Consider the following 57,671-nt stretch of genomic DNA (forward strand, 5'->3'; position numbering starts at 1 on the left):
ACTAATAAAAAAGACTTGGTCATTTGACCAAGTCTTTTTTCTATTTCAATAAAGGGGATGGGAGAAATCTCACTTCAAACAAAGGGGTGTTGTTTGTGTGATTACTTCTTGAATACATAATAGCAAGATTGATAACCATTTTCAACTATTTGTACATTTTTTCACAAAGTTGTCAAATTCCCTATTCTTAAAACGCTTGCTTGGACATAGATATTAAAATAGATACTTACATTCACTTGTAAGGAGGACGTAACTATGAGGAAAATCGGGCTGATAATCGGGGTGGTTATGATCATCCTCACCTTTGGATTAAACATATTAGGATTGATGAAATTAATTCCCCTTTACATTACAACCCCTCTTTTATTTCTTTCATTACTCGTGACACTTGTTATTTATAATCACCGAAATCGATTTAGGGGTTTTCATTAATAAGAGGGCATCCAAATGGATACCCTCCTCTTTTTATTGTCTAGCTCCAGGCGCCATCGGCTCGAGGTCATAAGTCAATCGCTTCGGAAGGTAAAATGCACCTTCTGTCAGCGCTTGTCTTATGCTTGTCGCCGATAAACGGGCGCCTTGTGCATTTCTTATCGCTTCTCTAATAATTTTTCCATTTCAGTTAGCGTTGCTTCGAATACTTTACATGCTTCTTTAATCGGATCTGCTGAATTCATGTCCACGCCTGCACTTTTAAGTACCTCGATTGGATAATTGGAGCTTCCCGCTTTTAGGAAATTGTTAATATATCGTTCAACAGCAGGGCTGCCCTCTTCTAAAATTTGCTTACTTAAAGCAGTTGCAGCGCTATATCCTGTTGCATACTGGTATACGTAATAATTATAGTAGAAATGCGGAATTCGAGACCACTCTAAGCCGATTTCCTCATCTACCACAATATTTGTACCAAAGTATTTCTTATTTAACTCATAATACATTTCAGTAAACAGATCTGGTGTTAATGCTACCCCTTCTTGGGCTTTCATATGAATCATATGTTCAAATTCTGCAAACATCGTCTGACGGAATACAGTTCCTCTAAAGCCTTCAAGCTGATGATTTAAAAGATATAATCTCTTTTGGTCATCATCGATCGTTTTTAATAAGTAATCTCCTAACAGTGCCTCATTACAAGTAGACGCAACCTCTGCTACAAAGATCGAATAATTTCCATATGTGTATGGTTGATTGTTTCTTGTGTAGTAACTGTGTACAGAGTGACCAAATTCATGAGCTAGCGTAAACAGATTATTCACATTATCCTGCCAGTTCATGAGGATATATGGATTTGTACCATATGCACCTGATGAATACGCTCCGCTTCGCTTTCCTTTGTTTTCTTGAACATCAACCCATCGATTATCGAAGCCTTCTTTTAGAACATTAATATAATCCTCACCTAATGGAGCGAGCCCCTTAAGGATATAATCCTTTGCTTCCTTATAAGAAACTTCCATTTTCACATCTTTAACTAATGGAGTGTAGAGGTCATACATATGCAACTCATCTACACCTAATGCTTTTTTACGTAAGTCCACGTAACGATGTAAAAGAGGCAGATTTTCATTAATTGTATTTACTAGATTATCATATACCGTTTCTGGAATATTATTGCTACTTAGAGCTGCCTCGCGAGCTGATCTATAATTACGAATACGTGCATTAAAATTATCCTTCTTTACAGTACCACTTAATGTGCTACCAAAGGTATTTTTAAACTTTCCGTACGTGTCATAAACCGCTTTAAAAGCTTCTTCTCTTACACGTGGGTCAGAGCTTTCAAGGAATCGAATATATCGACCATGTGTAATCTCTACCTCTTCACCGTTCTCATCTTTAATAGTCGGGAACGTTAGGTCAGCATTATTTAGCATTCCAAATGTGTTGCTTGAAGAGTCCATTACTTCATAAGCTTGTGCAAGCAAGGCTTCTTCTTTTGCGGATAAAACATGTGGTCGTTCACGATTAATATCGTTTAATGCATGCTCGTATACCTTCAGCTCTTCTTTTTCAGCTAAAAAAGATTTAATTTTATCTTCATCGACTGATAGAATTTCAGGAACGATAAATGCGAGCGCACTTCCTACCTGTGTATACAAATTAGTTGCACGATCATATAAACCCTGATAAAACGAATTAGATGTATCTTGGTCATTACGCATATGTGCATATGTATAAAGTTTTCCTATTCGTAAGGAAATTGCATCTTGATAAGTTAACGCTTCATATAGCTGATCCGCAGATTCCCCGAGTTTTCCTTGGTATGCTTCAATTCCAGGGATCATCTCTTTTATTTCTTGAAATTCTTTTTCCCAATCTACATCTGATGCAAAAATATCTTCTAATCTCCAAGTATCCTGCTCAGCAATCTCATTACGATTCGGGAGCTTCTTTACAGTTGATTGTTCAGCCATTTTATAAACCTCCTATTTCCTACTCTTTAAAATGTATTCGATATCCTATTGACTATCTCCTTTTTTATAAGAAAAAGTTTAAGTTTTTTGAATTCAGTCCTCCACCAATATTAGGTTTTACCATTCCAACTTCTTCATTCTTCCCAACACTTTCCAACCTTTTGGAAAGGGCTACATCCATATTATAAGCTTCCTCCAAATTAACCGGTATTTGAAATTCACTCGTTTTTTGATATTTTGTCTGTGTAAGTTTTTTTAGTGTCCCAGCTTTCACAAGCAAATGCAGGTATTCCTCAACAGCAAGCGAATATTGAGTATGAAAAATCAACGGCAGTTGTCTGATTGTAATATGTTTTGATGCAATTCGCTTAGATATCACCTCCATGACCTTTGAAAAAAAGAAAGTATCCCCTACTCGTAGTGGAAGCAATAAATCTAACAACATCCACATTTGCCATATCATTGATGGTGTATGGAACCAATAGGCAGAGCGGACAGACAAACCAGCTTCAGCTGGCAAATGGGCTGGCGGTATACGGTTTTGGTAGAGGGAATATAAAAATGATGCAATTTGATTAGATGAATAAACGGAGTAGCTTGCTCTCCATTTATTTTTTTTTCTTACCCACAAACATTGTAAGTTAAACATAGGTTGGTTAGGTACGAGCAGCTTTGGAAAGGAATGCACATTTTCTTTATGGAATTGAATGGCACAGAAGGTTTCACTAGTTGTAAAAGGTTGAAGGTTGGCTAGTTTTACAAATGTAGAGGTATCTGGGCAGTAATAGAGAATGCTAGGCTGGAATGGTTGATTAAAAGAGGTTGCAAAAAGCCATTGAAATGGTGAAAGTCGAACTGAGTAGGTGGACTGTCGTTTAAACCATTTTGCACCTAAAATCCAAATAGGTACGATGCCTTTTTTCTTATAAGAGTCTGATCTTTTTTTAAATAGGGGGTAATCAATTTGGGAGCATTGGTACTCGATTGCGTACCGTTTGTCTTCTGTGGTCACTAATAGGTCAGGGCGTTGTGAAATTTCAGCTAAAAATGGCTCTAACTGGACTTTATAGCCTTGTGCTTGAAACCAACGATAGAGCTGCCGTTTACCTTCGAGATGGTACTCAGACTCTGGCTCAGTTTTAATACTGCATTCTGCTCCTTTTAAATGTGCAAAATGATGTGTTTTCTTCATACCTGCTTTTAGCTGAACCTTACTTTGACATGCAGGACAAAGAAAGCTTTCATTGCTACGAAGTTCAAGTAAATCAGAGCGCTTCCATTTTTCCGCTAAAGAAATATATTCTCCATTTTCACGTAATGCAACAAACACTCATGTCATCTCCTTACTCTTAATTTACTGCTCCTTAAAAATAGCATAGATACCCGTGCATGTACAATTATAAAATTTCGAATTTTTTCAACATGAAAAAGCCGATTCCAAAAAAATGAAATCGACTTTTATTTATAGTGAGAAGTATTTAACCATCTCAGTTAATGCATTCTCATTAATTATCTTTTTACCATACTCTTCAATTCTATGAATAGACATCGATGACTCATTCCCATACTCTAAGACTATGCTGAGCATATTTTCCAGTTCATCCTCAGTGTAGAGTTCCTCGTTAAAATCAATAAATAAGTAGTACTTATTTTCAAAAGAGTACAAGGAATTGTTCAATCCATCTAGTTGGATCCGGTGTGCAAGAGAAATAACATCTTCAAAATCATTAAATCGAATTAGAAATTGGAAGTTTTCTTCCTCAAATTCCTCAATAAAATCATTTTCTTCATACTTAGAATGAAATTGCTGATCAAGTAAAGATTCAATCTTTTCATCTACTGGAATCTTATCGTCACCAACTGGAAGTTCATATTTATTCCCATCTTTAGATAGCTGTGCGCGTGTTACAAGTACCTCTAGCCCTTTTTCTAACGCCTGGACTTGGATCCATAGTGGACCATCAATCGTGAATTCTTCTTCTTGATGAATTTCATCCATCATTTCCCAGAAGAGCTCTTCGCTTCGTTCCCGGTTATACCATATTTCTTCACGTTCAAATCCGCGTTGCTCTATGTCATTATATGAAATATAGAATTTTACTGTATGTTCATTGATTCTTTCGATTTCCATTACAGAACCTCTCCCTTCTTGCTCAGATTTTGAAGGGACGTTATACCCCCGAGCCAGATGCTCTTTTATTCACTTTTCCCATAATGGTAGCAGAATAACCTATCTTAAAGAAAAAAGTCTATATCTTGTACTTTATTTTATGTTAAAAGATATGAGAATGGAAATAAAAAAGAGTAATTTGTTAAAAACAGTGATTTTGCCCGTTTTTCACCCAAATTTATCATGAATGCGGTTAAGTTTTTTTCGGGAAGTTACTGTTTTACGTACCATTATAATACGAAATACAAAAGAAAACGAGAAATATGTCCTAATAAATAAAAAAACTTCTACAGATGAACAGTAGAAGTTTCTTGTTGTTAGTTTACTAAGCGTTGTGCTTCTTTTAATTGGAAGGTACGAACTTTTCTTGGTAAAAATCTACGAATTTCGTCCTCATTGTATCCAACCTGAAGTCTCTTCTCATCGATGATAATTGGTCGGCGAAGAAGTCCAGGGTTTTCTTGAATTAATTTGTATAAATCTTGAAGAGGCATGGTCTCCAGATTTACATTTAATTTTTGGAATACTTTAGAACGAGTTGAGATAATCTCATCTGTTCCATCTTCCGTCATACGTAAAATTTCTTTAATCTCTTCGATTGAAAGAGAATCAGAAATAATGTTTCTTTCTTGATATGGAATTTGATTTTCCTCTAACCATGACTTCGCTTTACGGCATGAAGTACAGCTTGGAGAAGTATAAAGAGTAACCATTAACTTATCACTCCCTTAAAAAGTAGATTATTACTTAACAATCAGCATGAGTGGTCATGGAAGTTTATGCTAAATTAAAATTAATTTAATTAAGTAATTTCTTTAATTATTATACCTTAAATTTTCTGAGAAAGATAGACAATTTTGAAGAAAACTTTAGATTGATTAATATGCTGATTCTCGTGCGGTTGTATAAGAAAAGCAATAGGAAAGACAACTCCTATTGCTTTTAAATTTACACATCTCGCAGGATATCACGATTATCATTCTTATTGTTAAATGATAATACTTCATTGACATCTTGGTAGGAATCCCCGTAAAATTCTTTATCTTTGTACTTGTGAATCTCATCGTAAGTTTCCCGCATCGCTTTGTAAATGAGTTCTTCCGACTCGTTCGTAGGAGACCAGTATAGAATTTCCATTTGATTAAGCTCATTTGTTGCTAACGATTTACGTTCATAACCAATAGAAGTTGCGTGTTCAAAACCTTCTCTCCTATAGAACTTTAACCTTTTTTCAGTATCCGAGTCTTCATAATTGACGGGTTCGACCTCAAGAATAATGGGTTTTCCTTTTTTCTTTAATTTTTCAAGAAGTTTATGGCCAAGCCCTTGTCCACGGGATTCTTTTGAAACGAAGAGATAGTCGATAAAAATAAAATGGTCAAGTTCAACATACATGAGGACATGATATGGTCCTTCATCTTTATGATAAATATCCCCTTTTTCTTTCAAGAGTGTTTCCATATGCTCTTTTGATTTCATTTCTTCAATGGGAAAATACTGATTTAGTTTCTCATACCAGTTCATACATCTGCTCCTTGTACTTTGATAGGACATCCTTAGTGTATGCAATGTTTTAGTTTTGTTTCTAAATTTAGATATTCCCTCTTTCTTTAAAACTAAACTTGGAATAGAATAGAAGTAAAGAAGCGTTTTCATTAAGGGGGATATTCATGGCAAGCTACATAATGGATTTAGGTCTAATTGCTATTTTAGTCATTGGTATTACTGCTTTGATGGGTGTTATCGCAAATGGCGTTGGGGAAAAAGTTTTTGGAGGTAAATCCAGTTCGGATATTGTAACCCGTGATTTAAATGTAAAAGCTGGTTGGAAAAACGTTGGTGGACGGAAAAAATAAATAAGATAAGCTGGCACAGTGAGTTGTGCCAGCTTTTTTATGGTGTATAATCTACACCTTTTGTATAGCTATTCCCAGCGTTCCATAGTAGAAATTCATGAATGCCTTGGTCTTGCAATCCTTTTATTTGGGCTTCAATTTCATCTTTTCCATAAACCGTATAATTGCCTTTTCCAAGCCAGCTTGCTGTAAAGTCTTGGAGCCAAGGTCTTGAAAGAGGTCTATTTTCAATTTGGTTTAGCTTATGATTTTCAACCTTTGCATATTCAGATACCAATCGATACGGCTCTAAGTCTGGACGCGGAATTCCAAAATAAGACGTCCAATGACTCGGGTAAATCATAGATGAAATGACATCAACATGCTCTGATATCTTCGAAAAATTTTGACCAATACCTGGTGCTTCAGGTAATGTTGCGGTATATCCGAAAATATCAACAGAAACCTTCACGTTATAAGGCTCTAATTTTTCTTTTGCATATGCCACAAAATCCGTCACAGCTGCGACTCTTTTTTGGACGTTGTCAAGATCCACTTTTTCATACTCACCCATACTATAGGTTAATGAACTGTCCCGTCTTTCAAACCCTTCTGGAAAGCGAACATAATCAAATTGAATCTCTTGAAATCCAAGCTTTGCTGCTTCAATTGCAATTCCTATATTATGGTCCCAAACTTCTTTTAAAAATGGATTAACAAAAGCTTCTCCACGTCCGTTCTTCCATACTTTGTCCCCGTCTTTAAACGATAATTCTGGGCGTTGTTGCGCTAATACAGAGTCCTTAAATACAACAACCCGCGCAATTGGATAAATCTGCTTTTCTTCAAGTTTTTTAAGCATTGCTGTTGGGTCTTTAATATAATCCTTACTAATTTTCTGATGATTTGAGCCTTTTGGTGGTACGTAGGTTAGATATCCAAAGTCGTCCTTTACATCAATAACCATGGCATTAAGATCCGTACCATCGATTAACTGGACAAGTTGTGAAAAACGGTCACCACCCGCTGAATGGGCAGTTACGTATATTCCTCTTATGGCATCAGGATATTCAAATTGAAAGCCAGAATTAAATTCAAAACGCGAAACCATCTCAGGTAATTCCTTTTTAGACATAACCAATTTACTCGTTGGATGTGAAATCATAGCAAAATTTTCTTTTTCTGCAGAGCTTGTTTGAGTAACAAAGAAAGTGCCGTATACAACTATAATCATTACTCCAATTAAAGATATAATCTTTTTCATAATAGCGTCCTCCTTCCTTCCAATCTTCTATAGTCATTTTAAATGAATTTTCCAGAAAATAATACAAATTTAGACAAAATTCTTAATAAACAAGGTATTTATTCAATTGTATGAGCAATTTTGTCTATATATTTTAGTGTTCTTATAAACCTTACTGATATTAGTGGTAAATCTACTCAAACAAAAAAATGGCCCATTAATTAGGCCATTTAACTGTATTGCGATTTATATTCTTGATATTCTTTTTCCGAACAAGCGACGAGATGTCCGGGTCGTATCTCACGTAGTTTGACTTCTTCATTATCTGAGTATCCATGTTCTTTCGGGTCATATATGATTCTTTTTCGGTTGCGTTCATAATTCGGGTCTGGCAATGGAATTGCAGATAATAAAGATTTTGTGTAGGGATGAATTGGATTTGCATATAGATCGTTGGCATCGGCAAGTTCCACAATTTTCCCGAAATACATAACACCAATTCTGTCACTAATATATTTTACCATCGACAAATCATGCGCAATAAATAAGTAAGTCAAGCCTTTATCTTCTTGAAGCTTTTTCATTAAGTTTACAACTTGAGCTTGAATGGAAACATCTAATGCAGAAATAGGTTCATCAGCAATAATAAAATCTGGTTTTACTGCAAGGGCACGCGCAATACCAATCCGTTGACGTTGTCCTCCGGAGAATTCATGTGGATATCGATTCGCATGTTCACGGTTTAGCCCTACTGTTTCAAGTAATGAATAAACCTGTTCCATACGTTCAGCATTATTTTTTGCGAGTCCATGAATATCGATTCCTTCTGCGATTATATCCGCTACGGTCATTCTAGGATTTAGTGAAGCATACGGATCCTGAAAAATCATTTGCATTTTCCGGTTAAACTTTTTCAATTCCTTACGCGATTTTCTTCCATGAACATTCTCTCCATTGAAAAGAACCTCTCCACCCGTGGCATTGTATAATCGTATAATCGTCCTTCCAGTGGTAGATTTACCACATCCAGACTCTCCTACGAGGCCAAGTGTCTCACCTTTGTAAATATCAAAGGTAATCCCATCGACAGCTTTGACCATATTTGGTTTACCAACATTAAAATATTGCTTTAGATTTTTAATTTCTACCAATTTTTGTTTTTCAGCCATTTCATTCATCATCCTTTCCTAAGCTTAGCGGATGAGAAATCTTTCATACGACGCTTTACTGCTTCAGGTGGTTCCACTTTAGGAGCATCAGGGTGTAGAAGCCAAGTAGCTGCATAATGTGTCTCAGAAACTTTAAACATGGGTGGTTCCTTTTCAAAGTCAATTTTCATTGCATATCGGTTTCTTGGCGCAAATGCATCCCCTTTTGGAGGGTTTGTAAGATCAGGTGGTGAACCTGGAATTGCCATAAGCTCTGTTTTTTCATCACTATCTAAACTTGGCATTGATGATAATAATCCCCAAGTATAAGGATGCTTAGGATTATAGAAAATTTCATCTACTGTACCAGTCTCTACAATTTTCCCAGCATACATTACTGCTACACGATCTGCTACATTGGCAACGACACCTAAATCATGAGTGATAAAAATAATGGATGTTTCCATTTTTTTTTGGAGGTCTTTCATTAATTCTAGGATTTGCGCTTGTATCGTAACATCTAATGCTGTTGTCGGTTCGTCTGCAATCAATAATTTCGGGTTAGAGGCTAAGGCAATGGCAATCATCGCTCGTTGTCTCATCCCCCCACTAAATTCATGTGGATATTGATTAACTCTCTTCTCTGGGCTAGGAATTCCAACAAGGCGAAGAAGCTCAATTGCACGGTCCTTTGCATTTCCCTTAGACATATTTTGATGCTTAATTAAAACCTCCATAATCTGCATTCCAACCTTCATCGTTGGATTAAGGGAGGTCATTGGGTCCTGAAAGATCATTCCGATATCCTTCCCACGGATCTTCTCCATTTCCTTATTGGTTTTTGGAACAAGGTCTTCACCATCGAAAAGAATTTGACCATTACCTATTTTTCCAGGTGGCATTGGAATAAGCTTCATGATTGTTTGTGAGGTTACACTTTTCCCTGACCCCGATTCGCCAACAATCGCAAGTGTTTCACCTTTATACAAATCAAAATTCACACCGCGAACTGCTTTGACTTCACCAGCATAGGTTTGAAAAGAGACTTCAAGGTCTTTAACTTCCAATAACTTTTCCATTTACTCACTCCCTTACTTTCGCAGCCTTGGGTCTAATGCGTCACGCATTCCATCTCCAATTACGTTAAAAGCAAAAATTGTGATACAAATTAAGGTAGCAGGGAAAAACAAGCGCCATGGATAATATTCAAATGCAGGTAGTCCCTCAGAGGCCATCGTTCCCCAGCTGGCAAGTGGAACTTGAACACCTAAACCAAGATAACTTAGAAAAGATTCAGTGAAAATTGCATTTGGGATTGTTAACGTCATTGTTACCAAAATGGGGCCCATTGAATTAGGTATCAAATGTTTGAACATAATTCTTTTAACATCAGCTCCAAGGGTTTGTGCGGCAAGTACATATTCCTGATATTTTAATTGTAGAACTTGTCCCCTTACAATTCTTGCCATGTTGATCCATCCAGTAATCGTCATTGCTAGAATCATTGTCCCTAACCCTTGTTCGAGAATAACCATTAGTAAAATGACCAAAAGCAAATATGGGACGCCGTATAAAATGTCCGCGACTCTCATCATGAATTCGTCAACTCTACCGCCCATATAACCTGATATGCCACCCCATAATACACCAATCACAAGGTCAATAATTGCAGCTGCTAGTCCTATAAATAAAGAGATTCTCGCACCTTCCCACGTCCTTGTGAAAACATCTCTACCCAATTCATCTGTTCCAAACCAATGCACACTAGATGGTGCTTCATTTGCATGGGCAAGGTCTGTTGTTCGATAATCAAATTCAGTCATCATTGGCCCAAAAATCGCCATGAATAATAGTAGGACTAAAAGAACGATACCTACTATTGCCAATTTATTTTTTTTGAACCTAGAGGTGACATCCTTCCAAAACGATAAACTAGGTTTGGAAATTTTTTCAGCCTCATTCTCGTTAATTGTTGCTGGTGCAAACATTTCCTTTGGAATATTCTGCATAAGTTACTCTCCTTTCTTCGCACCAGATAGCTTAATGCGAGGATCAATAAATCCGTACAAAATATCAACAAGGAGAACAGAAATTAAGAGTAAGATACTATAAAAGACAGTAACTCCCATAATCACGGTGTAATCGCGATTGGTGATACTCGTTACAAATTCGTCCCCTAATCCAGGTATTCCAAAGATTTTTTCGATAACAAAACTACCAGTTAAGATACCGGCCGTTAATGGCCCCATATATGAAACAACAGGCAGCATTGCATTACGTATCGTATGCTTCATGGTGATTGTACCTTTCGTTAATCCTTTTGCTCGAGCCGTTTTTATGTAATCGTTACTTAGTACCTCAAGCATACTTGAACGTGTTAAACGGGCTATAAAGGCCATAGGTGAGGATGATAAGGCAATTGCAGGTAATATGGTATGCATAAATGATTCCCATCTCGCAACTGGAAATAGGTCAAGCTTAATTGCGAATATATATTGTAAAACCGTAGCTAAAATAAAGCTTGGAACAGATATACCAAACACCGCAATAATCATCGCTGAATAGTCTTGCCATTTGTTATGATAAAGAGCTGCAATAACACCTAAAACAACACCAAAAGCAATCGCAATTAGAATAGCCTCAATCCCTAAAAAGAGAGAAATCGGGAATCCATTATTGATGATCTCATTAACGGTCATTGCTTTATATTTAAAGGATGGCCCAAAATCCCATCTTGCCACATCATATAAATAATCGAAATACTGCTTATACAATGGCTGATCTAAGCCGTAATGGGCATTTAGAGCTGCTTCAATCTCTGGAGGGACATCCTTCTCTTTTGTAAAGGGACCTCCCGGAGCTGCTTGCATTAAGAAAAATGTGGCGGTAACAATCAAGATAAGCGAAACGATCATATAGATTAATCTCTTAATTATATATTTTGCCACTTCGTACACCTCCCATTGCAATCACACATGGTTTTCAAAAAGTAAGGTATATAGGCCAACTATATACCTTACTTTTTTGTTCTTATTGGTGATTTCCTAGTTTGCGATTACTCAAAATAAGCCCACTTGTATTGAACATCTCCCAATGGAGAAATTACGACTCCTTTTAGGTTGTCATTTTGAACCCAGTTGTTTGTATAAAAATAGATTGGTGCAATTGGCATTTCATCGATCACCAATTGTTCAGCTTCTTTTAAAAGCCCAAGTCTCTTTTCTTTATCCGTTTCTTTTGCAGCTTGTGCTAAAAGATTATTAAATGTCTCATTTGTCCAGCCTGTATCATTATTTCCTTTTGGTACTGTAAAGATTTCAAGAAAGTTTACAGGATCATTGAAATCAGCCAACCAGCCCGCACGACCAATTTGGAAATTTCCTTGGTCAATAGTATCAAGATACACGTTCCACTCGGCATTATTTAGAGTTACTTCAATTCCTAAAGCCGTTCTCCACATATCTTGAATGGCTTGGGCAACCTTTTGATGGCCTTCTGAAGTATTATAGGATAAAGCAATCTCAGGAAGTTCAGAAACGTCTGATAACCCAAGTTCATCTAAAGCTTTTTGTAAATGTTCCTTTGCAGCATCCACATCATTATCCTTAAAATAGCCCTTCTCATTTTCCTTTATTATTGCAGACGGAACGAGGGCCATCGCTGGAATTTGTCCACCCTGGGTAACATTTTCAACTATTGCTTTTCGATTGATAGAATAACTTAGAGCTTTTCGAAGATTTTCATTTTGGAACGGCTCTTTATTAATATTAAATTTAAACCAATACGTGCCCGCAATCGGGCTTTTTTGTAAGGTACCTTCTTTTTCTAAGGTTGGAATTACATCTGTTGGCAGTGATGATGTTGGTGCACCAGCCCAATCAAGTTCACCCTTTTTGAAGCTTTGGTATTCAGTATTCGGATCGTTAATCATATCCATTGTGATTTTTTCTAGCTTCACTGAATCTGCATCCCAATAGTCTTTGTTCTTTTCAAGAGTAATGGTCGATGATTTATCCGTAATGACAAAAGGTCCATTTGAAACATAAGATTCATCTACTCGATTTGCCCAGTCCTGATTATCCTTCGCAATTTTACTATTAACAGGGTAATACGTATAAAAAGCTGTTAATTCTAAGAAATAAGCTGTCGGATTCGTTAATTTTACTTCAAGAGTTTTATCGTCAATCGCTTTTATGCCCACATTCTCCATTTTCTCAATTGAGATATCTGGCGTATCGTACGCGTCCTTTGCGCCGTCAATATAATTATATATTTGTGACGCATAGTCTGATTGATTTGCAGGGACTAATACCCACTTCCACGCATATTCAAAATCATGAGCGGTAACAGGATCACCATTCGACCATTTAGCATCGCGGATTGTAAAAGTATAGGTTTTTCCATCGTCTGAAACATTGATCTTTTCCGCCATCGCTTCTTCAGCTTCTCCATTTTTATTAATGCGAGTTAAACCTTCAAATGCATGGTTGAGAACTACACCTGAAGTGGAGTCAGTTGCCAGACCTGGGTGTAAAGTTGGTGGTTCAGAACTAATATTGATTCGTAGTTCTTGCTTTGGACCTTCCCCCTCTGCTCCTCCACCTTCCTCATCTCCATTATCAAATGTGCCACAGGCTGATAGAACAAGAATACTAACAATAAGTATGCTCAATAGCCTCGATATTTTTTTCAAATAAATGACCTCCCAATATGTAATTTCCTTTTTTTGTTTCAAAAGATATACGCTACTTATGTTGTTTCAAAACGTACTATCTTATGCGCATTTGGGCCTTAAGTTTTTAGCGAGAATACTTGCATTTCATGAAGAAAAGATTATAATAAAAATAATATTAATAACGGGCTATGAAGAAGAGTAGTACATATGTGGACATTCATTTAGAGGTCATTACCTCTTTCAGAGAGTCTGTGGGCGGTGTGAACAGACAGTGGAGCATATGGAATGGACTTTGAGCATCTTTGCTGAAAATTGAAGTAGGCTAAGACGCATTCCTTACGTTACAAGGAAACGAGAGATTTTACCTCTATGGGTAAAATAACTAGGGTGGCAACGCGGAAACCATTCGTCCCTAACATTAATTTGTTAGGGATGGGTGGTTTTTTATTTTGCCTTATACTACTCAAACTTTATACCAGTCATTTAAAGGAGAGAAACAACATGCAAACTATTTTTTCAGGTATTCAACCAAGTGGTTCAGTAACATTAGGAAACTACATTGGGGCAATGAAACAATTTATTGAATTGCAAAATGAATATAATTGCTTCTATTGTATTGTTGACCAACATGCGATTACAGTTCCACAGGACGCTCAAGAATTACGAAAGCACATTAAGAGCTTAGCAGCACTTTATCTTGCAATTGGACTTGATCCGGAAAAAGCAACTTTATTCATTCAGTCAGAGGTTCCGGCTCATGCTCAAGCAGGTTGGATGTTACAATGTGTTTCTTATATAGGTGAACTCGAAAGAATGACTCAATTTAAAGATAAGTCACAAGGAAAAGAAGCTGTTGTGGCTGGTTTATTAACATATCCACCGTTAATGGCTGGAGACATTCTTCTTTATAATGCAGACCTTGTTCCTGTAGGTGAAGACCAAAAGCAACATATTGAACTCACAAGAGACCTAGCAGAAAGATTCAACAAAAAATACCGTGAAATCTTTACAATACCTGAAGCAAGAATTCCAAAAGAAGGCGCAAGAATTATGTCCTTACAAGATCCAACTAAGAAAATGAGTAAATCTGATCCAAATCCAAAAGCATATATTGCTTTACTTGATGACCCAAAGCAAATTGAAAAGAAAATAAAAAGTGCTGTAACAGATTCAGAGGGAATTGTAAAATTTGATAAAGAAAACAAACCTGGTATTTCTAATTTGCTTACGATCTATTCAAATTTCAGCAATAAAACGATTGAGGAAATCGAAAGACTATATGAAGGAAAAGGTTATGGAGAATTCAAAGCAGACCTTGCAGAGGTTGTATTAAGCGAAATTCGTCCAATTCAAGAACGATACAATGAAATCTTCAACTCATCAAAATTGGACGAAATCCTTGATGCTGGTGCTGAAAAAGCCAATAGAGTTGCAAGTAAAACCGTAAAAAAGATGGAAAACGCCATGGGACTTGGTAGAAAGAGAAAATAATGAAGAAGCTTTTCAAATTTTGAGCTATCGGCCATTAAATCGATTTATTGGCCATAAATACAGATTATCGGCTATATAATTTTTTTAATGGCCATAAAAATTAGTTATCGGCCATAACTTCAAGTTATTCGATAACTGAGTCAAAAGAAAAAAAGGATTTGTTTAAGAACAAATCCTTTTTCTTTTACACTTTTGATTCATGTTCAATTTCCCAAAGTTTTTCAAAAAATGGTTGACCTTTAATCAAGTTTTCACATAGTTGTACATGTTTGCTTGTCCAACCGTTTCTCGTTTCTTCATAGAGGTTTTGCCAAACTTCTTCAAATTGCATTTCTTGAATTTCGTGGTATTTCGAAGGATTCCACTCCGTATACCAATACCTTATCTCTGCCACGTTTTTCGTTGATGCTAACTGATCTAACGCCATAAATAATAGCTGCTTTAACTGCCTTTCCTTTCGGGTTAGACCTGCCATTTCAAATGGCGATGGTGATAAAATGTGATGTTCCTTATCCTTTATGATATCCTTACTATCAAAGGTATAAGGTATCGCTTCATGGCCATTCACCATCTCATAAACGAGTTGTTCCTGTCGAGGAATTAATCGACTTTTTCGAATTGGGATATTATAACCTATTGTGTCAATTGCGATAATCCCTTGGCCATCTGTCACAACGAAGCAATAATCTTGCTGAATTCGTTCATGATTTTTACGAACATACGCTTTTTGGTAAACATCCATAAGAAGTTGCTGTGGTAGTTCCATTAAATCATTCTCAATGTAGTTAAACAATGGAGACTCAATTTTTAGCAAAGGTACCTGGTCTAACAGTTCAACACTATCATCCTTGCGCCATTCATGGAAGTGGCAAACGTTGTAACCATTTTCTTCACCTTCAAACCAATTTACCCAAATATCATGAAGAAACAACATTTTTTACCCCTCACTTCAAAGCTGTTTTGTCAACAGTATAGGCAGAAGGAGAAAGTTTTATTCCAAAATATTCATGTATTGTTAGAAAATACATGCAAAAATTAATCCCTTTTTGAGGATACAAAAGGAAAATAAATACTTATCCAAATCATAGCTAAACCGACTACTATTAAATAACACTCGATTCTCTTACTAATAAATAGTAGAAATTCAATAAAGGTGTATCCTGTCGTAGTTAAATTCAAATATGCAATTGTAGTTATTCCACCGCAAACAGCCAGTCCAAATCCAACTAAAAATAAAAATGCTCTACCCATCCGTATACCTTACAACATCGATTGGGTCATATTGGGTTATCAAACCAATCACCTGCTTGTTCCGAGATCCTTATTACAATCTATGGTACAAGCACTTAAAACATGACAATAACAATAGTGCATAGTTATATTTCAAAAAGAAAAAGCCAAGATGGCATCTTGGCTTTTTACTCATTAATTTTTGGATCAAGGGCGTCACGTAAGCCGTCACCCACAAAGTTAAAACACAGTACTGTAATTAAAATCATAATGCCAGGAGCAGTTGGTACCCACCACTGATTAAGCATGATTGTAATACTTTGTGCACCTTGAAGCATATTTCCCCAACTTGGTGTTGGTGGCATAATACCTAATCCAAGGTAACTAAGAGCAGACTCAGCTAAAATAACTCCACCAACATTTAATGTTGCTGCAACAATGATTGGTCCCATTGCGTTAGGTAAAATTTCTCTGAAGATAATCGTAAAGCTTCTTGTTCCAATTGTTTTTGAAGCTAGTACAAATTCACGATTACGTAATGATAAAAATTCACCACGTACCAACCTCGCAGTAGTGGTCCACCCTGTAAGTGCAAATATTAGAATTAACTTATCAACACCTGGGTTAAATATTGTTACAAGTGTAATTAGCAAGAAGATTTGTGGAATTGAAAGCATGATATCTACAAATCTCATGATCATTGCATCCACAATACCACCAAAATATCCTGCTATTGCACCTAGTGCTGTTCCAATTGTAATTGCCCCAGCAACTGAAGCAAACCCAACTAATAATGAAATTCTTCCACCATACAATAATCGAGTTAAAAGATCGCGTCCAAATGTATCCGTACCAAGTAGATGTTCCTTACTAGGGTTTACTAGTCTTTTTAACAAATCCTGTTTGTCTGGATCATGTGGCGTTAATAAAGGTGCAAATATTGCTGATAAGATAATAAGAATTAAAAGCACTGCACCTATAACTGCAAGTTTATTTTTAAAGAACTTACGAATCATTATTTTTGTTAAAGTGTCAGCCTTTGAATTTAAACCTTGGAGTTCTATTTCGTTTCCTGATGCTAAATTAGGTTGTGCCATCCTTCTTCCCCCCTTCTAGTATTCAATTCTCGGATCAAAGATAGCGTATAAGATATCGGCTATAAGATTTCCTACTACTACTAACACGGAGGAAATTACAGTTATTGCCATAACAATTGGATAGTCACGTTGGAAAGCTGAATCAACAAATAATTTACCAAGACCTGGCCAACCAAATACGGATTCAACAATAACAGAACCACCGATGAAACTTGGTATCATAATTCCGAAAATCGTAATAACTGGAATTAGTCCATTCCGTAATCCATGTTTTGCAATAACTTTTCTTTCTTTAAAGCCTTTAGCTCTTGCAGTTCTCATATAATCTTGGTTAACAACCTCAATCATACTTGAACGAGTATATCGTGTTAAACTCGCCATATCTGCAGTAGCTAAAACAAACGCTGGTAAGATTAAATGGTGAATACGATCCCAAATGCTGAACGGAGCATTTAGAGTTTGAGTACCAGAAGCAGGGAACCAGCCAAGATGAACAGAGAAAACCATAATTAAAATTAATCCGAACCAGAAGTTTGGTACAGCAAGTCCTAAAAATGAGGATACTGTAACCGTATAGTCGATTTTAGAATATGGACGTACTGCAGAAATTACTCCAAATGGCACTGCAATAACAATTGCTAATATTGTAGAAACTCCCATCAATAAGAGAGTGTTTGGCAATCGATTCCAAATCAATTCAGAAACATCTCTTCCCTTATTAATTACTGAATCTCCAAAGTCACCTTGAAGCATATTTCCTAACCACTTAAAATACTGGACATGGATAGGGTCATTAAATCCATATTTCTCCATAACAATTTCTCTATCTGCTGCACTAATATTAGGATCCATCATGAGTGCAGTTGGGTCACCAGGAGCCATATGCATAATTGCAAATGAGATGATGGTAATTCCTAATAATAGGGGAATAGCCATTAATGTTCGTCGGATGATATAAGATACCATAGCTATTTCTCCTTCATAATTTAATAAATTCTTCTATGTGTTTATCTAGATACGGTATATCCAGGAATTTTCGGTTTCAAAAGAAAGAAGGAAGGGAATTTACCCTTCCCTCTTCAACTATCAATTTAACTATCTCATATTAGTTAGCAGTTTGTAACCACCATTTATGAGCATTATAGAATGGATTTCTTGAATGGAACTCATAGCCTTGTAATTCTTCCGGCATAGCACGGAATTCTTCAGGATAATACAAGAATGTATAAGCTTGATCTTCTACAAGAATATTGTATAGATCTTTGTGAATCTCTTTGTATTTCTCAATGTCAGTAGTTTGTCTTGCTTCTTCCATTAACTTGTCTGCTTCTGGATTGCTATACCATGTCATGTTTAAGCCTTCTGCAGCTTGTGAAGAGTGGAAGATATCATATTGGTCAGGGAATGTTGATAATGCCCAACCAAGAATCATAGCTTCGTACTCCCAGTTTGGAGCAGAGATTTGTTCAATAAATGCAGACCATTCAACGATTTCAGGTTTTGCTTCAACACCAATTTCTTTAAATTGTTGTTGTAATACTACAGCGATATCTTCACGGATTTTGTTACCTTGGTTTGTTTTGATAGAGAATGACATTTCTTTACCATCTTTATCTACGATACCGTTTCCGTTAGTATCTTCCCATCCAGCTTCTTTAAGTAATGCTTTTGCTTTTTCTAAGTCATACTCAAATTGTGGTACATCGTCATTGTAAGTCCACATTAATGGGCTGTCAGGAGCAGTAGCTGGTTGACCAGCACCATTCATAATGCTTTCAACGATTGCTTCTTTATTAACTGCATGTGTGAATGCTTGACGAACTTTCTTGTCTTTGAATCTTTCATCTTTTTGGTTAAAACCTAAGAATGTATAAGATAATGCTAGACCATTTTCAACTTTAGTACCTTCAATAGTTTTAACTGTGTCAACTTCAGTTCCTGGAACTGCGTTGTACATGTCGATCTCACCAGCTTGTAATGCAGCAATTAGTGCGTTAGCATCAGCTACATAACGTGTAGTGATTGAATTTAAGTGTGGACGACCATCGAAATAGTCATCGAATGCTTCAACTTTTACATACTCTCCATCTTTCCACTCAACAAATTTGAATGGACCAGTACCGATTGGGCTCTTTGTGTTGAACTCATGCTCATGTAATGTAGCAGGGTCAACGTCACCTAAGATATGCTCAGGTAGTACAGAATAGCTCAAAGTTGTTGGGTAGAAAGTTACGTCTACTTTGTTTAAAGTAAATTTAACAGTGTAGTCGTCGATCTTTTCTACTTTTTCCATGCTTTCAAAGTTAGATTTACGCTCAGAAACTACGTCTGGGTTTTTCATTAACATGTAAGAGAATACAACATCATCAGCTGTCATTTCTTCTCCATCATGGAATTTAACACCTTGTTTTAGTTTTACAGTGTACTCTAAACCATCTTCTGAAGGAGTGATTTCTTCAGCTAGGTCATTTGTCACTTCTAAGTCTAAGTTAACTGTTACTAATCCATTGTAAATGAATCCTTCAATATCACTTGAAGCTGTATCAGTTGAGAAATATGGGTTGAATAATGTTGGGCTACCAGCAGATCCAACTACTAAATCTCCACCATCAACTGGCTCATTGCTTGGTTCTTCTTTTGCTGGTTCTTCCTTAGCTGGTTCTTCTTCTTTTGGCGTATCAGTGCCAGCTTCTTCGCCGCCACCGCTACAAGCTGCTAAGAAAAGTGACATTACAAGTGTTAGGACTAAAAATAGCCATAAGCTTTTTCTTAACTTCACGTTTGTTTCCCCCTATCATTTTGTTAGAATTTTTAGTTTTTACTGCTTAGATTGATCCCTTTAGGTGGCATCTCCTCCCTTCAAAGAATCTATATATATTCTGTGCCGTCACTTTTACTGGTAAAGGTGACATGCAACAAAATGCCCTTGTTTAACTTCTTTAAATTCTGGTACCAACTGGCGACAAATATCTGTTGCTGCCGGACACCTTGTGTGGAATACACAACCACTTGGTGGGTTTGAAGGGCTTGGCAGTTCCCCTTTCAACACAATACGTTCCCTTTTAATTGTTCCTGATTTTTTAGGAACAGGAACCGCAGATAACAATGCTTGTGTATATGGATGAAGTGGTTCAGCATATAAATCTTCTTTATTCGCTAATTCCATCATCTTACCAAGGTACATAACTCCCACTCTATCACTTATATGTCTTACTACACTCAAATCATGCGAGATAAAGATATAAGTTAGACCGAATTCTTCTTGAAGGTCTTCCATTAAGTTAATTACCTGTGCTTGAATTGACACGTCTAGGGCTGATACTGGTTCATCCGCGATTATCAATTCAGGGTTCAAAGCGAGTGCTCTTGCAATCCCAATTCTTTGACGTTGTCCTCCTGAGAACTCATGTGGATACCTGTTAATGAATGAAGCATTCAATCCAACTGTTTCCATTAATTCTTTTACTTTTTCTTCCCGCTCTTTAGCTGTATATAGGTTATGAGTAATTAATGGTTCTTTAATAATTGATCGTAAAGACTTTCTTGGATTAAGGGTTGCAAAAGGATCTTGGAAAACCATTTGAATATCTCTTCGTACGGACTTTCTTAATTCACTTTCAGACATATGTGTAATGTCTTTCCCCTTAAAGATGATCTTCCCATCAGTTGGTTCGTACAATCGGATAATTGTTCTACCAGTTGTTGATTTCCCACAACCTGACTCTCCAACTAGTCCAATTGTTTCACCTTTTTTAATCTGCAAACTTATTCCATCGACCGCTTTGACATTACCAACATTTCGTTGTAAAAGACCAGCTTTGATTGGAAAGTATTTTTTTACGTCTTGAAGTTCAAGGATGATCTCACTATTTTCTTGTGAAGAATCAACCTTATTTTCTACGTTTGTTGAAATCATGCTTTGGCCCCCTCGTCGTCATATAAGAAACAGCGAACTGCTCGTTCTTTACCCATTTGTTTTAGTTGAGGCGCTTCGGCAAAACAGCGATCAAATGCTTTAGAACAGCGTGGAGCAAATCTGCATCCTTTTGGCATATTTTCCGGTGACGGTACGTTCCCTTCAATCGATTGAAGGCGTTCTATCGCCCCTTCTATAGCAGGAATGGAGTTCATAAGTCCAACAGTATAAGGGTGAAGCGGTTCATCAAACAGATCATCTACTGGTGATTGTTCAACAACTTGGCCCCCATACATAACAACGATTTTATCTGCCACTTCCGATACAACACCTAAATCGTGAGTGATTAGTAGAATTGAAGTATCAAATTTGTGACTTAAGTCCTTCATTAAGTCGAGAATTTGCGCTTGTATTGTCACGTCAAGTGCTGTTGTAGGCTCATCCGCTATAAGAAGCTTCGGATTACAACTCATTGCAATCGCTATCATGACTCTTTGACGCATACCACCTGATAGGCGGTGTGGGAATTCATTTATTAATTCCGCTGCCCTTGAGAAACCAACTAATTCCAACATTTCAATTGCCTTTTTTGTACTTTCAGCTTTGGACATTTTTTGGTGATACATTAGTACTTCAGTAATTTGTTCACCAACTGTTAGTACTGGGTTAAGAGATGTCATTGGTTCTTGGAATATCATTGAAATGTCATTCCCACGAACCTTGCACATTTCAGCTTCAGATAAATCAACCAGGTTCCTACCATCTAGAATGATTTCACCCTCGACAATTTTCCCAGCTGGACTTGGAACTAACTTCATAATTGAAAGTGATGTAATACTTTTACCAGATCCAGATTCACCTACAATAGCTAAGGTTTCACCTTTATTTATTTTCAAATCAACGCCATCTACGGCAGGTATTACAGTTTTCTTTTTGTAGAAGTAGGTTTTTAGATTTTTCACTTCTAGTAATGTAGCCATAAAAACGGTTCACCTTCCTTACCGGAACTAAAAAACAAGTTCACTCATTATTCAAAATATAATATCTTTAGTGAAATATCAACCAAAAAATTCTAGCAATCTCTTATTTTACCACACTAAAGCTTTGAAGTGTCAAATATATAGAAATTATCTGACAAAAGAATCAACTAAATTTTATTACAGAAAGATTACAAATACAAGTCAATTTTTAAAATTTAGTTAATATGCATTTATAACAGAAAAGTGATTATTCTCTTAATCTACTTAAAATTCTATTAAAACTATGTCGAAATTGCAAGATAATTTTTATTATTTTTATTACTTATTAGTGAAACTGTTGATATTATTAGTTTTTCAAAAGCAATATCTAAAATACACCTTTCAATAAAATAGGAGATTTTGTTTTTTTAATATAATTCTTTAGTGCTAAAAAGCGTTACATTAGTGAAATAAAAAAAAAGACCCATCACATTTTGTGATAGATCTAGCTAACGATTTGATTTAGGATTTAGTGCATCCTTCAAACCTTCACCTATAAAATTAATCGATAAAATCGTTAATGTTATTGCCAACGCAGGCGGAATCCATATCCATGTTTTATTTTGAAGAACATCTGGCTGGTTTGCTACTGAAAGCATATTTCCCCAACTCGGAACATCTTGCGGGATACCGAAACCTAAAAAGCTTAGTCCTGTTTCCGCAACAATCATACCAGCAAATAAAAGAGTTGCTTGAACGATGATCGTTGAAAAGACGTTCGGTAATAAATGTTTTACAATGATTTTCGCTGAAGAACAACCAATCGATTGTGCTGCTAAAATATATTCATTCTCTTTTTCTGCAAGAATCTTACTTCTAACGATACGTGCAACGCCACCCCAACTTAGTAGACTAATTACACCAATAAGGACCCAAACCCCTGATACTTTTCCAATTAAAATGGTATTGATAACAATAACAAATACGATGAATGGGAAATTCAGAACAAAATCTGTAAAACGCATTAACATATTATCGATTTTCCCGCCAAAATATCCTGCTACTGATCCAATAAATGTACCAAATGAAACAATTAAAATCGTACAGGCAATCCCAACTGTTAAGGAGATTCGTCCACCGTATAAAAGACGTGTAAATACATCACGCCCTGCGTTGTCAGTACCAAGCCAATGTTCGCTAGATGGAGCTAAATTCATCTTTCCGATATCAACCTTTGTTACATCTGCCGTTGTTATAAATGGAGCTAAAAAAGAAATAATTGCAACAAAGATTAAAAAGATTAAACTCACCATCGCAAGCTTGTTCTTTATAAATTTTTTCCGAGCAATGGCCCATGGAGATAGACTTTTACGAGGCTTTATGTTTGCTTGTAAGCTAGTATTTGTTGCTGTTTCCATAAAACCATTCCTCCTAATCTAAACGAATTCGCGGATCTACGATACCGTACAAAATATCTGCAATTAAATTCCCTACAAGTGTTAGAGTAGATAAAAGCATAGTTAAAGACATTAAAACTGTATAATCACGTTGACTTACAGAGTTTAAAAATAGACTTCCTATACCAGGATAGGTAAATATCGTTTCTGTAATGATCGCTCCACCAATTAACGCAGCTAAATCAAAGCCAAAAAATGTTACAAGGGGAATGATAGAATTACGTAGAATATGTTTGTTATAGATGGTAGATTCCTTTGTACCTTTTGCACGTGCCGTTCTTACGAAATCTTTACGGCTGTTTTCAATTACATCATTCCGTAAAAATTGTGTGTAAGATGCTGTACTAAAAGCACCAAGTACAAGAGCCGGTAAAAGAACATGATGTAAACGACTCATATAATATTCAAATGTTCCTTCCATTAATCCAACCTCTGAAGATCCACCTGATGGAAACCACCCTAATTGGAATGAGAAAACATAGATTGCTACAATCGCTGCAACAAATGAAGGAATCGCTAATGCAAAATAGTTCCCCCCGCTAATAACATGGTCACCCACTGTATAGGGTTTTCTTCCGGAATACATACCCATGAAGAATGCTAAAATATACGTAATGATGAGCGCAGCCACACCTAAAAGAAGGGTATTTGGAAGACGTTCTGCAATTACATCAATAACGGGCATTTTATAGCGTGAAGATGTACCAAATTCTCCTTGAACGAAATCTGATATCCAACGAAAATACTGAACATGAATAGGATCGTTATAGCCAAGTTTTTCCCTCATTTCCTCAATATATTGAGGATCCGTGTTTGTTGGATCAATTTCTCCGCTTAGTGAATCCCCTGGCATTAGTTTCGCCAAAGTAAACACAACGATGGAGATAAGGAGCAAAACTGGAATCATACCGAGTATTCTTCGAAGAGCAAACTTTAACATGGTCGATTCTCCTTATCTAGTATTACTTAATAGATAGTATCAGTGGGCGAATCGCCCACTGATAGAACTATCACATATTATTTACCGTCAGTTACATACCACTTATGGAAATCACTTAATCCCGGTGCAGAAACATGTACACCTTGAACACGTTTATTCATGCCCCATAGGTCATAATATTCTACGATTGGAATAATAGGTAATTGTTCGTTCCATAATTGTTGCCATTCAACATAAAGCTCTTTACGTTTTTCTTGGTCAGCACCAACGATTGAAACATCAAGTGCATCTTCTAGCAATTGGTCGTTCTTATCATCTGTCCAACGAGTGAAGTTCCAAATTGCATCTCTTCCCCATAATCCAGATGGATCTGGGTCAGTACCAGTTCCCCAAGTACCGAAGTGAACTTCCATATCTTTATCGTCTTTTTCTAACATATCGTAATAAAGAGTACCGTCGATTAAAGCACCTTTTGCAAATTCAGTTTTAATTCCAACTTCATTCCATGCTTGAACGATATACTTCGCACGTGGTTCAAATGTTGGGTTGCTTCCTGCATAGTGAGCAAATTGAATAGAGAATGGTTCTCCATTAGGATCTTCTCTTAAGCCATCACCGTCAACATCTTTATAACCAGCTTCATCTAATAATGTTTTTGCTTTTTCTGGGTCATACTCATAATGAGTTAAGTCTTCTTTGTCTGCTGCAATCCAGTGCGCACTTGGTACTGGAGTGTCCACTACTTCACCTAATCCATTAAAGAATCCTTTAATCCATTCTTCACGGTTAAGCGCATGTACTAATGCTTGACGTAATTGTAAGTTTTGGAACTTTTCATTATCCATTACGTTTTCTTCTTTTTCTGCATCCCAGTGACCGAATTTAAATCCGATATAAGAATAAGAAAGACCTAGTACTTTTTCTAGATTAACATTGTCTAATGCCGCAACTTGCTCATAGTTTGAAGCGTGAACTGACATTACATCTACTTCACCAGATTGAAGTACACCTGAAGTTAATGCTGCGTCAATTACTTTTACAACAATTGTATCTAGATTTGGTTTACCTTGGTAGTAATCATCAAAGCGTTCCATTTCCACAGATTCACCTTGTACAATGTTCTTCACTTTGAAAGGTCCAAGTCCTACTGGATTTTGACGAACTTGTGCTGAAGAAGCCATGTCTTTAACTGCTACACCTTCAAAATGCTTCGCTGGCATTGCATATGTCCATAGATTTTCTAAGTTGTTAACACGTGCTTTGTCAAAAGTAATTTCAATATTGTAATCATCAATTACTTTAATACCGGAAATACTCTCTGCTTTTCCATCGTGGAATTCAGGAGCACCAACAATGTCCTTTACGTTCACATAACGTGGACCTGTATATTCAGGGTGTGCAATTGTTTCTAATGCAAATACCCAGTCATTAACAGTAAGTTCTTCGCCGTTATGCCATTTTACACCTTCTTTGAAAGTGAATGTATAGTGTTGATTATCTTCTGTTTCCCAGCTTGCAATTCCTGGGATGTAATTTAAGTTGTCGTCAGTTTGAATTAATGATTCATTGAAGAATTGAAGAATTTCTGAATCTGTTGCTTCTTCATAAAATGCCCATTCTAATAAGCCTTGGAATTCTGAACCTAACGCATACGTTACTTTACCACCTTGTTGTGGTTCAGTTGTCTTTTCTGCAGATTCTTTTTCCTCACCGGATTTAGAATCATTACCTCCACATGCTGCTAAAAATAATGACATTACTAGCAACAGGGAAATCACAGACAATAGTGATTTTTTCATTTTTGTTACCCCCGTTTTGTGTTTGTTTTTCATGTAAGTATGAACTAGAATTTTTCATTTATCACCCTACTCGTTGTAGAGGTGACACGCTACTCTATGTCCTGGTTTCACCTCCTTTAAAGCTGGTTTTACTGTCCGACATTCATCCGTTGCAAAAGCACAACGCGGATTGAACGGACAACCAGTTGGAGGATTTGCTGGGCTCGGTACATCACCTTCTAAGATGATGCGCTCTTTCTTTCTTCTAGGGTCTGGATATGGAATCGCTGAGATAAGAGCTTTTGTATACGGATGCAAAGGTTCTGCATATAATCCATTTTTATCTGCAATTTCCACGATTCCACCTAAGTACATAACTCCGATTCGATCACTCATATGTTTTACAACACTTAAATCATGAGCGATAAATAAAAATGTTAAATCAAATTCTTCTTGTAGTTCCTTCAACAAGTTTAATACTTGTGATTGAACAGAAACGTCTAACGCTGACACTGGCTCATCCGCAATAATTAATTTTGGTCGTAAAGCAAGTGCTCGAGCAATTCCGATACGTTGTCTTTGTCCACCTGAGAACTCATGTGGATATTTATAATAAGCATCCTCCGGAAGACCAACCTTTTTTAATAGTTCGATAATTTCGGGTTTTAATTCCTTAGAAGATTTCTTGTAATAGTTCTTGATTGGTTCTGCTACAACATCCCCTACCATTTGCTTTGGATTTAATGAAGCATATGGATCTTGGAACACCATCTGAAAATCTTGGCGAATCTTTCTTAATGTTGTTCCAGATAGATTCGTAATATCTTTACCATCAAAAATGATTTTTCCATCTGTTGGTTTGGTTAGACGTAATATTGTACGACCTGTTGTCGATTTTCCACAACCCGATTCACCAACAAGGCCTAATGTTTCACTCTTAAGTATCTCAAAAGAAACGTCATCCACTGCTTTTACATTTCCTACAGTTCTCTTAAAAAATCCACCTTTAATAGGGTAGTAAGTTTTGAGATTTTGAACCTCGAGTAAAACTTCATCTTTTCTTTCTTTCGTTGCCTGGCTCATTTATTATTTCACCTCTTCCAGTGGATAACTTGTTTTGTAAAGAAGACAAGATACCTCATGGCCGCTCTCTACTTCTGCCAACTCAGGTGTAATTCGTTTACATTCGTCTGTAGCCACTGGACAGCGTTCGGCAAAACGACAACCAACCCTTGGCATGTTCTTTAGTGAAGGAACTATTCCTTCAATTGAACCTAATGTTTCTTCCTCTTCTTCCATTTTAGGAATGGAATCTAATAGCATTTTTGTATACGGATGCTTTGGATTATAGAACAGCGTGTCGACATCCGTTCGTTCCACAATCTTCCCAGCGTACATTACGATTACCTCATCGCACATTTCCGCAACAACACCTAAGTCATGTGTAATTAAAATAACGGACATATCATTTTTTTCTTGAATCTCTTTTAATAGATCAAGGATTTGTGCTTGGACCGTAACATCCAATGCTGTTGTCGGTTCATCCGCAATCAATAGTTTTGGTTGACATGCAATCGCCATGGCAATCATAACCCGTTGACGCATTCCGCCCGATAACTGGTGTGGGTACTCGTCCACAATTTTTTCCGGCCTTGAAATTCCGACACTCTGTAATAGACTGATACATCTTTCACGTGCTTCCTGCTTTGAAATATCAAAATGATTGAGCAAAACTTCTGATAATTGAAAGCCGATTGTAAAAACAGGATTTAACGCTGTCATTGGTTCCTGGAAAATCATCGAAACATCTTTCCCACGAATTTTATTCATTTCAGATTCTGATAGATTCTCAATATTATTTCCTTGGAAAACAACTTCTCCGTCTGTAATTTCTCCGACCCCTATAGGTAGTAGTTTCATAACAGACATTGACATAACGCTTTTACCGCAGCCTGATTCTCCAACAATTCCGACAATTTGACGCGATTTAACACTAAAAGAGACACCATCGACAGCATGATAGATTTCTCCATCAATGTTAAAGCCTGTTTTTAACCCCTTTACTTCTAGCAAAGGTGCTTCCGTTTTTGTCTGTTGCATAAAAACACCCCAGATTCTTCATGATTAGTCAAAATTATTATGTAAATAGAATTTTATTACTATAATATTATAATTGCAAGACAATTTTTTAAACTCAGAGTCAAAATTGTTTAATATGTTGCAAAATAAGGGTTTTTATTAAATTTTCTATTAACTTAAATTATTCTAATATATTATAAAAATATATTATATTAGAATTTTCTAAATACCTGTATATGCAACTTATATAGAACTAGTAATTGAAAACATAGATAATAGATTTAAAATTAACTCGAATCTCTTATAAAGGAAGTGTTGCTTTGATTATTAAAAAACGAACTGTTCCACTAGAATTACTGCTCCTAAGATCGATCCGAACTCGAATGCAAGTTTTTGAAAAAACCAAAAATCAAATCATAACGCTCGAAAAAGGTTATATTGGAGAAAAAATGTTTGACCAGAGACTAGAAAAACTCTCCCTAGATTGCCTCATCATCAATGACCTCCTACTTGAAACCGCTAATACTCATTACCAAATCGATTCATTCCTTATTTCTCAACCTACAATACACATTTTTGAAGTAAAAAATTTTGAAGGTGATTACCTGATTGAAGGCAACCGTATGCGACTTCTCTCTGGTAAGGAGATAAAAAATCCCCTCATTCAACTATCTCGAAGTGAATCTCTCTTTCGGCAATTGCTCCAACAACATGGTTTTAACCTTAAAGTAGAGGCTCATCTCGTATTTATAAACCCGCAATTTTACCTCTACGGGGCTTCACCCGACCTACCGATTATTTTTCCATCACAACTTGGACGGTTTTTGAATCAATTAAATTCACAGCCTTCAAAATTAACAGGGCAACACAATACACTGGCAAAGAAACTCATCGACTTACATGTAAAAGACTCACCATTTTCACTACTGCCAGCGTATAGCTTTGATGGGTTGGCGAAGGGGATTTTGTGTGTGGGGTGTGGTGAATTGGAGATGTTTGATTCAGGTCTTACCACAACATTAACATGTAAGAAATGTGGTTTTGTGGAAGATAAAGAAGTTGCAATTTTGCGGAGTATACAGGAGTTCAGTATGCTTTTTCCAGAAATGAAGATTACTTCGGGGATAATTTTCGAATGGTGTAAGATTATAAGATCAAAGGCTGTCATCCAAAGAGCACTTGCAAGATTCTATCAATCTTGTTCATCTAAAAAAGGGACATACTATATTAAAAAAGAGGAATAGTGCAATATGAGAAAAATAAGATAAGAGCTTTCCCTGTTTCATTCAAAAAGGGGACTCTTATCTTTTTTTATTATGTGGGGATTTTTATTTGTATGGTATAATTCCCAGTTTAATCGGTGGTATACTATGGGTTTTTCCTGTTTTATCCAGAAGTGCTGTCTAATACACTATTTATATTATGACCTTTTCCTGTTTTATCCAAAACCTATGTCATATACGCTATTTATGCTATGGCTTTTCCCTGTTTTATCCAAAACCTATATCATATATGCTATTTATGCTATGGCTTTTCCCTGTTTTATCCAAAACCTATATCATATATGCTATTTATGCTATGGCTTTTTCCTGTTTTATCCAGAAATGCTGTCTTATCCGCTACTTATGATTTGGCTTTTTCCTGTTTTATCCAGAAGTCCTGTCTTATACGCTATCTATGCTATGACCTTTTCCTGTTTTATCCAAAGGTGAGATCATATCTACAAATTCCCCCAAGAAATTTACCTTTTTTAAGTTAAAATCAAAAACCACAGCCCCTACAATCAAAGATACTCCTTCACAAACTCCTTCGAGTCCACACCCAAGATTGCGTTCGTTTGTAGTTTGTTAGCTTCCAAATATTGCTTAACTAAGTAATAGCCTGCACAATAACCTGCCATCTTGGGGCTGAAGCCTTTTCCGTATAAAAGATCGTTGTGTTTTCGTTCGTTTCTTTTTACAGTTCGGTTCGGAATTATTAGTTGTTTGACAAGTTTTTCAAGCTGTACATCGGAGTAATATTTCGTCCATCCCGCTAGATTCTCCGCCCCACAATGCTCACGAACTGCGTTTTCTGCAATCCCCTCTAAGATCACCGTATCCAAAAAAGTTAAGTCGGCTTCATTCTTTTTATATTTTTTCAGACGACAAACATGATTGTATTCATGTGTGAGCACTGCTTTGATTTCGTCATGTGAATTATGCGGAGAGAAAAAGAGAAATAATTTGTCCTTAAAGGCAAGCCCTGATTTGCCATTATAATCTCTTTTGATTCTGGAGTTTGTTTCGTCTGCCGGGAAAATGAAGATTGGGACCTGCGGACCGTTCCATTTTTTTTGCAAGACACTATATTCTTTTTTTACTTTTCCCCATACGTTTTTAGGAAGGCTATCAAGTATGTTTGTAGTAACTGTTCTGTACATTCCGTGCATTTTTAAATACTGATAAATCTCACGTTCTGAAGCCCTATTTGAAAAATAGCTTCTTAGTTTTTTACAAAGTTTAACTGGATTTTCATGTGACTCCTTCAGCCATTGGTCTGTGCGGATTACCCCACTTCACCACATCCTTTCTTCACCTCATTATCGTATTCGATTTTAATAAAAAAGGAGCCAGACCATTTGGCCTGACTCCTCGGATTTAAACGTTATTGATATTTCTTAAATAGAATTGTTGCGTTGTGTCCACCGAAACCAAGTGAGTTACTTAGTGCAACATTTACTTCTTGTTGTCTAGCTTTGTTTGGTACATAGTCTAAGTCACAATCTGGATCTGGTGTTTCATAGTTAATAGTTGGTGGAATGATTCCTTCTTTAATTGCAAGTACCGAGAAGATTGCTTCCACACCACCAGCAGCTCCAAGTAAGTGACCTGTCATCGATTTTGTAGAGCTGATCGCTACTTTATAAGCATGTTCACCGAGTACTTCTTTAATTGCTGCAGTTTCAAACTTATCATTATAATCTGTGCTAGTTCCATGAGCGTTGATATAATCAACATCACTTGGATTTAGTCCTGCATCTGCAATGGCTTGGCGCATTGCGCGAGCTCCACCTTCACCGCCTGGTGCTGGAGCTGTTATATGATAAGCATCTCCTGTTGCACCGTAGCCAACGATTTCTGCATAAATATTGGCTCCCCGAGCTAATGCATGTTCAAGTTCTTCAAGGACTAGAACTCCAGCTCCCTCACCCATTACAAATCCGTCTCGGTTTTTATCAAATGGACGGCTTGCTGTTTTCGGATCTGGGTTTAATGATACGGCTCTTGCTGAAACGAAACCAGCAAATGACATACTGGTTAATGGTGCTTCTGTTCCGCCAGTAACCATGACGTCTGCATCTCCACGTTGGATTACCTTAAACGCATCACCGATTGAGTTCGTACCAGTCGCACATGCTGTAACTGTACATGTGTTAATTCCTTTTGCTCCGATAGCGATGGATACTTGGCCAGCCGCCATGTCTGGAATCATCATTGGTACATAGAATGGACTTACACGACGATAACCTTTTTCTAAGAAAATCTTATGCTGTTCCTCATGAGTTTCCATTCCGCCAATACCTGAACCAAGCCATACTCCAACACGCTCTGCATTATCTTCATTGATAGTTAAATTTGCATCTTTAACTGCCATGAATGAAGCAGCTATGGCATATTGTGTGAAGCGGTCCATACGACGTGCTTCTTTTTTGTCCATATAATTTTCCGGATTAAAATCCTTTAATTCCGCTGCTACCTTTGCTGGTAAGCCTTCAATTTGAACTCTTGTTAATGGACCGATACCTGAGACACCGTTTTTCGCATTTTCCCACGTCGTTTTCACATCGTTACCTAACGGCGAAACCGTGCCTAATCCTGTTACTACTACACGCTTCTTTTCCATAATCTTTCTCCTTCCAACCTATTTCAACATTTCTATCAATAGTTGCGACAAATGATGTTCTTTTATGTTAGTTTCTTTAGCGACCCCATCTTATACAGATGGCACCCCAAGTTAGTCCTCCACCGAATCCTACCATAACAATTACGTCATCATCCTTAATTTTTCCTGCTTCAATATCTTCAACAATTGAAATTGGAATGGATGCTGCTGATGTATTTCCGTATTTATTCACTGTTTTAGACATTTTTTCAACTGGTAGTTCAAGTCTTTCTCTTGAAGCCTCCATGATTCGAATGTTTGCTTGGTGTGGGATTAAATAATCAACATCTTCACGCTTTAATCCTGCTTTTTCTATTACATTTACACTTGATTCGCCCATTTGTCTTACTGCAAATTTGAATACTTCGCGTCCATTCATAATGATGTGTTCATCTTGGTAAAGATGTTTTGCACCAGTTCCGTCTGCTCCTAATTCGAAAGAGAGGATTCCTCTTCCTTCTGAAACTTCACCAAGAACAACTGAACCTGCTCCATCTCCAAATAATACGGCTGTATTTCTGTCGCTCCAGTCCACAATTTTAGACAGTTTTTCAACACCTACTACTAATACATGCTTATAATCACCATTTTCAATAAACTGTTTACCTGTAATGATTCCATACATAAATCCAGCACATGCTGCACTAATATCCATTGCCGCTGCATTTTTTGCACCAAGACGTTCTTGAATCATACATGCAACTGACGGAAATGGGTTGTCAGGCGTTACTGTCGCTACAATAATCAAGTCTAATTCTTCTGCGCTGATACCTGAATCTTCTAAAGCTCTACGGGCTGCTTCATACGCCATATCAGAAGTATTTGTATCATCATCGGCAATTCTGCGTTCTTCTATTCCTGTTCTTGTACGAATCCATTCATCTGATGTATCTAAAATTTTTTCGAGATCTTTGTTTGTTACCACTCTTTCCGGTACAAATCGATTGATTCCAATTATTCCTACACCCATACAAACATCTCCCTTTTTATGAGAAAAACATAATTTTTTATCAAAAAAGCTTTTTTTATTCCGCGCTTTTCTTATTATCAATTATTATGACTTGGTACTAATTTTAATTCATTTTTTAATTGTTATCAACTCTTTGGTTTTATTTTTTGAAAGATTCCATGTTAGCCTAGGATTTTGAGTGATGCTAGCCCATCTCATTTTTTGAGATGTATCATATGAATATAATATAAATGTTGTAAAGAAAACTTCTTATGTGAGTTGGTGATAAAAAATGAGTAATGAGAATGAAGATTTTGATTTAAAAGAAAAGGGTGAGCGTGATTCTTCCTCAATGGATCGGTTCGATCGGCTCATGTTTGGTTCTCGTTCGGCAAAGAGAAATAAGGATGAAGCATCCGTAGAAAATTCCAATCAAAATCATGCTAATGGAGTAGATTTCAACCAACTAATGGGACAAATTAGTGATATTATGACCTCCATTGATAAAATCAAACCAGCTTTAAAAGATCTTTCGCCACTCCTTGATTATTTTCGAAAAAAATAAGAAGCTATCACCTGATGTGATAGCCTCTTCTATTTTGATGGAAGATCTCCCGTTTCTTTATATTGTTTAATATAATCTTTGAGTTCTGTAATAAAATTTTCATCAACCTTGGGGCTAAAAATCCCCATTGAAATGACTTCATCTTGAAAGTCAAACGAAAGGTTTCCTGAAGCAAGTTCACCCTTATTGAACTTTTCGGCAACTAACAAATAGAGTTGATCCACATGCTGAACAGTACTTGTATAGACGGTTTCTTTGCCCAGGTCTGATTGGTCCGAAACATAACCTATTGCATATAGTCCTTCTTCCTTAAGCCTTTCTATCACTGGTACATTGTAGCCATCCCCAGCAGGATAAATAATATCAACACCGTCTGTTATCATTTTCTCAGCTATCGAAATTGCTTTTTCGTCATCATCCCAGTTTTGAACATATCCTATATCTACATCGACTTCATCATTTTGAAATAAAACACCCTCATAAAACCCATTGATTTCTGGTTGCCATTCAAAAGCAGCAATAATTCCGATTTTGTTTGTTTTCGTCATTTCACCCGCAACCATGCCACCGAAAAATCCCATTGCATGCCCTTCAAAGTTTAGGCTCGTAACATTCTCTTTTCTCGTATTCCCATTGAAAAAAACAAAATGCACATCAGGGTATTCATCTGCAATATCATTAAAAATTGAAACATATTCACTACCATGACCAAATATTAAGTTGACACCTTTATCGACATATTCATCCACAGCAGATCTAGTTGCAGCTTCTGTCGTAATTCCTTCTTTGTAAAAGACATCAACCTCAAATTGAGATTTTATCTGTAATAAACCCTTATATCCCTTCGTTCCCCATACTTGGTCATCTATTGTATCTGGTACAAGCAAACCTACTTTTTTGACCCCAGTATCTGCATCTGTTTGTCCACAGGATACGAGAAAACTTAATAGGAATAAGAGCGTCACCCACCTAAACAACTTTTGCATTACTACAACTCCTTCAAAAACAAAAACAAAATTCATCTTCTATACTTTATTTTATTGTACTTTGTGCTACTTGGAAAGCAAAAGAAGAACTAGCTGTCTAAGTTTTGGTGGATATATTCTTTATGGTCATTCTTTATTTGAATACCTTCGGCTAAACCTTTATTAGAAAAGTCGATAAACGTAAACAAAAACTCTAAATTCTTCGTCCGGATCTTCCGATGTTCCCACAGACTATTTTCTAAATTTATTTTGGTATACCAACTCTCATCCAATTCATCCTCCAAAGAGTTCTTTACTTCTTTGTTTTTATCGTGTGCCGAGACCAAAATAAGTTTAGTTTTTGAATCAATGCAATAGTCAAATACGGATTGAAGTCTTTCTTCTTTTTCCTCATTTCGATTTGGATCGGTAGAGCTAAACCATGGATATATGACTGCATCTGTTTTTCCGAACAAACTCTGGTTCAATAATGCCTTCGAATTGTCGATAAAATGAAAATAGGCATTGCGTCCAATATAGAGCATTTTATTTTCTTCCGGACTATTTTCCATCGGTTCGGCATCTACTCCAATGACATTGATTTCCTCTTCTAGCATCCTGCGGCAGAGTCCATATCCTACAAACGAGAAAGCATCGAATAGTATGACCTTCTTCACTTGTAACATCCCCCATATATTATTAATCAAATGCGCCTTGGCGTATTTGCCGCCCGATTTTTTTCGAGCCTGCTCGAAAAACTTCCATTGAAAAATCGTGGCATCCGCCGGAGGCTAACTTTATTCAGCCATAGTTTGAACTCCCACAAAAGACTAAACCCTTACTCCTCATCCCCCCATTATATTAATAGGGACTTCTGCTGAATAAAGTTACAGTATCGTATGCGGGTTAGTAAATAAAAAGTCCCTATTCTTTCAAGAAACTGGGACTTTTTATAATTCCTTTTCATTTTCTTTATAGAAGCTACCAATCGAGCGACTGAATGCATACGTATTTTCACTGATATGATAGCTTAACGTGACCATCTCGTTTCCACTTTCATATTTCTTACTGTGTATTTCAGGAGTGTATGTTCTTTCATTTGTGTTATGCCAAATTTTAATTGGGATACCTGGAATTACAAGATTATCTTTAGATGCTAAATCTTTAATTTTGAATTCAACTTCTCGTTCCTCAAGGTGATAAGCCTTCGCAACTTCTTTTAGCAACTTTTTATAAAAAAATTTATTTTTTCTTTCATTCTCAATATGGGCAACTAAATCAATGCATGGATTTAGGAAAGCCATGGATCTTATTTCTCCTTGCATCCTTTTACTTAACTGCATGGCAGTTAATGCTCCCATCCCTTCAGCAAGAATATGGATGCGTTTGTTTAGGATTTCACGTTTCATCACGATGTGATACAACTGTTTTGCCAATTTTACGGAGGCAGGATTTCCCCAGTTTGCACCATACAGGTTTGAATAAAATACTGTATATCCCTCATCCTTAAGGTATTCGAGAATTTGGGACCTTGCGTAATTTTGGATCCAAAAGCTAGTGCTTTCTTCTACAAAATTCGTTTTATCCCCTATGATTAAAACAGCAAAGCCATTTGGACGTTTTGGCAAATGAAGAGCAGACCACTCCGTATCGAGCTTAAAGAATTGTTTATTTTGTACCATTGCTCTCTTCTCCTACTCCTGATTTTCGTCCTTCATGATTAGTGTATGATATGAAATAAAAGATGAAAGGGGGAAATGCCTATAAAATAGCTTTTCTTAAAGATGACAAATGTGGTAAACTATTTAAAGATACCGTTAACTTTATTCAGCAGAAGTACTGAATAAAGTTAAAGCCTCCGGCGGATGCCACGATTTTTCAGTGGTAGTTTTTCGAGCGAGCTCGAAAAAAATCGGGCGCAAATACGCCAAGGCGCATTTGATTTTAATGAGGTGAAAACATTGCGTTATTTTTGGACTTTCTTTTGGACATTCCTCTTAATCCAAATGGCTTCATATGTTATTGGATCAATGCAGGCAGCTACATATTCATTTCAAACAGCTTCAGTCGTTGCGGTGATTGTGACAGCCCTAATCATTATTTTAGGTTCTGTTATTCCAAACGAGCCTGTAGAGGAACCTCATCATTAATATGCAAAAAAAGACCCGTTCGGGTCTTTTTTTGTTGTTTATGGCTTTCTTTTATATGACCATTTGCGGTTATGGTTTGAGTTTTCCGGGAACGGGTCACCGGCACTTAATTTAACACTTTTAGGGTTCTTAACCATATCTCCTTGCTCGCCGATTTCTACATAAATCCCATTATTCGGTGCTTTTTGCCCTGCACGAAATTCATGACTTTGCCCCATCATAATCCTCCTTTTTGAATAGTATTACAAGATTACTATTCCCACTACCCTTTAAAATCATGAAAAAAAGCCCCAGTACTTAAAAAGGACCGAGGCTTCATAAAATTTTGCTTATTCCATAATTGCTTTTAATACTGCTTTTTGAACGTGGAGACGATTTCCCGCTTGTTCGAATACAACTGAATGTGGTCCATCAATCACATCGGCCGTAACTTCTTCACCACGATGTGCCGGTAAACAGTGCATGAACATGTAGTCTTCATTAGCACCACTTACAAGCTCTGAATTAACTTGATATGGCATAAACGCCTGAAGTCTTTCTTGCTGTTCCTTTTCTTGCCCCATGCTTGCCCATACATCTGTGTATATATAATCCGCACCTTCTAGGCCACCTACAGGATCATGGCTTACCTCAATAACTGCATTTGTTTCTTTTGCAATTTCTTTTGCTTTCTCTACGATAAAAGTCTTCGGAGCGTATGCAGGCGGACAAACAACCGTACAGTCCAATCCAACCTTTGCCGAAGCAATCATTAGTGAATGAGCAACATTATTGCCATCCCCAACATAGACAAGTTTGCTTCCCTTGAAGATTTTCTTTTTTTCATAAATTGTGAGTAAATCAGCTAATGCTTGGCATGGGTGATAGTCTTCTGTTAGACCATTGATGACTGGAATACTGGCAAATTTTGCGAGCTCCTCAATTTTTTCATGCTCAAATGTACGAATCATGATTGCATCTACATATTCAGACAAAACCATCGCTGTATCAGCAATTGATTCTCCTCTACCTAGCTGCATATCATTGCTATTTAGGTAGATTGCATTTCCACCAAGCTGAAGCATACCTGCCTCAAAAGACACTCTTGTACGGGTTGAATGCTTTTCAAAGATCATCGCTAAGGTTTTTCCTTTTAAATACGATGTTTCTTCCCCATTCTTATGCTTTTGCTTTATTTCAATAGCTGTATCCAACAAACTGATAATTTCTTCACCTGTTAAATCAAGGAGAGTAAGTAAATCCTTTCCCTTTAGAACGTTGTTAGCATTATGTTTAATAGCAGTTGTCATTTGCTAATCACTTCTTTCTGATTTTTGAATGTACCTCTACGTTCTTGAATCGACATGACTGTAAAATTCGATACACGGAACGCTTTTAAGAATGCATGTAATGTTTCAATTTCAGTGAATACATGAATTCGCTTTTGACTTGCCTCTAACTTATTCTTTTTCGCACTTTTCTCGCCTGTAAGGCTTACAAATGCTAAAGCCTTTTCGCTCTTACACCATTCTGAAATGTCGTTAGCGATATACGTTTTAAGTCCCATTTCCTCTGCTAATTGCTTCACTTCTTCAGGAATACTTTCCGCATCGAAGACAATTTCATCGGCGTCTTTTTTCGCAATGATATAGCTGTGGAAAACTTTTGTTAGTGCTTCATCAATTGTTGCCGCAATGCTAATTCCCTCACCGGTAGATTTCATTTCAGGCCCTACTGTCGGATCTCCGAGCAGTTTATAGGTTGAGAAAACTGGGTATTTCACTGTATAGTACGGTAAATCAGGTAATAATCCTTTTTCTGATGTTACTTCTTGTAGAGATTTACCAAGCACAAGTTTTGAAGCAAGTTGAGCCATTGGGATCCCTGTAATTTTGCTAATTACTGGTACCGTACGACTTGCTCTTGGGTTCACTTCGAGTACATAAATTTGATTGTCACTGATTACGAATTGAATGTTCATTATCCCTTTAAACTCTAATTCACGAACAATCTTAGTAGCATAGGTTTCAACCGTTTTTTTGTTATCTTCGGTTAAAGAAACTGCAGGCATAATCGCATGACTGTCACCAGAGTGAACGCCTGCTTTTTCAATATGTTCAACAATGGTTGGAATCAAAATTTCGTCCCCATCAGATAGTAAATCAACTTCAATTTCTAATCCAGGTACATACGCATCAATCAGAAGTGGATACGTATCTTCTGTTATGTCTTTTAAAAATGAAACAAGCTCGTCCTCATCATTTATTACAAGCATTCCCTTGCCGCCTATAACATACGAAGGACGGATTAAGACAGGATAACCTATCGCCTTAGCCTTCTCCACTAATTCTTCCGCATTATCGGCAATCTCACCAGGGATATGCGGAATATTTGTTTTTTCTAAGAGCTTATAAAAACGGTCACGGTCCTCAAGCTGGTCAATGATATCGTGTGTGATACCGACAATTGAAATACCTTCCGCTTCTAATCCTTGGGCAAGATTAATCGCTGTTTGACCACCAAATTGAACCATTACTTGATCCACTTTTTCTGCTTCGATTACATTTAATACATGTTCAAGGGTTAAAGGTTCAAAAAATAATTTATCAGCAATCTCATAATCGGTACTTACAGTTTCAGGATTGTTATTCATCAAAATGGTTTCGTAACCCTCGTCTTGTAGCGCAAATATCCCATGAACCGAGCTATAGTCAAACTCAATGCCTTGACCGATTCGAATAGGTCCAGAGCCAAGAATTAATACCTTTTGCTTATCGGAAACATCCAGCTCATTTTCACCAAAATAACTTGAATAATAATAAGCAGTTTGTGCAGCAAACTCTCCTGCACAGGTATCTACGCATTTGTAACTAGGAATAATGCCAAGTTCTTTTCGTTTTGCACGAACCATTGATTCCTCCACTTGACAAAGGAACGCAATATGCTGATCGGAGTATCCCTTTTCCTTTACGACTTGCATAAATTCTAAAGTAAAATCAGTAAGTGCAGTTTGTTGAATTTTCACTTCAGTATCTACCAAGATCTTGAAGGTCTCTAAGAAAAATAGATCTATTTTTGAAATCGAATGAAGTTCCCCGACAGTTGTTTCTCTTCTTAACAATTCAAGAACAGCAAAGAAACGATTTTCACTTCCTTTTTCAACAAGCTGGAGAAGTTCCTCACTTGATTTATTTACAATTGCAGGTAAGCGAAGGCTTTTATTATCGCCCTCTAGCGAATGTACTGCTTTTTGAATGGCACTTTCAAGATTTCGGTCAATGGCCATTACCTCACCCGTTGCTTTCATTTGTGTTCCAAGCGTAGTAGGAACATCTGTAAACTTATCAAATGGAAAGCGCGGGAATTTCACAACAACATAATCTAACGCTGGTTCAAAACTAGCAAATGTTTTTCCTGTAACTGGGTTTACTAATTCATCTAATGTATATCCTACAGCAAGCTTTGCGGCCATTTTTGCAATTGGATAGCCCGTTGCTTTTGATGCTAGTGCTGAGGAACGACTAACTCGTGGATTTACTTCAATTAGATAATAATTCTTACTAAATGGATCTAAAGCGAATTGGATATTACAACCACCAATTATTCCTAAAGCAGAAATAATTTTAATGGACGCAGATCGTAGCATTTGATATTCTTCATCTGTTAGTGTTTGTGATGGTGCCACAACAATTGAATCACCAGTATGGACTCCAACAGGATCGATATTTTCCATGTTACAGATGGTAATGCAGGTTCCCTTTTTGTCCCTCATTACCTCATATTCAATTTCTTTATATCCAGCAATACTTTTTTCAATCAAACATTGAGTAATTGGGCTTTCGGATAAGCCATTTTTCGTTAGTTCTTCTAATTGTTGCAATTCATGCGCAATGCCTCCTCCTGTTCCCCCCAATGTGTAAGCTGGACGAACAATAACAGGAAATCCAACCTTTTCTGCAAAAGTTATTGCTTCTTCAACTGTTGTTACAATTTCACTATCCGGGACTGGCTCATTTAGTTCATTCATTAAGCTTCGAAAAGCCTCACGGTCCTCGCCTTGTTTAATGGATTCAATATGAGTACCAAGGACTTTCACATTATACTTATCTAAAATACCTGCTTCACTTAAACTAAAAGCTAGGTTAAGACCTGTCTGCCCCCCAAGTGTTGCGAGTAAACCGTCAGGACGCTCCTTCGCAATGATTTTTTCAAGACTCTCAACAGTTAATGGTTCAAAATATACAATGTCTGCATTGACTTCATCTGTCATAATGGTTGCTGGATTATTATTAACTAAGATGACTTTATAGCCTTCTTCACGTAGAGCTCTGCACCCCTGTGTCCCAGAATAATCAAATTCTGCTGCTTGCCCGATTACAATTGGCCCAGAGCCAATAACTAATATTGATTGTATTGAATGATCCTTAGGCATATATCTCTTCTCTCCTAACAGTACACTTATGTGCTATAAATTCATCAAAAACCCAACTACTTTCAGATGGTCCTGGGTGTGCTTCCGGATGAAATTGAACCGTTAAAATAGGAAGCCTTGAATGTGTTAATCCTTCTACTGACTTGTCATTGCAATTTATAAAACGCGGTTTCAATTCTGTTTCACTCAAACTTGCTTCATCAACTACATAACTGTGGTTTTGTGATGTAATATAAACTTTATCATTAAGTAAATCTGTCACTGGTTGATTTGCGCCTCTATGACCAAATTTCAACTTCTTTGTATCTCCACCTAGGCTTAAGGCAACAAGCTGATGTCCTAAGCAAATGGCTAGTGTTGGAAAATATTCGATCATCTGCTTAATTGTCGGAAGATGTTCAGCTAGGGCCTTTGGATCTCCAGGACCATTTGACAAGACAATACCATTTGGTTGAAGTTGTTTGACTTTTTCAAAAGATGTAGTATAAGGAACTACAGTTACCTTACATCCCTTTGACAAAAGAGATTGTAAGATTGATCTTTTATACCCGAAATCAACTAATACAATGTGTTTATCTCCTGTACCAAAAGTTTGCCACTCCTTACTTGATACTTCACCAACAGGATTAGCATTAACAGAAATGGCTGGTACATCAAACGAAGGAGAATCACTAATTACAGCCTGCATGGTTCCTTCAGTTCTGATTCTTTTTACAACTGCACGTGTATCGACGTGGGAAAGCAATGGTATATTCCATTTTTCAAGATACTGTTTTAAGGAATACTTTGCATTATAGTGAGAATAAGCATCCTTTGTTTCATATACAATGACTCCGGCCACGTGGGGTTCTTTACTTTCAAAATCGAATTCATTAATTCCGTAATTTCCAATTAGGGGGTATGTGAAAACAATGATTTGATTTTTATAAGAAGGATCCGTTAAAACTTCTTGATAACCGGTCATCCCAGTATAGAATACGATTTCTCCGTTCGTAACAGCCTTTTCAGAAGCTTGCGATAACGTTCCTTCAAAGCTCTCACCATTTTCTAAATGTAGATATCCCTTCATTGTTTCACCTCGTATTTTTATTTAGGCAGACGTATTTTTATACAAACATATTCAAAAAAAATTCGTTTCTATAGCTGGTAGTTAGATAGATTCCTAACTACCAGCAACGAGCCTAGGAAATATGTTCTGCCACAAGTGTTTCTTTAATCATCTTAACTGCTTCATCGATTTCTTCGTAAGTAACAGTTAATGGTGGTAATAAGCGAATGACATTCGGGCCAGCTGGAAGAGTTAAAAGCCCTTTTTCTCGAAGTGCTGTAATTGAAGCTGCCACCTCTTTTTCACAAGCAATCCCTACCATTAATCCACTACCACGAATCTCTGTAACTAAGTCGTGATCTGCTAGTGCTGTAGTAAGCTCATCTTGTAAATAAGCCCCTTTTTTCTCAACTTCCGCTAAAAACTTATCCTCAAAAATAATTGATAGTGTAGCTTTAGCAGCAGCTAATGAAATTGGGTTACCACCGAAAGTTGACCCATGTGAACCAGGTCCAAATGCTTCCTTCAGCTTTTCCTTACCAAGCATAGCACCAACGGGTAGGCCGCTTCCTAAACCTTTTGCTAATGTTATAATATCTGGTGTAAGGTTGAAATGCTGGTGAGCAAAGGCCTTTCCAGTGCGACCAATCCCTGTTTGCACTTCATCTATAATAAATAGTGAACCATGTTTTGCACAAAGTGCTTGAATCTTTTTAAGGAACTCTTCTGTCCCAGGTACAACTCCACCTTCACCCTGCACAACTTCTACCATAACCGCTGCAACTTCATCATCCATTTCGCGCTCTAACGCGTCACAGTCATTGTATGCAAGATATACAAATTCTTGCAATAGAGGGCCATATCCTGAATGAATTTTTTCTTGGCCTGTTGCTGCCATTGTTCCAAATGTTCTTCCATGGAAGGATTGTTTAAATGTAATGACTTTTGATTTTTGTGTGTATTTACGAGCGAGTTTTAAAGCTGCCTCATTTGCCTCAGCTCCACTATTACAATAGAAAACGGCATCTAGCTCTGAGTTTGATACTAACTTTTCAGCCACTTCTTGTTGAATATCGGACTTAAACAAATTTGATACATGCCAATATTTCTGCAACTGCTCTTCTACTGCTTTCATAACCTTAGGGTGGCGATGTCCTAGATTACAAACCGCGATACCGGAAACGAAATCCAAGTATTTTTTTCCTTTATTGTCTACAATGATTGCACCTTCTGCAGAATCAACTGTTAAATCCCATCTCGCATAGGTTGGAAATAGTGCATCCATTATACCACCTCTAGTTCTTTTACAATTTTTGTTCCTTTTAATGTTCCATCTACTGATAATAACGAGCTTTTCCCGTTAATAATCGTTATTTCATTAAGTCCCCCATCATTTAATGCCGAGAGAGCTGCTTTTACTTTCGGAATCATACCCCCGTAGATAGTCCCTTCATCGATGAGGGATAAAACAGAATCTGTTGAAAGCTTGGGTAAGACTTCACCATCTTTTTTGATTCCATCTACATCGGTTACGAATAATAGATGTTTTGCCTTAAGAGCGATTGCAACACTTGCTGCTGCAGTGTCAGCATTGATATTGAATTTTGTAAAATCCTCACCAATCCCAATTGGAGAGATAACAGGAACATAATTTTGAGAGATCAAGTATTCCAAGAATGAAACATTCACGTCGACAATTTCGCCAACATACCCCAATTGTTCAAGGTCCACTGGCTTCACTTTGATAAGTTCTGCATCACAGCCGGATATTCCAACTGACGGGATTCCAGCTTTCCCTAGCTCGACTACAACCTTTTTATTAACCGTTCCGGATAATACCATCTCAACAACATTAAGTACTTCCTTTGTTGTTTTTCTTAATCCATTTACAAATTCGCTTTTTAAGTTTAGTGAGGAGAGGGTCTGAGCAATTTCAGGCCCGCCACCATGCACAACAACTACTTTATAACCACTGTCTTTTAATTCTTTAATACTATTAAAAAATGAGTCCGATAACTCACTAAGTATACTACCTCCACATTTGATAACAATTGTCTCCATTTCTAGTCTCCTTATGTTCGGTAGCTTGCATTTATCTTGACATAATCATAGGTTAAATCACAGCCCCATGCCGTACCCGTACCATTTCCTAAATGGAGGTTGACGTGAATAACAATATCAGTACCATCAAGATATTCTTTTGCAAGCTCTTCAGAGAAAGCCACTGGCTGACTTCCTGATAGCATTTGGATTGTTCCAATTGAGATATCCACATTATCAGGATTCACAGTAGCTGCACTGTGACCGATTGCTCCAATAATTCTACCCCAGTTCGCATCTGCTCCATAAATTGCTGTTTTAACAAGATTTGAACCGACGATTTTTTTTGCAATAATACGTGCATCTATATCCGATACAGCACCTGTTACATTCACTTCGACTAGTTTTGTAGCCCCTTCTCCATCCTTTGCAATTTGCTTTGCAAGGTCTTCAAAAGTGGATTGAAGTGCTGAAACGAATGAATCCCATTCAGGATGTTCTTGTGTAAGTTGGTCGTTTTCCGCTAGGCCACTTGCCATTACCAATACCATATCATTTGTAGAAGTCTCACCGTCAACTGTGATTTGATTAAAGGTCACATCTGTCACTGTTTTCATCGCAGCTTGTAGGGAATTTGAGTCGATATTAGCATCAGTTGTTACAAAACCTAGCATCGTTGCCATGTTTGGATGAATCATTCCAGAGCCTTTTGCAGCTCCACCAATTGTAATTGTCTTTCCATCAATTGTTGTTTGATAACATGCTTTTTTCATAACTAAATCCGTTGTTAAAATAGCTGTTTGGAAACTTTGAGCTGATTCTACTGTATCAGTTGGCTTCAATTGTTTAATGCCCGCTTTTATTTTGTCCATCGGTAACAGTTCACCAATGACACCTGTTGAAGCTACAGCAACCAAATGATCGTCAATACCAAACTGAGTTGCTGATTCAGCTCTCATTTCGTATGCATCTAATAATCCTTGTTCACCTGTACATGCATTTGCACATGCACTATTGATCACGACAGCCTGTAATTTGTTCTCTACGGCGATACTCTCTTTCGTAACCTTTAAAGGAGGAGCTTGAAAATGACTTTGCGTATATACAGCGGCACAGTTAGCCGGAACATCACAAACAATCGCTCCTAGGTCTTTCTTTTTATAACGTAATCCGGCATGAACCCCTGCTGTTTTAAAACCTTTGGGGGTTACAACAGTTCCCTCTTCTACTTTTATTATTTGAATTTCCTTCATATCTATCATGCAAAGTCACTCCTTATCTATCATCTTAACTTACTTATGGGAATAGAGGGACATAGTGTAATCCCGTATTTTCGTCTAAACCTAACATAATATTTGCATTTTGGATGGCCTGACCAGCAGCCCCTTTAACTAAGTTATCGATAACTGACACAACGGTAATTCGGTTTGTTCGCTCATCCAATGCAAGGCCAATATCACAATAATTCGTTCCATAAACCTCTTTTGTGGCAGGAAATGTGCCTTTTTCTCGAATTCTCACAAATGGAGCATCTTGATAACTTTCCTTATATAGTTCATAAAGTTGGTCCATTGTAAGTGTATCGTTTGCACGATTTATATACATCGTTGACATAATTCCCCTTGTCATTGGAACCAAATGTGTACTAAACGTAACGTATGGGATTGAATCGTCCCAATCTTGGATCACTTGTTCAATTTCCGGAATATGTTGATGTTGATTTACCTTATAAATTGAAAAGTTTTCATTAGTTTCAGAGAAATGCGTAGTTCTAGAAGGGCTCTTTCCAGCTCCAGATATTCCTGATTTAGCATCAATCACAATTGATTTTTCATCTATTAGTTTATGTTTTACTAACGGAGCTAAACCAAGGACTGTTGCAGTAGGATAGCACCCAGGATTGGAAATAAAACTACTACTCTTAATTTCTTCCTTATTCCATTCAGGAAGACCATATGTAGCTCTGTCTAGGTCTGCTTGTAATGCGCTTGGCTTTTTATACCATTGTTCATATACACTAGGATTTTTTAGACGATAATCCCCAGATAGATCAATAATCTTCACATTTTCCTTCAATAGTTCAGGTACGATTGTGGTTGATACCCCTGATGGTGTAGAAAGAAAAACAACATCAACTTCATTTGCAATCTTAGGAATATCAATTTCTTCTAAAGAATGATTTACAAGATTAGTAACATGGGGGTAGACCTCTGAAAGCTTCATCCCTGTTTGAGACGAAGTGTGAACAGAATGAACGTCTATAGTTGGGTGGTTTGTCAATAATCTTAATAGTTCAATTCCGCCATAACCAGTTACCCCTATAATTGCCGCTTTCAATATATCCACCTCATTGTTTTTATTAAACTAATTAAATTTTGAAATATGTTTCATTATAAGTCCGTATAAAAATAAAATCAATTGTATTTTTATAAATAATTCAGTTTTTTTATACAAAAAAACCACCAGAAGTCGATGGTTTTAAAATTACCCTCCACTTACTGGTGGAATCAACGCAACTGTATCTCCTGCTTTTACAACGTCCTCATCTACTGCATACTCTTCGTTAATTGCAAACATAATTTGGTCAAGGTTTATTATACCATGTTCGTTCGAAAGCTTTTCTTTCAAATCTGTTACAGATAGCTCATCCTCATATAAAGTTAATCTATCTGTTCCCGCCATTTCCTGTAAATGGGCAAAGAATAAAACAGTTATCATTTTAGATCCTCCTCTTCAGGTTGACCGGTCGGGTATTGTTTTGTCTCTAATTGATCGCCAATCCACATTTCTCCATCTTCCCAATGTTCCTTTTTCCAAATCGGAACAATTTGTTTTATCCGTTCGATTGCATATTCGTTTGCTGCATAGGCATCCTTACGATGTGGTGTGGAGACTGCGATTACAACAGCAGCTTCTGATATATCTAATCGACCTATTCGATGATAAATGGCCGTTTTGGCTTCTGGCCATTTTTCAGATATTTCCTCACCAATTTGAGCAAGCTTCTTTTCTGCCATTGGAACATATGCATCATATTCTAAATATAAGGTCCGTTTCCCCTTTGTGAATTCGCGGACTGTGCCGATAAAAGTAGTAACAGCACCAGCCTCACGTCTAATAACCTTATTCGTAACCTCTTCAACATTTATTGGTTCTTTCGTAATTTTAAATAAAGCATTATTCATTGATTTACCTCACTAAATACCCATTCTAAATAGATTTCTTCATCTTTTATATTAAAAAGAGGAAAATTAGATTCGATTGGAATCCAAGAAATAACTGCAACAATGTTTGTTAATGAAGTTAGTAACTCCATGTCAGCTTCATTCCTAATTAAAACAATTTTGGGATAATCAGCTAATTTAAAACCTTCAATTAATATCATATCATTTTCAAAGAAAGCATACAGCTGAATGAGCTTTTCTAAAGTCCATCCGGAAGTCTTTGCTTCTAACTGAAGACTTCCACCACCTTCAACAATGGTTGCAGATGCACCCGCTTTAAAGTGTCTGGAAGAATCTTTTTCTTTATTAATTCCTTTCAGATTGCTTGTATGTCCATGATGTTTAATTGTTGCTATACTAGCCCCAAGTTCAGTTCCTCTTTTTACAATTTTTTCAACTAGGGTTGTTTTCCCACTGTTTTGATATCCAACAATTTGTAGAAGCGGAAACCTTATTTCCAAGGCCACATACTTCCTTCCTGATCTTCCAGTAATAACACATCAACTTCGTCGCCTTTTCCAAATCCGCGTGTTCCACCAGGTAAGACCATTAATGCATTCGCTCCGGCAAGCGAGGATACTACATTCGATTTATCAAGGCCACTTGGCGTCACCAAAATTTTTCCATCAGAAAAACTGATTCTACTCCGAACAAACCTTGTAAATGGGTTTGGTTTTGGAAAGTCAGCATTGAGTTTAGCTTTCATTTTTAATAGATGTGGTTGATTCGAATATAATCTTGTTCGCACCACTGGTCTAACTAACAATTCGAAACCTACATAACAGGCAGAAGGATTGCCAGATAAGCCAAATAATAGCTTGCCATTTAGCTGAGCAACAGTTGTGACACTACCAGGTCTCATTGCTATTTTATTGAATAATACTTCCGCACCTAATTTTTCATAAATTGCCGGTAGATAATCATAATCCCCAACTGATACCCCACCGGTTGTTATGAGAATATCAACTTCATCTAATGCGTTTTTGATTGCCTCATAGCAAAGGTCAAAATCATCTGAGAGTTTACCGAAATATTTGGACACTGCACCTACTCTTTCAATTTGGGCACTGACCATATAAGAATTGCTATTACGAATTTTCCCAGGCACTAATTCTTCATTAACATCAAGTAGCTCGGTCCCTGTAGCGTAAATGCCGATGACAGGCTTCTTTGCCACTTCTACTTGGTGATAGCCAAAGGTTGCTAAAAGTGCTTTTACTCCAGGGTTAATGAATATTCCTTTTTTAACTAGGACAGAATCCTTTTTTGTATCTTCACCCTGAAATGAAACATTATCTCCCGACTTAAAAGGTCTTTTAATCGACATATATTTTTTGCCATTACGTTCGTATTCATTTGTCAACTCAAGCATCACAACCGCATCGCATTCTGCCGGCATTTGCGCCCCTGTCATGATTCGAACTGCTTGAAAAGCGTCTACCTTTTTCGCAGCAACTGAACCTGCTCCAATTTCTTCTATTACTTCAAATTCAATCGGGTGGTCCTGTCCAGCATCAGTTGTATCCGCTGCCCTTACCGCAAAGCCATCATATGGGGAACGATCAAAATGAGGGACATCGTGATCAGCAATTAAATTCTCTGCTAAAAATCGTCCGTAACTGGCCTCTATCGGTACTACTTCTTTCGTACCTGTACCCACAAATTCCATTACACGAGATACCGCTACTGAAACCGGTATCGGTGTTCGTCTTTCAACCATATTATCCACTCGCTTTTTTTATCTACTTTTTTCCTATTGTAGTATATTTAAACAAAAACCACTACTTTCTTGCAGTGATTCACGTCACTCTCATCCTAATTTATGACGTTTTTTAAGCATATGTGTGATTCACATCACCTCATTTAATTGTGTTACAAGCTATGCTATGAGTAGCTTACTAAATAGGAGGTAGAATCATGGAACAAACTTTTACTGAACAACATATCATTGGAGAAATTGTAACTGAGTTTCCGAAGGCTGGAGACCTTTTCAAAAAACTTCGAATTGATTTTTGCTGTGGCGGTAACCGACCACTTATAGATGCAATTGAGGAAAGAAATCTTTCAAAGGATGAAGTATTAACAAAATTAAATGATCTTTACCAGGAAATGAAAGAATTAAATGAAAAAACGGTGGATTGGAAGGCTGCGAGCTATTCCGAATTAATTGATCATATCGTTAATAAACACCATCGTTATTTAAATGAAGAACTTCCACAGCTTAGTCCATATGTAACAAAGGTATTACGTGTTCACGGTGGAAACCATCCGCACCTAGCAAGGGTTCATTCACTTTTTAATCAATTGAAGGTTGAGCTAGAACAGCACACTATCAAAGAAGAAGCAGATTCATTTCCTCTTATCCTAAAATTTGAAAAAGAACCAACTGCTGAAAATCATGAATTAGTGAAAAGGCATGTAGTAGAACTAGAAGACGATCATGATGAGGCAGGAAATATTATTAAAGAAATTCGTGACATAACAAACGACTTCCAACCACCAATCGGTGCATGTGGAACCTATCGTCTTGTCTACCAACGTCTTGAGGCACTTGAAGCAGATTTATTCCAGCATATTCATTTAGAAAATAATATACTCTTTCCAAGAGCTGCAGCTGGCAACTAACACCAAATCAAAAAGAGCTGATATATGTCAGCTCTTTTTTATGTCATCCGTTCATCCAGTTCTTTTGTACTTATATTCACATTTATATATTTCTGTTTTTCTTTGATTGGATTCTTACTGATTTCAGGCTTCCCTAAAAAAACTCGCCCAATAAATAAAATACAGATCGCTAATCCTAATACAAACATCGCTTTTCCAAGCTGTTGTTGGGCTGTCACTAAGTAGTTATTACAAAGACGGGCTGGTGAAACTGAATAAAGCCAACTCATCACAAATATCATAGAAATCAGATTAGCCCAAATAAAAGCTTTACTGATAGGGCCAAGCAGTTGCCAGCTATAAAACAATAGTACACCCGCAAGAAGTGATAGACTCATATATTTCGCAATCTCCATGATTGGCTCACTCAGTGCGGCATCCACTGACCTAGGCAGTACCCAAAACCCTACAACACATATTGTAATTAACATACCCGCGATTCCATTTTCATTGTAATACACGAAGAAGCCTCGCCATTTTTTCGGAAACCCCTTTGCCAGAATATAACCACTTCCTACTAATAGTGGGTATTGAATAAGCATCGTCCCAACCATGCTCTCTTCTAACATTGACCTTACATACGGAAGTGAAACGAATAGAAGTAAAAGTAGCCCTATCATTACATATCGAAAACGGTACATATTTTCACCTCTAAAATAGGATAGAATCCATGTATTCCACAACAACTTGTGGTGTTTGGTAATCAAAGATATTAGTTAATTTTCCTTCTGGATTAATCACATAAAATGCAGAATTATGCTCATAGCCCCCGTATTCATTCGGGATAACAACTACTTCAAGAGCGTCAAGGACATTCTGTAAATCCTTCTCATCTTGAATCGTAGCCATTTTCCAATGCTCCCCATCCGCACCAAAATGATTAGAATATGATTTTAATACCGTTGGAGAATCATTCTCAGGGTCAAAGCTTATACTTACAAGTACAACTTCTTTCCCTAGAACATCAAAAGGAATATTTTCATAGATTTCTGCAAAATTTCTTTCTAAAACCGGACATACGTCCCCACACGATGTATACATAAAGGTTAAAAGCGTATATTTCCCCTCTAACTCTTTTAATTGAAAGTTTTTCGAATTTGAATCAATTAATGTAGCAGAAGGGAGCTTTGGTTGCTCCCTTTCTAATTCGATAATTCTTGCTTTCTCAGCAGTAAAAGCCCGTAATCCATCTGTACCTATCCATAGCAATGAAAGACCCGCTACAAGTGCAAATAGAACTCCCACACTTTTACGCAACATGACGATCTGATCCTACTTTTTCTTGAAACTTATAATTAATTGATCTTGAAAAATTCCAAAAGCGGATTATAAATATCAAAACAGCAAGGACTATAAAGATACCGAAGATAGCTCCCATACGGTCATATGGAATCCACTCTGGAAAGTGCTCAGCCCATCTTCTTGGAGCTCCGACTTTTCCGGAGAATAGAAACGATCCACATAGTCCAATGAAAAACATGATGTATACCCAAAAGCTGATTCCATCGATTGCTGTTTCCTTCTCTTTTCTATTCACTTTTGCTAAGTAATACATAAATCCAAAAACAATAGCAGTTGCACCTAATCCCATATACATATGGAAATGCCCTGGTACCCATTTTGTGTTATGCATGACATGGTTTACAACAATTGTTGCATCAATAATTGCTGGTACGACACCAATTACCCAACCAAACATGGATAAAAACATAAATGATGAGGCAATGTCCCATTTAATTCCTGAACGATAGACAATCATTAGCGCACCATATGCTGTGATAACTAATACTGGTAATCCGTTTGCATATGAGAGCACTTGACCAATAATAATCATCCACTTTGGTAATGCAAAGTCCATTAATAAATGGTGAGTATAGATTGTAATCGTAAATAAAGTTGAACAGTTCCACGCAATTAAGAATGGGCGGTTTGCCTTCCATGGACGATTTGTATAAGCTGCTAATATCTCATAAACCGCAATAACTCCCATATAAATAATAGAGTTTGCAAAGATATGACCAAATGCATATGTTAGATTTTTTGCAAGCATTGGATCAATTGCGATAGTTGGAATATATAGATGAATAAGGTTCATTACGAGTACTGTTGCACCTGCAATTAATGCAGTGGTGTTTACAATTGAAACCATTGTACTAGCCACGACAGCCGCAGGAGGACCATAGCCTTTTTCCTTGCCGAAGACGATAGACCACCCTAAGCCTCCGCCTAAGCTTCCATATTGTTTAATAATTGCTCTAGCAACATCCAAATTTAATAATAAGAATCCTACACCGAGTATGAGCATACCACCTAAATATAGTGTCGCTCCCGCCATTGCCCATCCACCCGCGGAGATAGCTGGTAGCGGATATAAGAACGTCCAAGCTCCCGCAAAGTCAAATACAAAAATTCCTATCAATACCATTACGACACCGATAATGAAGGTAATAAAATTTGTGATTAGAATTCCTTTGCTTAAGTTTACATATTTACTTAAGAAGTACCACATGACTGCAGCTGCGGCTAACGCCGCGGCCCCTATCATCCCCGTTCCATGGACGGTCATAATTTCATAAAAGAATGCAGGGTCCACTTCAATCATTTTCCCTTGCGCAAGTAGCATTAAAACTCCAAATACCATCATTGATAGAATGATGAGGCTACCTGTTAGTAGATAAATAGCGATTGTTTTGTTTCGGGAGTTATTTGTCCCTCCCATTACCATATTTGTAGACATTGTTAACCCCCTCCTTAATTTGTTACGACAATTTCACCAATCATGAGATGGTGAGCAAGGCCACAGTATTCCATACATAAAATTTGATATGTCCCAGGTTCTGAGAATGTGTAGTAAACAGTGTTTGTATAATCTGGCATTGCCTGAGTTTGTGCTAATAAATTCATTTCTTTGTCATAGATACCAAAGCCATGGTTAACATCCGAGCTTGTGATATCGAATTCAATTGGCTCCCCCACTTTGAATTCAGTTTGGCTCATGTTCCAGCCAAATTGAACAGCCTCAACATCGACAATAACTGGATTTTCTTCTTGTCCATATACCGGTCTTTCAAATGGAAGATCTTGTAGTGTTACATACGTTAAAGTTCCAAATACAACGAGTAGAACTAAGAAATAAATTGTTCTAAAACGGTACCATTTTTTCTGAATTGGTTCATACTCTCTTCTTTTATTGGTTTTTAATACGACGGTAATAAAAATAACGGTAATTAAGGCCATTAAAATAATGGAAAGATACCAAGCTGCTGTTTGGTACAAAGAAACCCCCTCCTAATTTCTCTTTTCAGCAAGATTGTCACATATTGCTCGATCATAAATCTGTTAAGTTTGTCACAAAATGGGACTGAAACAAAAAAAGACACATTCTTGTCAAGAATGCATCTTTTTATGACGACTATTTAATTAAATAGGTTGACGCCAGCATCAGGAATGAGATGAAGACTGTTGTTAATACCCATAGCCAAGCCAATTCCATATTTCCGCTATCAATGGCAACGTAAATTGCTGTTGGCAGTGTTTGTGTTTTTCCAGGTATATTACCAGCAAACATCAGGGTTGCACCAAACTCCCCAAGTGCTCGAGTAAAACTTAAGATAAAGCCCGTTACAATTGCTTTGATCGATAATGGAATCGAAATGTACAGAAATATACTAAATTCATTAGCTCCATCCGTTCTAGCCGCATCCTCAATTTCCGTATTTACAGTTTGAAAGCCTGTCTTAACAGATTGGTACATTAACGGAAATGCAACAACAGTAGAAGCGATAACAGCAGCCCACCACGTAAACATAATCGGTTGTCCTGTTAATTTCTCAAGAAACGTTCCTACAAAACTATTTCGTCCAAAAATCACAATTAATAGAAAGCCAACAACTGATGGAGGCAGAACCAGTGGCAGCATTAACAATGTTTCCAGAAAGAGCTTACCTTTAAATTGCTTATGTGCCATCCATTTACCTATTATTAGGCCAAAGAGTAAGACAATACAACCTGCCGTTATGGCGATGGTGATCGATAGTTTAATAGGTGACCAAAAAGTAAGTTCCATTATTCAAACCTCAATTGTTAAAAATTGTTCAAAATGTCAGGAAGCCTTATTTTCCAAGATATTATGCTTCAAAAATGAAGTAAGTGTGATTTATTATACACCTACTGTATGCCTAACATTATATGATTTCCTTAGAAACAAGTATAGCATTCCTATATGGAAGGTGGTACCTATGAGTCAATTAGCATTACATCAATCAACCATCTCAGATGAATTAACTGAGCTTCTTAAATCAGCTAATCAAGTCATCAATATGAAAAAAGGAACCTATTTATTTCGCGAAGGAATGAAAGCTTCCGAGCTCTATCTGATTCTATCAGGACGTGTAAAGGTAAGTAAAGGGACATCGGATGGCAATGAATTATCGCTTCGAATCTGTAGCCAAAATGAAATCGTTGGAGAGTTGACATTATTTACAGATCAACCTAAATATTTATTTGATTGCAGGATATTGGAGGATTGTGAAATTGCTGTCATTCAAAAGGATGAATTAGAAAAAAAACTTTTTGAAAATACAACTCTTGCATTTGAATTTATGAAGTGGATGAGTGATCATTTTCGAAAAACACAAACAAAGTTTAGAGACCTTGTTTTATTAGGTAAAAAAGGAGCATTATATTCCACCTTAATTAGGATGACCAACAGCTATGGGGTTGAAAAGGAAAACGGCACTTTAATAGACCTACGTCTGACAAATCAGGAACTAGCTAATTTTTGTGCAACCACAAGAGAAAGTGTAAACCGTATGTTGCATGATTTACGAGTGAAAGATATCATTTCTGTTCACAAGGGCTATATCACCATTCACGATTTAGGATATATCAAAAAGGCAATACAGTGCGAGGAATGTCCAGCTAAATATTGTAGTATTGAATAACCAAAAGAAAAGACCCCTTGGCACTCCCATGGGTCTTTCTTTTGGTTATTGTAATGTTTTTTCTTTCTTACGAAGTGCTTCCGGAATATATACACAGAATGGTTCGCTCTCCATGTAATCGCCTGTCATGGCATATGCACGAGAACGTGATCCACCACATACATGTCTAAATTCACATACTCCACATTTTCCTTTATATTTGTCAGGATTACGCAAATCTTTGAAGATTGGGGATTCACGATAAATTTCAGCAAGTGGGGTCTCACGAACATTTCCTGCTTTTACAGGTAATAGTCCACTTGGATACACATCTCCAGTATGAGAAATAAAGACAAATCCATTCCCATCGTTTACACCTTGTGGCGCTCTTCCAAGTCCATCAATTTGCCCCGTTTTCCCTTGCATAAGGGCATCTTCATAGCGGATTTGTTGTTCCGCATCCTTTGTTTCACGCATTTTTGATTGTATAACTACACGGCGATAGTGTTGCGCAGCAGTCGTTTTTATATCAAATTTTACTCGTTTACTTAGGTCATACAACCAACGGAATACTTTTTCATGTTCAACTGGGGAAATCATGTCCGTATCCTTTCCACGACCAGTAGGTACAAGGAAAAAGACGCTCCATAATACACAATCGAGGTCCTCAACTAATTTTGCCATTTCATCTAATGCATGTACATTATATCTTGAGATTACAGTGTTGATTTGAATAGGAATTTCAAGTTCATGTAAATATTTAATGGCTCTCATTGTTAAATCGAATGAGCCATTTGTTCCGCGGAAATGGTCATGAATTCCAGCAGTTGGACCATCTAAGCTAAATGCCCAACGAGCTAATCCTACTTCTTTTGCCTTTTGAATGGCTTCTTTTGTTACATTTGGTGTTGCACTTGGTGTCATGGAAACGCGCACACCTTTTTTAATTGCATATTCGGCAATATCATAGACGTCAGGTCGCATTAATGGGTCCCCACCTGTGAACACAAGCATTGGATTATTCATCTCATATATTTGGTCGATTAGCTTTTTCCCCTCTTCAAAGGAAAGCTCTCTAGGGTCTCTTTTATACTGAGCTTCGGCACGGCAATGTAAACATTTTAATTGACAAGCCCTTGTAAGCTCCCAAATTACAATAAATGGATCTTCGTTATAGTCTCTTTCAAACATGAGGCAGACCTCCTTTGTTAATGTACACATTTTAGCACTATAAAATAGTGAGCAATGTGAGGTACATCACAGAAGAAGGAGGTGTTTAAAATTGTTCACAAATATGGAACTATAATGAGGTACTCACTCGATTGAAGAAATTAAATGTAATTGAGGGTTAACACTACAGCTACAAGTAGGTTTGGAGCCCCCAAGAGGAAAAACAAATAGGAATATCGAATTCTCTTTTTGCGGTCTTTTTTGCTTTCGGTGTAATAGTTTGCTCTTGCTCGATCGCCACTTACAAAGGTGTCAGATACAATTCCTGCAAGCAAGAAGCATATTATACCCAGGGTCCCAGAAATAACTGAATATGTTTCAAATTGACGAGTAGACAGACCAATTATTAGTAGAAGTCCAGAGGTTACTATACCTAACATTAAGCCTACTCTCAAACATAATCCCTCCTTCCAGCTAACTCTATATTACTATTTTATCACATTTTTCAGAAAATTATGAGTGTTAGACTTGAATAATAAAAGCAAAAGCCATTTAAGTTGTTTAAGGATTAAAGACTAAGTACGCCACGTCCATTGGCAAAGTCTTTGTGACACATATCGTGGCGGTCTCAAATGGGCTTTTGCTTTATTTTTTGATATTCAGTTTTGTTATTAATATTATCAAATTCCATACCTTGTAGCTGAAGGTCTTGATCGGTTAAAAATCTAGCGTTGCAAGTGCCTAATAACTGGCTCATTTTTAAATCTTTATCTTTAAGTAATTGTTCAATTTTTTTGGCAACCCTAGCATGATACACAGCAATTAATGGTTGTTGTCTGTCATTGATAATGGGTACGATTGCATCAATACTTTGATCCTTGGTAAAAGAAATAAGCTGCTTTACTAGTTTGTCTGTAACAAAAGGCGTATCACAAGGTAAAATTACATACCAATCTGAGGATGTTTTTTTCATGACTGTGAAAATGCCAGCGAGTGGTCCCCTTCCCTGAAATTCAGGTAAATCCTGAATAACGGAAACCGAGGCTTCGTTTTGAAATTGCTCTTTTAGTAAAGGATGACTCACAATATAAAGTTGGTCCACGTTATCTTTTAATGCATCGATAGCGTATTCGTAAAAGTATTTATTTTGAAATTGGGCAAATGCCTTAGGGCTTCCAAATCTCCTTGATTCCCCACCTGCCAAAAG

57 protein-coding genes and 1 other annotated feature (2 of these 58 running past the window's edge) are annotated in these 57,671 nt (G+C 37.0%); of the genes, 9 read left to right on the forward strand and 48 right to left on the reverse strand.

All coding sequences use genetic code 11. The annotated features are described in order from the left end of the window. Both CKJ95_RS14690 and CKJ95_RS23845 read left to right on the forward strand, forming a co-directional pair. A protein-coding gene (locus tag CKJ95_RS14690; RefSeq protein ID WP_180271538.1) for a ClpXP adapter SpxH family protein crosses the window boundary here: on the forward strand, positions 1–5 show its final stretch. It extends 835 nt beyond the left edge of the window; only the last 5 of its 840 coding nucleotides appear in the window; its start codon lies off the left edge, out of view; its stop codon occupies positions 3–5. 250 nt (positions 6–255) lie between these two features. After that, positions 256–432: a hypothetical protein gene (locus CKJ95_RS23845; RefSeq protein ID WP_245864076.1), complete on the forward strand. Its 177-nt coding sequence runs from the start codon at positions 256–258 to the stop codon at positions 430–432. 158 nt (positions 433–590) lie between these two features. On the opposite strand, the gene pepF is transcribed toward CKJ95_RS23845, so the two are convergent. The 5 genes from pepF to CKJ95_RS14715 all read right to left on the reverse strand — a co-directional run bounded on the left by pepF (position 591) and on the right by CKJ95_RS14715 (position 6,108). Further along, positions 591–2,414, reverse strand: coding sequence for an oligoendopeptidase F (pepF, locus tag CKJ95_RS14695; protein ID WP_099354194.1), 1,824 nt, complete (start codon positions 2,412–2,414; stop codon positions 591–593). 64 nt (positions 2,415–2,478) lie between these two features. Then, complete coding sequence (locus CKJ95_RS14700; RefSeq protein ID WP_099354195.1) at positions 2,479–3,744, reverse strand: competence protein CoiA; 1,266 nt, start codon at positions 3,742–3,744, stop codon at positions 2,479–2,481. A 132-nt stretch (positions 3,745–3,876) separates the two neighbouring features. Continuing rightward, entirely contained in the window at positions 3,877–4,545 is a 669-nt protein-coding gene (gene mecA / locus CKJ95_RS14705) for an adaptor protein MecA (RefSeq protein ID WP_099354196.1), read from the reverse strand. Positions 4,546–4,901: 356 nt separating this feature from the next. After that, positions 4,902–5,297, reverse strand: coding sequence for a transcriptional regulator SpxA (gene spxA, locus CKJ95_RS14710; RefSeq protein WP_099354197.1), 396 nt, complete (start codon positions 5,295–5,297; stop codon positions 4,902–4,904). A gap of 235 nt (positions 5,298–5,532) precedes the next feature. Continuing rightward, positions 5,533–6,108 carry a GNAT family N-acetyltransferase gene (locus CKJ95_RS14715; RefSeq protein WP_099354198.1) on the reverse strand — a complete coding sequence of 192 codons (576 nt, stop codon included), beginning with the start codon at positions 6,106–6,108 and terminating at the stop codon, positions 5,533–5,535. 146 nt (positions 6,109–6,254) lie between these two features. Here CKJ95_RS14715 and CKJ95_RS14720 point away from each other — a divergent pair, with 146 nt between their 5' ends. Next, positions 6,255–6,440, forward strand: coding sequence for a hypothetical protein (locus CKJ95_RS14720; protein ID WP_099354199.1), 186 nt, complete (start codon positions 6,255–6,257; stop codon positions 6,438–6,440). A gap of 37 nt (positions 6,441–6,477) precedes the next feature. On the opposite strand, the gene CKJ95_RS14725 is transcribed toward CKJ95_RS14720, so the two are convergent. From CKJ95_RS14725 to CKJ95_RS14750, 6 genes are all read right to left on the reverse strand, one after another. After that, positions 6,478–7,683: a putative glycoside hydrolase gene (locus CKJ95_RS14725; protein ID WP_099354200.1), complete on the reverse strand. Its 1,206-nt coding sequence runs from the start codon at positions 7,681–7,683 to the stop codon at positions 6,478–6,480. 209 nt (positions 7,684–7,892) lie between these two features. Beyond that, on the reverse strand, positions 7,893–8,831 hold the full coding sequence (locus CKJ95_RS14730) for an ABC transporter ATP-binding protein (RefSeq protein WP_099354310.1): 939 nt from the start codon (positions 8,829–8,831) through the stop codon (positions 7,893–7,895). Between the two features lie 8 nt (positions 8,832–8,839). Next, positions 8,840–9,889: an ABC transporter ATP-binding protein gene (locus CKJ95_RS14735; RefSeq protein ID WP_099354201.1), complete on the reverse strand. Its 1,050-nt coding sequence runs from the start codon at positions 9,887–9,889 to the stop codon at positions 8,840–8,842. A 12-nt stretch (positions 9,890–9,901) separates the two neighbouring features. After that, on the reverse strand, positions 9,902–10,819 hold the full coding sequence (locus tag CKJ95_RS14740) for an ABC transporter permease (protein ID WP_099354202.1): 918 nt from the start codon (positions 10,817–10,819) through the stop codon (positions 9,902–9,904). Positions 10,820–10,822: 3 nt separating this feature from the next. Continuing rightward, the gene (locus CKJ95_RS14745) at positions 10,823–11,758 is read right to left on the reverse strand and encodes an ABC transporter permease (RefSeq protein ID WP_099354203.1); all 936 of its coding nucleotides are present in this window, start codon (positions 11,756–11,758) and stop codon (positions 10,823–10,825) included. Between the two features lie 107 nt (positions 11,759–11,865). Then, entirely contained in the window at positions 11,866–13,503 is a 1,638-nt protein-coding gene (locus CKJ95_RS14750) for a peptide ABC transporter substrate-binding protein (protein WP_099354204.1), read from the reverse strand. Between the two features lie 161 nt (positions 13,504–13,664). Beyond that, positions 13,665–13,902: a binding site (T-box leader), on the forward strand. A gap of 84 nt (positions 13,903–13,986) precedes the next feature. On the opposite strand from CKJ95_RS14750, the gene trpS reads away from it, so the two are divergent. Next, the gene (trpS, locus tag CKJ95_RS14755) at positions 13,987–14,976 is read left to right on the forward strand and encodes a tryptophan--tRNA ligase (protein ID WP_099354205.1); all 990 of its coding nucleotides are present in this window, start codon (positions 13,987–13,989) and stop codon (positions 14,974–14,976) included. Positions 14,977–15,160: 184 nt separating this feature from the next. Here trpS and CKJ95_RS14760 read toward each other — a convergent pair whose 3' ends face one another. The 11 genes from CKJ95_RS14760 to CKJ95_RS14815 form a co-directional block, all read right to left on the reverse strand. After that, positions 15,161–15,910, reverse strand: a complete 750-nt coding sequence (locus tag CKJ95_RS14760) for a YjbA family protein (protein ID WP_099354206.1) — start codon at positions 15,908–15,910, stop codon at positions 15,161–15,163. 484 nt (positions 15,911–16,394) lie between these two features. After that, positions 16,395–17,303 carry an oligopeptide ABC transporter permease gene (gene opp4C / locus CKJ95_RS14770; RefSeq protein WP_099354208.1) on the reverse strand — a complete coding sequence of 303 codons (909 nt, stop codon included), beginning with the start codon at positions 17,301–17,303 and terminating at the stop codon, positions 16,395–16,397. Between the two features lie 15 nt (positions 17,304–17,318). Next, positions 17,319–18,269, reverse strand: a complete 951-nt coding sequence (locus CKJ95_RS14775) for an ABC transporter permease (protein ID WP_099354209.1) — start codon at positions 18,267–18,269, stop codon at positions 17,319–17,321. Between the two features lie 139 nt (positions 18,270–18,408). Continuing rightward, the gene (locus CKJ95_RS14780) at positions 18,409–20,082 is read right to left on the reverse strand and encodes a peptide-binding protein (protein WP_099354210.1); all 1,674 of its coding nucleotides are present in this window, start codon (positions 20,080–20,082) and stop codon (positions 18,409–18,411) included. A gap of 114 nt (positions 20,083–20,196) precedes the next feature. Beyond that, on the reverse strand, positions 20,197–21,219 hold the full coding sequence (locus CKJ95_RS14785; RefSeq protein WP_099354211.1) for an ABC transporter ATP-binding protein: 1,023 nt from the start codon (positions 21,217–21,219) through the stop codon (positions 20,197–20,199). After that, on the reverse strand, positions 21,216–22,199 hold the full coding sequence (locus CKJ95_RS14790) for an ABC transporter ATP-binding protein (protein ID WP_099354212.1): 984 nt from the start codon (positions 22,197–22,199) through the stop codon (positions 21,216–21,218). The genes CKJ95_RS14785 and CKJ95_RS14790 overlap by 4 nt, the downstream gene beginning before the upstream one ends. A 488-nt stretch (positions 22,200–22,687) precedes the next feature. Further along, positions 22,688–23,596 carry an oligopeptide ABC transporter permease gene (opp4C, locus tag CKJ95_RS14795; RefSeq protein ID WP_099354213.1) on the reverse strand — a complete coding sequence of 303 codons (909 nt, stop codon included), beginning with the start codon at positions 23,594–23,596 and terminating at the stop codon, positions 22,688–22,690. A 13-nt stretch (positions 23,597–23,609) separates the two neighbouring features. Then, positions 23,610–24,575, reverse strand: a complete 966-nt coding sequence (opp4B, locus tag CKJ95_RS14800; RefSeq protein ID WP_099354214.1) for an oligopeptide ABC transporter permease — start codon at positions 24,573–24,575, stop codon at positions 23,610–23,612. Positions 24,576–24,652: 77 nt separating this feature from the next. After that, positions 24,653–26,374, reverse strand: a complete 1,722-nt coding sequence (gene opp4A / locus CKJ95_RS14805) for an oligopeptide ABC transporter substrate-binding protein (protein ID WP_099354215.1) — start codon at positions 26,372–26,374, stop codon at positions 24,653–24,655. A 66-nt stretch (positions 26,375–26,440) separates the two neighbouring features. Next, positions 26,441–27,436, reverse strand: coding sequence for an ABC transporter ATP-binding protein (locus tag CKJ95_RS14810; protein ID WP_099354216.1), 996 nt, complete (start codon positions 27,434–27,436; stop codon positions 26,441–26,443). Positions 27,437–27,439: 3 nt separating this feature from the next. Beyond that, positions 27,440–28,453: an ABC transporter ATP-binding protein gene (locus tag CKJ95_RS14815; protein ID WP_099354217.1), complete on the reverse strand. Its 1,014-nt coding sequence runs from the start codon at positions 28,451–28,453 to the stop codon at positions 27,440–27,442. Positions 28,454–28,752: 299 nt separating this feature from the next. On the opposite strand from CKJ95_RS14815, the gene CKJ95_RS14820 reads away from it, so the two are divergent. Then, positions 28,753–29,676 carry a nuclease-related domain-containing protein gene (locus CKJ95_RS14820; protein ID WP_099354218.1) on the forward strand — a complete coding sequence of 308 codons (924 nt, stop codon included), beginning with the start codon at positions 28,753–28,755 and terminating at the stop codon, positions 29,674–29,676. Between the two features lie 539 nt (positions 29,677–30,215). Here the strand turns inward: CKJ95_RS14820 and CKJ95_RS14825 are convergent. The 3 genes from CKJ95_RS14825 to CKJ95_RS14835 form a co-directional block, all read right to left on the reverse strand. After that, on the reverse strand, positions 30,216–30,863 hold the full coding sequence (locus CKJ95_RS14825) for a DUF2268 domain-containing protein (RefSeq protein ID WP_099354219.1): 648 nt from the start codon (positions 30,861–30,863) through the stop codon (positions 30,216–30,218). Between the two features lie 215 nt (positions 30,864–31,078). Then, positions 31,079–32,317: a beta-ketoacyl-ACP synthase II gene (gene fabF / locus CKJ95_RS14830; RefSeq protein ID WP_099354220.1), complete on the reverse strand. Its 1,239-nt coding sequence runs from the start codon at positions 32,315–32,317 to the stop codon at positions 31,079–31,081. A gap of 76 nt (positions 32,318–32,393) precedes the next feature. Next, a complete protein-coding gene (locus CKJ95_RS14835) occupies positions 32,394–33,326 on the reverse strand; it encodes a beta-ketoacyl-ACP synthase III (protein ID WP_099354221.1) in 933 nt (310 codons plus the stop codon). A gap of 271 nt (positions 33,327–33,597) precedes the next feature. Between CKJ95_RS14835 and CKJ95_RS14840 the strand changes: the two genes are divergently transcribed. Continuing rightward, the gene (locus CKJ95_RS14840; RefSeq protein WP_099354222.1) at positions 33,598–33,870 is read left to right on the forward strand and encodes a hypothetical protein; all 273 of its coding nucleotides are present in this window, start codon (positions 33,598–33,600) and stop codon (positions 33,868–33,870) included. Between the two features lie 29 nt (positions 33,871–33,899). On the opposite strand, the gene CKJ95_RS14845 is transcribed toward CKJ95_RS14840, so the two are convergent. The 3 genes from CKJ95_RS14845 to CKJ95_RS14855 form a co-directional block, all read right to left on the reverse strand. Beyond that, a complete protein-coding gene (locus tag CKJ95_RS14845; protein WP_099354223.1) occupies positions 33,900–34,856 on the reverse strand; it encodes a BMP family ABC transporter substrate-binding protein in 957 nt (318 codons plus the stop codon). Between the two features lie 89 nt (positions 34,857–34,945). After that, the gene (locus CKJ95_RS14850) at positions 34,946–35,512 is read right to left on the reverse strand and encodes a hypothetical protein (RefSeq protein WP_099354224.1); all 567 of its coding nucleotides are present in this window, start codon (positions 35,510–35,512) and stop codon (positions 34,946–34,948) included. 273 nt (positions 35,513–35,785) lie between these two features. After that, entirely contained in the window at positions 35,786–36,517 is a 732-nt protein-coding gene (locus CKJ95_RS14855) for an alpha/beta hydrolase (protein ID WP_099354225.1), read from the reverse strand. Positions 36,518–36,796: 279 nt separating this feature from the next. Here CKJ95_RS14855 and CKJ95_RS14860 point away from each other — a divergent pair, with 279 nt between their 5' ends. Continuing rightward, complete coding sequence (locus CKJ95_RS14860; protein ID WP_099354226.1) at positions 36,797–36,985, forward strand: YjzD family protein; 189 nt, start codon at positions 36,797–36,799, stop codon at positions 36,983–36,985. Between the two features lie 38 nt (positions 36,986–37,023). On the opposite strand, the gene CKJ95_RS14865 is transcribed toward CKJ95_RS14860, so the two are convergent. The 12 genes from CKJ95_RS14865 to CKJ95_RS14920 all read right to left on the reverse strand — a co-directional run bounded on the left by CKJ95_RS14865 (position 37,024) and on the right by CKJ95_RS14920 (position 49,428). Continuing rightward, the gene (locus CKJ95_RS14865) at positions 37,024–37,203 is read right to left on the reverse strand and encodes a YjzC family protein (RefSeq protein ID WP_077617287.1); all 180 of its coding nucleotides are present in this window, start codon (positions 37,201–37,203) and stop codon (positions 37,024–37,026) included. Positions 37,204–37,314: 111 nt separating this feature from the next. Next, the gene (gene argF, locus CKJ95_RS14870) at positions 37,315–38,274 is read right to left on the reverse strand and encodes an ornithine carbamoyltransferase (protein ID WP_099354227.1); all 960 of its coding nucleotides are present in this window, start codon (positions 38,272–38,274) and stop codon (positions 37,315–37,317) included. Next, positions 38,271–41,396 (reverse strand): carbamoyl phosphate synthase large subunit, encoded by a 3,126-nt coding sequence (locus CKJ95_RS14875; protein WP_099354228.1) that lies wholly within the window; start codon positions 41,394–41,396, stop codon positions 38,271–38,273. The genes argF and CKJ95_RS14875 overlap by 4 nt, the downstream gene beginning before the upstream one ends. After that, the gene (locus CKJ95_RS14880; RefSeq protein WP_099354229.1) at positions 41,389–42,465 is read right to left on the reverse strand and encodes a carbamoyl phosphate synthase small subunit; all 1,077 of its coding nucleotides are present in this window, start codon (positions 42,463–42,465) and stop codon (positions 41,389–41,391) included. Before CKJ95_RS14880 ends, CKJ95_RS14875 begins: the two co-directional genes overlap by 8 nt. A 112-nt stretch (positions 42,466–42,577) precedes the next feature. Next, positions 42,578–43,729 (reverse strand): acetylornithine transaminase, encoded by a 1,152-nt coding sequence (locus tag CKJ95_RS14885; protein ID WP_099354230.1) that lies wholly within the window; start codon positions 43,727–43,729, stop codon positions 42,578–42,580. Continuing rightward, positions 43,729–44,505, reverse strand: coding sequence for an acetylglutamate kinase (gene argB, locus CKJ95_RS14890; RefSeq protein WP_099354231.1), 777 nt, complete (start codon positions 44,503–44,505; stop codon positions 43,729–43,731). Before argB ends, CKJ95_RS14885 begins: the two co-directional genes overlap by 1 nt. 11 nt (positions 44,506–44,516) lie before the next feature. Continuing rightward, complete coding sequence (gene argJ, locus CKJ95_RS14895; protein ID WP_099354232.1) at positions 44,517–45,746, reverse strand: bifunctional ornithine acetyltransferase/N-acetylglutamate synthase; 1,230 nt, start codon at positions 45,744–45,746, stop codon at positions 44,517–44,519. Between the two features lie 34 nt (positions 45,747–45,780). After that, on the reverse strand, positions 45,781–46,821 hold the full coding sequence (argC, locus tag CKJ95_RS14900; RefSeq protein ID WP_099354233.1) for an N-acetyl-gamma-glutamyl-phosphate reductase: 1,041 nt from the start codon (positions 46,819–46,821) through the stop codon (positions 45,781–45,783). A 147-nt stretch (positions 46,822–46,968) separates the two neighbouring features. Then, on the reverse strand, positions 46,969–47,202 hold the full coding sequence (gene moaD / locus CKJ95_RS14905; RefSeq protein WP_099354234.1) for a molybdopterin converting factor subunit 1: 234 nt from the start codon (positions 47,200–47,202) through the stop codon (positions 46,969–46,971). Further along, the gene (locus CKJ95_RS14910) at positions 47,199–47,669 is read right to left on the reverse strand and encodes a molybdenum cofactor biosynthesis protein MoaE (RefSeq protein WP_099354235.1); all 471 of its coding nucleotides are present in this window, start codon (positions 47,667–47,669) and stop codon (positions 47,199–47,201) included. The genes moaD and CKJ95_RS14910 overlap by 4 nt, the downstream gene beginning before the upstream one ends. After that, positions 47,666–48,175 carry a molybdopterin-guanine dinucleotide biosynthesis protein B gene (gene mobB / locus CKJ95_RS14915; protein WP_099354236.1) on the reverse strand — a complete coding sequence of 170 codons (510 nt, stop codon included), beginning with the start codon at positions 48,173–48,175 and terminating at the stop codon, positions 47,666–47,668. Before mobB ends, CKJ95_RS14910 begins: the two co-directional genes overlap by 4 nt. Next, complete coding sequence (locus CKJ95_RS14920) at positions 48,160–49,428, reverse strand: molybdopterin molybdotransferase MoeA (protein WP_099354237.1); 1,269 nt, start codon at positions 49,426–49,428, stop codon at positions 48,160–48,162. Before CKJ95_RS14920 ends, mobB begins: the two co-directional genes overlap by 16 nt. A gap of 197 nt (positions 49,429–49,625) precedes the next feature. Between CKJ95_RS14920 and ric the strand changes: the two genes are divergently transcribed. After that, positions 49,626–50,333, forward strand: a complete 708-nt coding sequence (gene ric, locus CKJ95_RS14925) for an iron-sulfur cluster repair di-iron protein (protein ID WP_099354238.1) — start codon at positions 49,626–49,628, stop codon at positions 50,331–50,333. A 38-nt stretch (positions 50,334–50,371) separates the two neighbouring features. Here the strand turns inward: ric and CKJ95_RS14930 are convergent, their stop codons facing one another. From CKJ95_RS14930 to modB, 5 genes are all read right to left on the reverse strand, one after another. Beyond that, complete coding sequence (locus tag CKJ95_RS14930; protein WP_099354239.1) at positions 50,372–51,013, reverse strand: hypothetical protein; 642 nt, start codon at positions 51,011–51,013, stop codon at positions 50,372–50,374. A gap of 10 nt (positions 51,014–51,023) precedes the next feature. Beyond that, positions 51,024–51,632: an SCO family protein gene (locus tag CKJ95_RS14935; protein WP_099354240.1), complete on the reverse strand. Its 609-nt coding sequence runs from the start codon at positions 51,630–51,632 to the stop codon at positions 51,024–51,026. Next, complete coding sequence (locus CKJ95_RS14940; protein WP_099354241.1) at positions 51,622–53,109, reverse strand: cbb3-type cytochrome c oxidase subunit I; 1,488 nt, start codon at positions 53,107–53,109, stop codon at positions 51,622–51,624. The genes CKJ95_RS14935 and CKJ95_RS14940 overlap by 11 nt, the downstream gene beginning before the upstream one ends. 14 nt (positions 53,110–53,123) lie before the next feature. Continuing rightward, a complete protein-coding gene (locus tag CKJ95_RS14945; RefSeq protein WP_099354242.1) occupies positions 53,124–53,648 on the reverse strand; it encodes a cytochrome C oxidase subunit II in 525 nt (174 codons plus the stop codon). Between the two features lie 136 nt (positions 53,649–53,784). Beyond that, the gene (modB, locus tag CKJ95_RS14950) at positions 53,785–54,438 is read right to left on the reverse strand and encodes a molybdate ABC transporter permease subunit (protein ID WP_099354243.1); all 654 of its coding nucleotides are present in this window, start codon (positions 54,436–54,438) and stop codon (positions 53,785–53,787) included. Positions 54,439–54,610: 172 nt separating this feature from the next. Between modB and CKJ95_RS14955 the strand changes: the two genes are divergently transcribed. Beyond that, positions 54,611–55,315: a Crp/Fnr family transcriptional regulator gene (locus CKJ95_RS14955; protein ID WP_099354244.1), complete on the forward strand. Its 705-nt coding sequence runs from the start codon at positions 54,611–54,613 to the stop codon at positions 55,313–55,315. Positions 55,316–55,360: 45 nt separating this feature from the next. Here the strand turns inward: CKJ95_RS14955 and CKJ95_RS14960 are convergent, their stop codons facing one another. The 3 genes from CKJ95_RS14960 to CKJ95_RS14970 form a co-directional block, all read right to left on the reverse strand. Then, positions 55,361–56,485 carry a TIGR04053 family radical SAM/SPASM domain-containing protein gene (locus CKJ95_RS14960; protein ID WP_099354245.1) on the reverse strand — a complete coding sequence of 375 codons (1,125 nt, stop codon included), beginning with the start codon at positions 56,483–56,485 and terminating at the stop codon, positions 55,361–55,363. A gap of 140 nt (positions 56,486–56,625) precedes the next feature. Beyond that, the gene (locus tag CKJ95_RS14965; protein WP_099354246.1) at positions 56,626–56,919 is read right to left on the reverse strand and encodes a DUF5316 domain-containing protein; all 294 of its coding nucleotides are present in this window, start codon (positions 56,917–56,919) and stop codon (positions 56,626–56,628) included. A 173-nt stretch (positions 56,920–57,092) separates the two neighbouring features. Further along, positions 57,093–57,671: the 3' portion of a molybdenum cofactor guanylyltransferase gene (locus CKJ95_RS14970; RefSeq protein WP_180271527.1), read on the reverse strand. 27 nt of this gene lie beyond the right edge of the window; only the last 579 of its 606 coding nucleotides appear in the window; the start codon falls outside the window, past its right edge; it ends in the stop codon at positions 57,093–57,095.

Source organism: Fredinandcohnia onubensis, from assembly GCF_002734285.1.
In the GTDB taxonomy this organism is placed as follows: domain Bacteria; phylum Bacillota; class Bacilli; order Bacillales; family Bacillaceae_L; genus Ferdinandcohnia; species Ferdinandcohnia onubensis_A.

Bases quoted from the DNA above. Each gene is read 5' to 3' on its own strand.
- argF (WP_099354227.1), bottom strand. From the start codon at position 38,274: ATGACAACTGCTATTAAACATAATGCTAACAACGTTCTAAAGGGAAAG.
- CKJ95_RS14720 (WP_099354199.1), top strand. From the start codon at position 6,255: ATGGCAAGCTACATAATGGATTTAGGTCTAATTGCTATTTTAGTCATT.
- CKJ95_RS14735 (WP_099354201.1), bottom strand. From the start codon at position 9,889: ATGGAAAAGTTATTGGAAGTTAAAGACCTTGAAGTCTCTTTTCAAACC.
- pepF (WP_099354194.1), bottom strand. From the start codon at position 2,414: ATGGCTGAACAATCAACTGTAAAGAAGCTCCCGAATCGTAATGAGATT.
- CKJ95_RS14775 (WP_099354209.1), bottom strand. From the start codon at position 18,269: ATGGTATCTTATATCATCCGACGAACATTAATGGCTATTCCCCTATTA.
- CKJ95_RS23845 (WP_245864076.1), top strand. From the start codon at position 256: ATGAGGAAAATCGGGCTGATAATCGGGGTGGTTATGATCATCCTCACC.
- CKJ95_RS14935 (WP_099354240.1), bottom strand. From the start codon at position 51,632: ATGTTGCGTAAAAGTGTGGGAGTTCTATTTGCACTTGTAGCGGGTCTT.
- CKJ95_RS14920 (WP_099354237.1), bottom strand. From the start codon at position 49,428: ATGGTTGAAAGACGAACACCGATACCGGTTTCAGTAGCGGTATCTCGT.
- CKJ95_RS14715 (WP_099354198.1), bottom strand. From the start codon at position 6,108: ATGAACTGGTATGAGAAACTAAATCAGTATTTTCCCATTGAAGAAATG.
- CKJ95_RS14910 (WP_099354235.1), bottom strand. From the start codon at position 47,669: ATGAATAATGCTTTATTTAAAATTACGAAAGAACCAATAAATGTTGAA.
- mecA (WP_099354196.1), bottom strand. From the start codon at position 4,545: ATGGAAATCGAAAGAATCAATGAACATACAGTAAAATTCTATATTTCA.
- spxA (WP_099354197.1), bottom strand. From the start codon at position 5,297: ATGGTTACTCTTTATACTTCTCCAAGCTGTACTTCATGCCGTAAAGCG.
- opp4A (WP_099354215.1), bottom strand. From the start codon at position 26,374: ATGAAAAAATCACTATTGTCTGTGATTTCCCTGTTGCTAGTAATGTCA.
- opp4C (WP_099354213.1), bottom strand. From the start codon at position 23,596: ATGGAAACAGCAACAAATACTAGCTTACAAGCAAACATAAAGCCTCGT.
- ric (WP_099354238.1), top strand. From the start codon at position 49,626: ATGGAACAAACTTTTACTGAACAACATATCATTGGAGAAATTGTAACT.
- argJ (WP_099354232.1), bottom strand. From the start codon at position 45,746: ATGATAGATATGAAGGAAATTCAAATAATAAAAGTAGAAGAGGGAACT.
- CKJ95_RS14880 (WP_099354229.1), bottom strand. From the start codon at position 42,465: ATGAAGGGATATCTACATTTAGAAAATGGTGAGAGCTTTGAAGGAACG.
- CKJ95_RS14835 (WP_099354221.1), bottom strand. From the start codon at position 33,326: ATGGGTGTAGGAATAATTGGAATCAATCGATTTGTACCGGAAAGAGTG.
- argB (WP_099354231.1), bottom strand. From the start codon at position 44,505: ATGGAGACAATTGTTATCAAATGTGGAGGTAGTATACTTAGTGAGTTA.
- CKJ95_RS14760 (WP_099354206.1), bottom strand. From the start codon at position 15,910: ATGTTGTTTCTTCATGATATTTGGGTAAATTGGTTTGAAGGTGAAGAA.
- CKJ95_RS14845 (WP_099354223.1), bottom strand. From the start codon at position 34,856: ATGCAAAAGTTGTTTAGGTGGGTGACGCTCTTATTCCTATTAAGTTTT.
- CKJ95_RS14725 (WP_099354200.1), bottom strand. From the start codon at position 7,683: ATGAAAAAGATTATATCTTTAATTGGAGTAATGATTATAGTTGTATAC.
- CKJ95_RS14855 (WP_099354225.1), bottom strand. From the start codon at position 36,517: ATGGTACAAAATAAACAATTCTTTAAGCTCGATACGGAGTGGTCTGCT.
- CKJ95_RS14790 (WP_099354212.1), bottom strand. From the start codon at position 22,199: ATGGCTACATTACTAGAAGTGAAAAATCTAAAAACCTACTTCTACAAA.
- fabF (WP_099354220.1), bottom strand. From the start codon at position 32,317: ATGGAAAAGAAGCGTGTAGTAGTAACAGGATTAGGCACGGTTTCGCCG.
- CKJ95_RS14730 (WP_099354310.1), bottom strand. From the start codon at position 8,831: ATGGCTGAAAAACAAAAATTGGTAGAAATTAAAAATCTAAAGCAATAT.
- CKJ95_RS14885 (WP_099354230.1), bottom strand. From the start codon at position 43,729: ATGGATGCACTATTTCCAACCTATGCGAGATGGGATTTAACAGTTGAT.
- CKJ95_RS14940 (WP_099354241.1), bottom strand. From the start codon at position 53,109: ATGTCTACAAATATGGTAATGGGAGGGACAAATAACTCCCGAAACAAA.
- opp4B (WP_099354214.1), bottom strand. From the start codon at position 24,575: ATGTTAAAGTTTGCTCTTCGAAGAATACTCGGTATGATTCCAGTTTTG.
- CKJ95_RS14960 (WP_099354245.1), bottom strand. From the start codon at position 56,485: ATGTTTGAAAGAGACTATAACGAAGATCCATTTATTGTAATTTGGGAG.
- CKJ95_RS14930 (WP_099354239.1), bottom strand. From the start codon at position 51,013: ATGTACCGTTTTCGATATGTAATGATAGGGCTACTTTTACTTCTATTC.
- modB (WP_099354243.1), bottom strand. From the start codon at position 54,438: ATGGAACTTACTTTTTGGTCACCTATTAAACTATCGATCACCATCGCC.
- CKJ95_RS14875 (WP_099354228.1), bottom strand. From the start codon at position 41,396: ATGCCTAAGGATCATTCAATACAATCAATATTAGTTATTGGCTCTGGG.
- moaD (WP_099354234.1), bottom strand. From the start codon at position 47,202: ATGATAACTGTTTTATTCTTTGCCCATTTACAGGAAATGGCGGGAACA.
- opp4C (WP_099354208.1), bottom strand. From the start codon at position 17,303: ATGGCACAACCTAATTTAGCATCAGGAAACGAAATAGAACTCCAAGGT.
- CKJ95_RS14840 (WP_099354222.1), top strand. From the start codon at position 33,598: ATGAGTAATGAGAATGAAGATTTTGATTTAAAAGAAAAGGGTGAGCGT.
- CKJ95_RS14785 (WP_099354211.1), bottom strand. From the start codon at position 21,219: ATGATTTCAACAAACGTAGAAAATAAGGTTGATTCTTCACAAGAAAAT.
- CKJ95_RS14865 (WP_077617287.1), bottom strand. From the start codon at position 37,203: ATGGGGCAAAGTCATGAATTTCGTGCAGGGCAAAAAGCACCGAATAAT.
- trpS (WP_099354205.1), top strand. From the start codon at position 13,987: ATGCAAACTATTTTTTCAGGTATTCAACCAAGTGGTTCAGTAACATTA.
- CKJ95_RS14810 (WP_099354216.1), bottom strand. From the start codon at position 27,436: ATGAGCCAGGCAACGAAAGAAAGAAAAGATGAAGTTTTACTCGAGGTT.
- CKJ95_RS14815 (WP_099354217.1), bottom strand. From the start codon at position 28,453: ATGCAACAGACAAAAACGGAAGCACCTTTGCTAGAAGTAAAGGGGTTA.
- CKJ95_RS14825 (WP_099354219.1), bottom strand. From the start codon at position 30,863: ATGCACGGAATGTACAGAACAGTTACTACAAACATACTTGATAGCCTT.
- CKJ95_RS14740 (WP_099354202.1), bottom strand. From the start codon at position 10,819: ATGCAGAATATTCCAAAGGAAATGTTTGCACCAGCAACAATTAACGAG.
- CKJ95_RS14955 (WP_099354244.1), top strand. From the start codon at position 54,611: ATGAGTCAATTAGCATTACATCAATCAACCATCTCAGATGAATTAACT.